The 46,061-nt window shown below is 69.4% G+C and carries 25 protein-coding genes and 1 pseudogene; 10 read left to right on the plus strand and 16 right to left on the minus strand.

Annotated features, from left to right (window positions below):
• Positions 1-76: 76 nt before the first annotated feature.
• The 3 genes from ON37_RS27660 (at position 77) to ON37_RS27675 (ending at position 3,416) form a co-directional block, all read left to right on the plus strand.
• Positions 77-745, plus strand: a complete 669-nt coding sequence (locus ON37_RS27660; RefSeq protein WP_040723670.1) for a TetR/AcrR family transcriptional regulator — start codon at positions 77-79, stop codon at positions 743-745.
• A gap of 799 nt (positions 746-1,544) precedes the next feature.
• A complete protein-coding gene (locus ON37_RS27665; RefSeq protein ID WP_040723671.1) occupies positions 1,545-2,774 on the plus strand; it encodes a cytochrome P450 family protein in 1,230 nt (409 codons plus the stop codon).
• 306 nt (positions 2,775-3,080) lie between these two features.
• Positions 3,081-3,416: a hypothetical protein gene (locus ON37_RS27675; protein WP_040723674.1), complete on the plus strand. Its 336-nt coding sequence runs from the start codon at positions 3,081-3,083 to the stop codon at positions 3,414-3,416.
• Between the two features lie 251 nt (positions 3,417-3,667).
• Here ON37_RS27675 and ON37_RS27680 read toward each other — a convergent pair whose 3' ends face one another.
• The 4 genes from ON37_RS27680 to ON37_RS27695 form a co-directional block, all read right to left on the minus strand.
• Complete coding sequence (locus ON37_RS27680; protein ID WP_051032187.1) at positions 3,668-4,258, minus strand: DJ-1/PfpI family protein; 591 nt, start codon at positions 4,256-4,258, stop codon at positions 3,668-3,670.
• Positions 4,259-4,484: 226 nt separating this feature from the next.
• Positions 4,485-5,177, minus strand: a complete 693-nt coding sequence (locus ON37_RS27685; RefSeq protein ID WP_040723675.1) for a type 1 glutamine amidotransferase domain-containing protein — start codon at positions 5,175-5,177, stop codon at positions 4,485-4,487.
• Positions 5,178-5,413: 236 nt separating this feature from the next.
• On the minus strand, positions 5,414-6,124 hold the full coding sequence (locus ON37_RS27690; protein ID WP_083893337.1) for a methyltransferase domain-containing protein: 711 nt from the start codon (positions 6,122-6,124) through the stop codon (positions 5,414-5,416).
• Between the two features lie 139 nt (positions 6,125-6,263).
• Positions 6,264-6,830: a hypothetical protein gene (locus tag ON37_RS27695; protein WP_051032188.1), complete on the minus strand. Its 567-nt coding sequence runs from the start codon at positions 6,828-6,830 to the stop codon at positions 6,264-6,266.
• A 62-nt stretch (positions 6,831-6,892) separates the two neighbouring features.
• On the opposite strand from ON37_RS27695, the gene ON37_RS27700 reads away from it, so the two are divergent.
• Entirely contained in the window at positions 6,893-7,252 is a 360-nt protein-coding gene (locus ON37_RS27700) for an SRPBCC family protein (protein WP_040723677.1), read from the plus strand.
• A gap of 18 nt (positions 7,253-7,270) precedes the next feature.
• Here ON37_RS27700 and ON37_RS33225 read toward each other — a convergent pair whose 3' ends face one another.
• The 3 genes from ON37_RS33225 to ON37_RS27715 form a co-directional block, all read right to left on the minus strand.
• The gene (locus tag ON37_RS33225; protein ID WP_210742543.1) at positions 7,271-7,420 is read right to left on the minus strand and encodes a hypothetical protein; all 150 of its coding nucleotides are present in this window, start codon (positions 7,418-7,420) and stop codon (positions 7,271-7,273) included.
• Positions 7,421-7,469: 49 nt separating this feature from the next.
• A complete protein-coding gene (locus tag ON37_RS27710; RefSeq protein ID WP_051032189.1) occupies positions 7,470-8,381 on the minus strand; it encodes a sugar phosphate isomerase/epimerase family protein in 912 nt (303 codons plus the stop codon).
• Between the two features lie 151 nt (positions 8,382-8,532).
• Positions 8,533-9,096 (minus strand): TetR/AcrR family transcriptional regulator, encoded by a 564-nt coding sequence (locus tag ON37_RS27715; RefSeq protein WP_040723699.1) that lies wholly within the window; start codon positions 9,094-9,096, stop codon positions 8,533-8,535.
• Between the two features lie 97 nt (positions 9,097-9,193).
• On the opposite strand from ON37_RS27715, the gene ON37_RS27720 reads away from it, so the two are divergent.
• The 3 genes from ON37_RS27720 to ON37_RS27730 are packed head-to-tail and all read left to right on the plus strand — an operon-like array spanning position 9,194 to position 10,707.
• Complete coding sequence (locus tag ON37_RS27720; RefSeq protein WP_051032190.1) at positions 9,194-9,823, plus strand: DUF2867 domain-containing protein; 630 nt, start codon at positions 9,194-9,196, stop codon at positions 9,821-9,823.
• A complete protein-coding gene (locus ON37_RS27725; RefSeq protein WP_040723681.1) occupies positions 9,820-10,212 on the plus strand; it encodes a DUF6463 family protein in 393 nt (130 codons plus the stop codon). The genes ON37_RS27720 and ON37_RS27725 overlap by 4 nt, the downstream gene beginning before the upstream one ends.
• 48 nt (positions 10,213-10,260) lie before the next feature.
• Entirely contained in the window at positions 10,261-10,707 is a 447-nt protein-coding gene (locus tag ON37_RS27730) for a 6,7-dimethyl-8-ribityllumazine synthase (protein ID WP_040723682.1), read from the plus strand.
• A 266-nt stretch (positions 10,708-10,973) separates the two neighbouring features.
• Here the strand turns inward: ON37_RS27730 and ON37_RS27735 are convergent, their stop codons facing one another.
• Both ON37_RS27735 and ON37_RS27740 read right to left on the minus strand, forming a co-directional pair.
• A complete protein-coding gene (locus tag ON37_RS27735; RefSeq protein ID WP_051032191.1) occupies positions 10,974-11,888 on the minus strand; it encodes a CE1 family esterase in 915 nt (304 codons plus the stop codon).
• A 127-nt stretch (positions 11,889-12,015) separates the two neighbouring features.
• Positions 12,016-12,579: a YbhB/YbcL family Raf kinase inhibitor-like protein gene (locus tag ON37_RS27740; protein ID WP_040723684.1), complete on the minus strand. Its 564-nt coding sequence runs from the start codon at positions 12,577-12,579 to the stop codon at positions 12,016-12,018.
• Between the two features lie 217 nt (positions 12,580-12,796).
• Here ON37_RS27740 and ON37_RS33930 point away from each other — a divergent pair, with 217 nt between their 5' ends.
• Positions 12,797-14,332 carry a serine hydrolase domain-containing protein gene (locus ON37_RS33930; RefSeq protein ID WP_245553541.1) on the plus strand — a complete coding sequence of 512 codons (1,536 nt, stop codon included), beginning with the start codon at positions 12,797-12,799 and terminating at the stop codon, positions 14,330-14,332.
• 181 nt (positions 14,333-14,513) lie between these two features.
• On the opposite strand, the gene ON37_RS27750 is transcribed toward ON37_RS33930, so the two are convergent.
• A complete protein-coding gene (locus tag ON37_RS27750; protein WP_157171628.1) occupies positions 14,514-14,975 on the minus strand; it encodes a nuclear transport factor 2 family protein in 462 nt (153 codons plus the stop codon).
• Between the two features lie 816 nt (positions 14,976-15,791).
• Between ON37_RS27750 and ON37_RS27755 the strand changes: the two genes are divergently transcribed.
• A complete protein-coding gene (locus ON37_RS27755; RefSeq protein WP_157171629.1) occupies positions 15,792-16,256 on the plus strand; it encodes a hypothetical protein in 465 nt (154 codons plus the stop codon).
• Positions 16,257-16,270: 14 nt separating this feature from the next.
• Here the strand turns inward: ON37_RS27755 and ON37_RS27760 are convergent, their stop codons facing one another.
• Positions 16,271-16,546, minus strand: coding sequence for a MoaD/ThiS family protein (locus ON37_RS27760; RefSeq protein WP_040723688.1), 276 nt, complete (start codon positions 16,544-16,546; stop codon positions 16,271-16,273).
• Between the two features lie 180 nt (positions 16,547-16,726).
• On the opposite strand from ON37_RS27760, the gene ON37_RS27765 reads away from it, so the two are divergent.
• The gene (locus ON37_RS27765; protein WP_157171630.1) at positions 16,727-18,025 is read left to right on the plus strand and encodes an NAD(P)/FAD-dependent oxidoreductase; all 1,299 of its coding nucleotides are present in this window, start codon (positions 16,727-16,729) and stop codon (positions 18,023-18,025) included.
• A 308-nt stretch (positions 18,026-18,333) separates the two neighbouring features.
• On the opposite strand, the pseudogene ON37_RS33935 reads toward ON37_RS27765, so the two are convergent.
• The 5 genes and pseudogenes from ON37_RS33935 to ON37_RS27790 form a co-directional block, all read right to left on the minus strand.
• A pseudogene (locus tag ON37_RS33935) lies at positions 18,334-31,263 on the minus strand (SDR family NAD(P)-dependent oxidoreductase); the annotation flags it as partial.
• Between the two features lie 31 nt (positions 31,264-31,294).
• A complete protein-coding gene (gene ccrA, locus ON37_RS27775; protein WP_040723692.1) occupies positions 31,295-32,536 on the minus strand; it encodes a crotonyl-CoA carboxylase/reductase in 1,242 nt (413 codons plus the stop codon).
• 1 nt (position 32,537) lies between these two features.
• Positions 32,538-37,223: a type I polyketide synthase gene (locus tag ON37_RS27780; protein WP_051032193.1), complete on the minus strand. Its 4,686-nt coding sequence runs from the start codon at positions 37,221-37,223 to the stop codon at positions 32,538-32,540.
• A gap of 6 nt (positions 37,224-37,229) precedes the next feature.
• Positions 37,230-42,842, minus strand: a complete 5,613-nt coding sequence (locus ON37_RS27785) for a type I polyketide synthase (protein WP_051032194.1) — start codon at positions 42,840-42,842, stop codon at positions 37,230-37,232.
• 1 nt (position 42,843) lies between these two features.
• Positions 42,844-46,044 (minus strand): type I polyketide synthase, encoded by a 3,201-nt coding sequence (locus tag ON37_RS27790; protein ID WP_051032195.1) that lies wholly within the window; start codon positions 46,042-46,044, stop codon positions 42,844-42,846.
• Between the last annotated feature and the right edge of the window lie 17 nt (positions 46,045-46,061).

The raw sequence follows: 46,061 nt of genomic DNA on the forward strand, positions 1-46,061 counted from the left end.
GTCCTCTCGAGCGTTCTTTAGATACTAATTGGTATCTAATATCGACCACGGTAGCGCGGGAGGATAAGATACTCAAGTGGATCTAAAGGCGAGTCAGGTCACAGCGGAAGATGGTTCGTCCGCAGATACCGCCCCGAGCGGCCGGACCGGCGGTGCCACGCGGCGGCGCGGGGCCCGTCTCGAGGCGGCGATTCTCGAAGCGGCATGGTCGGTGCTGACCGAAGGCGGATACACCGGATTCACCTACGACGCGGTCGCCGCCCGGGCGGGTACCAGCAAACCGGTGCTCTACCGGCGCTGGCCACAGCGCGAGGAGCTTCTGCTGGCCACCCTTGCCGAGCACTGGCCACGCATCGAGGTACCCGATACCGGCAGCCTGCGCGAGGACGCGATCGGCTTCCTGCGGGCCGTCAACGCCGACCGCGGGCGCAACATCGTATTGATGAACGTCCTTCTGGCGGACTACTTTCTGGCCACCGGAACCACCTTCGGACAGTTGCGCGCCGCCCTGCGACCCGACGATCCGACGCCCCCCTTCGAACGCATCCTCGCCCGCGCCGTCCGGAGCGGTGACCTCCCCGATGCGCACTGGCCGCCGCGCATCGTGAACCTACCGTTCGACCTGCTCCGCCACGACCTGCTCATGACACTTCGAGCGGTACCCGACGCGGCGATCATCGAGATAGTGGACCAGGTGTGGCTCCCCCTGCTCCACACCTACCGGCCGCCCCGGCAACCCGAATGACATCGAGCACAGCCCGCACCGAAGTCGCCGCCTGTCGTTCAACCCCGCGTTGTTCCGAAGCCACACGACCGCAACGTATTTCGTGCACCATTGCTCGGCGGGTTCACTGCAACGCAGCGTGGGCGACTCGGCTTCGACAGCGGTATGGATCGGTCGACGTCGCGCTCGGACGCTTCCCGATGCTGGCGTCCGGCCGGCCGAAAGGTGTTCGCCATCGGCACCAGCGCCACCCGATCGCGAGAGCGTTCTGGATCGAATGCTCGTTGGAGCGAAACATGTTGCCGTACAACATGATCGCTGCACCGCGCCCTGCGGTGAGCTACCCTTGACATGTTGGCCTTCTGGTTGCCATGCGAGGGGTCGTTCCAGCTGTTGGGTGGGGAGCGAGCAACTTCAAGGGGGGAGCGCCCGTGCTGGTCGTCGACGTGCGAGCGGATGCGCCGTAGGCGGACAAGGTGGCAGCCGGTTGGCCGCGGTCGTGCAATGTGCCCAGCGTGGCGGTAGCGAGCGGCGTCATGCCCGGCCGGGGCAGGCGCGGGCAGGAAGGACGGGAGCCCGCATCCCTGCCCCGCTCGTTCGGCTGCGGAGCCGATCGCCCGGGACGCGCTCGACCGGCTCCTGTAGGCATTCCCGGAACAGACCTCGGCGGTGCCGCCCCGCCAGTTGCGGTGGCGCCCCGGCCCGTTCCGTCGCGGGCTCGCGTCGATACCCGCGCCCCTCCCCCGAAAGCCGGCCGATCCTTCTGCCCGGCAACCCGTAGTCAGAGGTCCCGTACTCAGAGGTTCAGAACGGAGTTTGCATGACCAGCCATACAGACCCCATCGTGCTCAACCCCGAAGGCTCCGACATTCAGGGAGAAGTCGCGCTCATCTTGGAACGGGGACCGATCGTGCCCGTGGTGCTCCCGGGAGGGCTGCCGGCATGGTCGGTGGCCGATATGGCCAACCTCAAACAGATCCTCGCCTCCGACAACGTGTCGAAAGACCCTCGCCGGCACTGGCCGGCCTACCGAGACAAGAGGATCGGCGCCGAGTTTCCCCTCATCAACTGGGTGAACACCACGACGATGTTCACCTCCTATGGCGTCGACCATCGGCGCCTGCGCTCGTTCGTCCTCCCCTCCTTCACCAAGGCTCGAACCGACAAGTTGGAACCTCGCATCCAGGAGATCGCCGACGACACGGTGAAACGGCTGGCGGCCGCGCCGCAAACCGAAGTCGTCGACATCCGCCAGGAGTACGCCTATCCCCTTCCGCTGCAGGCGATCAACCTGCTGATCGGAGTTGTCGATCACCTCGTCCTCCCCCTTCGGGAGTGCGTGGACGGAATTTTCGACGTCCGGGCGAGCGCGGACGAGGCGGCAGCGAACTTCAATCGGATGATCGGCCTGCTGAAAGAACTGGCCGACTACAGCCGGGACCACCCTGGAGACAACATGGTCAGCTCCCTGGTCGCCAACGCCGATGACCCAGATGTCGACTTCTCCGAAGAAGAGCTGATCGGCACGCTGTATCTCATCATCAACGCTGGTCACGAGACGACGGTGAATCTCATCGACCAGGCGATCTTCCAGCTTCTCACCCATCCCGAACATCGGGCCGCAGCGCTCGACGGCAGTGTGAGCTGGGACGAGGTCATCGAAGAAGCACTTCGGCTGGAAGCCCCCGTCGCCCACGCGCCCCTGCGCTACGCCGTGCGGGACTTCACGCAGGCGGGCGTGACGATCAAGGAAGGTGATCTGATTCTCGCCGGTTTCGCCGGCCCGGGCCGCGACCCACAAGTCCACGGCGAGAACGCAAACCAGTTCGACCCGCGACGACCGAACAAGGACCATCTCGCGTTCGGATACGGCGCGCACCGCTGCCTCGGCTCCGCACTGGCCCGGATGGAGGCACGAGTGGCGCTGCCGACGTTGTTCGAGGCGTTCCCGGGCATGGAACTCGCCGTCTCCCCCGACGAGCTCGAATCACTGCCGGGCATCATCTCCAACGCGCACCGCAGTCTCCCGGTCTTCCTCAACGGACAGTGAGCATGGCAGCGCATCACCGGCTCGCACCCTGACCCCGTCCCCGATGGCGGGCGGCCGCCCAGTGCAGACACCGGGGAGGACCGAATGTGCTCGGCATTCGCGACAGGCCGCGAATCCGGCTGGTATTCCAAAACATTCCCGCCTCGGGACCTGCGGCGCACCGGGCTCGCCCTCTGGGCGGCGGTCGAGGCGCCCGCCCCCTACGCGACCGATGCCGTGGGCGACTCTCGGTGGAAGTGGGGGTGTTCTCACGGGATCCACCGCGTCGATGACGAGATGTTCGCCGCCCTCGGCGATGATCGGTAGATGACAACTACTCAGCCCCCTCGGCGGCAGCTCGGCTGGAAACGGGCTCTGAAAGCGGTCGCCGCGATCGCGATCACCGTTGTGTGGGGGTTTGCCGGCCTGATCCTCGTCACGATCAACGCGTTTTCCGCCGGCTGCGACGTCAGGCAGACCTGGGCCGGCCCCAAAACGGCCGACCACGCCACCGGGGCCCTCGTCGTCGGACTTATCTGGGTTGCCCCCTTCGTCGTCGCCGCCGTGCAACGCCGCACTCGGCTGAGGCTGGCTCTGGTCGGCCTCGCAGTCGTGGTGACGGTCCTTGCCGTAGCCAACAGCGGCTGCGTGGGTTTCGCCTGAACCAGGCCACCCCGCTCGGCCCGTTCATCGTGGGACAGGGTTCATCGTGGGACAGGGGCGGTCGCGACCGCACACCGAGCCGTCCGGACGCGTCGAGGTATCGATGGTCGACAGCCGACGGCTGTGTTCTGCCCTCCGGCACGTCTCGGATACGTCGAGCGCGGCGTCGCCCGATCGGAACACACCTCGCGCGGCGGCCCTGCACTCACCGGCCGCCGCCTACCCGCTCCGACAGCCCGTGTCCGCTTCGGTCAGTGCAGCGAGTTGCGGATCTTCGTGACCAACGCGACGCCCAGTGCTTCAGCGGAATAGGGGTCTTGGCCGGTGAGCAGTTCGCGGTCCTCCACCACCTTGCTACCCATCGGCATCGCGGTCTGTTCGACATGCGCACCGCGCGAGCGCAGCAGTTGTGCCGGATCCACCTGCAGGCGACCGTGAAAGCGCCGCGCCACCGGAATGGTCGAAAGCAGGGTATCCACAACCGTTTTGAAGCACGTCATCCGATAGCCGTCGTAGATCCAGCGTCCATCGATCTCCGGTGCGGCGGCGAGCGCGGCCGGCGCATGGCAGATCAGCGCGGTGGGGCGTTGCTGGTCGTGGAAGTACCGCAGAAGCGCACCGAAGTCGTCGTTCGTCGCATCCCCGGTGAAGGCGTCACGGTACAACAGATCGACGAGCGGAGCGTGGCCCCCGGGGACGAACACAGCGTCGAACCCGGCGAGCCGTGCGGTGTCGCGCGCGAGGTGCTCCAGTCGCGCCGGGGCGCCGAGCCCGAGTTCGAGCAGTCGCGTGTAACTGCTCAGTGCCTGGTCGCGGGCCGACCGAGAGAAACCGAAGTACATCAAACTGCACGACGTACCGTCGATGGTGGGGACCCTGCCGCCCGGGGTCGCGAACGACAACTCGAAGCCGCGTCGAGCATGGCAACAGTGGGTTCGATCAGCTCACCCAGGTACGTGCCGGTGGGGTCGCTGCCACCCCCGCGCAGCGGGATCCGGTCGGCCGCTGAGACGACCACCAGCACCCGCGGGACTCGGCCGGCAGCGGCCGGCGACCCGAGCGGAGAATTCATCGCGCCAGCTCCGCGACGACGGCTTCGGCGACCGCGCGAGCGCTGCCCGGATTCTGACCGGTGATCAACCGGCCGTCTTCGACAACATAGGTGTCGAACGGTTTGTCGGCAGTGCTGTAATTCGCGCCGAGCTTCTTCAGCTCGTCCTGCAGACTGAACGGCACCGCATCATCACGCTGCGCGGCCTCTTCTTCGGGCCAGGAGAAGCCGGTCACGTTCTTGCCTTTGATCAATGGTTCGCCGTTACCCAAGCGGACTTTCAGCAGGCCGGCCGGGCCGTGGCAGACCGCCGACACGATCCGGCCGGTGTCGTAGAACTTCGCGGTCACCGCCGCGAGATCGTCGCCTCCGAAATCGAACATCACACCGTGCCCGCCGGTGAAGTAGATGGCGTCGTAGTCCTCCACGTTCACCTCACCGGCTTTTATCGTGTCATCGAGCAGATCCATGAATTCTCGATCGCGATAACGCTTGTCGGTGCCCAGCTCACCGAGCACCTCATGAGCCAGACTTTCGGGATCGATGGGCACGAATCCACCGGACGGACTGGCAATGTCCACCGCATAGCCGTGCTCGGTGACATAGTCGTAGAAATGGGTCAACTCCCCCAACCACAGGCCCGTGCGATAACCGACCTTTTCGTACTCCCCCACATTGGTCACGACCACCAAGATCTTGTTCGCAGGCATACGAACCTCTCTTTCAGCAATGAGCGGAGCATGCTGGCCGACGTGTTTGTCGAGTGTTGCGTCAGGTCCTCACGGCCCCTCGACCCAGGGGCTACTCGCGGGGGTACCCGGGCAAGCCCGGCATAACCTCGGCCCGACGTCCCGCGATGGTGTGATGCCCGAGCCGTCATGCCGGGCGGATCCGGACACCCTTGCCGCGCCGATTGCCGTTTCTCGCTGTCGTTCAGCGGCAGCGTCTACTGCCGAAATTCCGACGCTGCGACAGATCCGGAATGCTGACCGATCGCCGGGCAGATCGCAAAGGCGTTGGGCTGCACGGTCATCGGTATTGCCGGCGGCCGGAGAAACGCTCCTGGATCGCCGAGCATGCAGGCCTGGATGCCGTCCTCGACGTAGTTCCGCCGGGAACCTGGTGCGGTCGCGGCAGCGAAGAACAGGGGCACGGCAAGCATCAACCGGCCACTGCGACCGCGGTGAGCTTGCTCGGCGATCCAACGGTCCGCCTCCTCACGGGTGACGCCCCTCGCGGCGCACGCCTTCTCAGCGAGTCCTGAAAACATGGGCACCATCAGCTCGTCGACGAACACCACAGTGCGAACCTCGACCGCGACATCGACGAACCCGTTGTCCAGCAACAAGTTCCGGTAGCTGCGAGCTACCCGGGGACTGACGACGGCGCCTGCCCGGGCCGTCACGATCCGGTAGGTCAGATCGGGATCGTCGGAGTCGATGATGAACGATTCCCAGTCCTGTCCCACCAAGACGACACGTCCCCCGGGAGTGAGCACTCGCCGGGCTTCGGTGAGCGCTGCGGCCGGATCGGCGAGTTCGTGAAACAGCTTGTCAGCACGGTAGCCGTCCATCGAACGATCCTCGAGCGGCAGCGCGGTCGCGTCGCCGAACCGGAAGTCGGGCCCGGGCCACCGCTCTCGCGCCACCTCGAGCATCCGCTCAACTGGCGTCGACCCCGACCGCGACGAGAATGTCGGTACTCCCGTGACGCTGCCGGCCGATTCCACGATCCGGCACGGCGCGCGATGCTCGCGGTATCGGGTTGTGGGCCGAGCGATCCGGAAGGCCGATGAGTCAGGCCGAGCCGACGGCGATGAGTTGCTCGGCGGTGCGGCGCGGCTCGTCGACCGCCGTGCATTGTGTCAGCGCCTCGGCGAGTACCGCCGTCGCCTCCGGCGGGAGGTCGTCGAGATCGATGACGGGAAGGAGCAGCAGCAGTTGGCGCTCCCGGCCGAATCCGTCGTTCGACTCCGCGGCGGACACTACCTCGGACCACGAAAGAACTTGCCCGGCAGCATCTTCGGTGCTCGCTACTGTTCTGGAGCGCCCCTCGGCCGGGTCGTGCAGAACGAGGTCGATGGCCAGGTCCCCCGGGATCGTGCGGTAGACGACATCGACGCGGCGCCCGCTCGGCAACGACACCGTGAAGGCCGGCCAGTCCTCGGCCGCCCAGAGGGCCTCGTCGAATGCCGCCGCGGCGTCCCAGTCGGGACCGAACAGCAGCTCCTCCAGCTCGGGGTCGCGAAAGAAGGCTCCCAGGTAGGAGATCCAGAACAGAGGCTCATCCAGGTACTCCGGATGCCAACTGTAGGGGCCGCCGCCGTAGCCGGATATCTCCTCGTCGGGACATGCGTCGATCACGGTGCGAATCTAGTTTCCGGCACCGGGCCGGACAACCGAGCGGACTTCCCTACGCTGGTGCCGTGATCGAAATCGCCTCGAGGGCCCGCCGGTTGCCCGCGCCGCGGCACATCATTTGGCAGTCGCTCACCCAGCCTCGTCGCCCGCAGGCCCGCCCCTGGCTCAACCTGCTGTCCGATGAAATCGAACCCGGAATCCTGGCAGTGGACGAACCGACGAGAGTGGTATGGACATCACTGTGGCCGAGCCGACCCGACGACCAGGTGCACTTCGAGCTGACGACCGTTCGCGACGCGGAGACCCTGCTGCGGTTCACCTTGCTGACCCCGGGCCGGGCCCCCGACCCGAGCAAGACCGGTCACCTTCGACGCCGGCTCAACCAGCTGCTTTTCGCCGATCTCCGGACCTCCTACGGTCAATAGCCGTCCGAGCCCGAGCTACTACGTCGGTACGTGCGTCACCGCGTCGGCGCCGAGGCGCTGGGCGAGGAAGTGCGCAGCGCGGTCCAGCGCATCGTCCACCTCGTCCAGCATGCCGGCGAACGTTTGGAAGACGTGCGGGACATCGGCGGTGACGTCCCGGTCCGCCACGTCGGTCCGAAAGGCCTTGGGCCCGAGGCCATCTCGGGCCGTCGATGCGTCACCGCCGGTCCCGTGCGCCGGGCCGGGCAGCCGGCCATCCGGCGGCGCGTAGAACATCGACCGAGCTGCGGTAGGCCTGCCGCGCAGTGGCGTAAGGGTCCTGGGCGTCCAGCTCGTCCGAGACAACTTCGACCGCGATCGGTGCCCGTACGTCATGGCTCGCGAGTCGGCGCAACATCGGAATCAGTGCGGCTGCGCCGTGACCCGGCAACTTTCGGAAATGCAGCGCCTCACGGCGAAGGTCGGATAACGGGTCGGGCAGGGTGTCACACAGTTGGATCGCCGCCACCCGCTCCGCCGGAATGGCCCGCAGTTCGGACTCCGGTTCCTCGGCGGTGTGGGCGCGCTGCCAATGCCACGCATCGATGAGGAGCCCGGCGTTGTCCGCCCCGGACGCCGCTATCACCCGCCAGGCGGCGGTGGCGGAATCGATGGCGGCATACGGCATGTACTCGAGGGCGACGCAGGCGCCCGCGCCGGCGGCGCGCGAACACAATTCGCGTAAACCACGCGCGAGGGTGCCGAGGGGGAAATGCTGCGACATGGTCGTGTGAATTCTGGCCGCACCCAGTTCGGCGGCCATTGTCAGCACAATGCGGTCGGATTCGAGTTCGTCCTCGGAGTATGCGGCCGGGTCCGCCCAGTGCGCGGCCAGCTCGACTTCGTCCACCCGGAGACCGTGCTCGGCGATGACAGTGGAGATGTCCGCAGGCGTCGGACCCGCCGCCGACGCGGCGCGGTAATGCTCGACCGAGAGACCGATACCGGTGAAGCCGGCGGCCGCGGCCGCCGCACATCGCGTCCGAAGGTCCGCGGTCCGCAAGGTGAGATCGCTGAGGGTCAGCGAATAGCCGCCATGGGTGCTGAGCGGCGGGACGGCCGCGCCATCCCTCGGTTCGCCAGTGTCCACACCGTCGGTCTACCCGGCTACCTCCGATGAAACATTCGCACGGCGAAAGACTGCGCGGTACCCGGCCGGCCGGATATGTGCCGGCTCGTTCTCTTCCCGACTATCGTTGTACCGCACCGTTTTTCCGGGGCCTCATCCCTCGCCGGCGCTCTCACGCACTCGCCGGACGATTCAGGATCAGGTCACCGGCGCGGGCGATGACCTCTTCGCGGGTGCGGCCGGGGTGATCGGCGGCCAGGAAATGACTGCCGATGGCGGCACAGAAGGCGAGCAGACTGCGGGCTTCGATCTCGTCGGGATCCGAGCAGACCGTCCCGATCGCGTCACGCAGCAGATCCATGCGCCGGTTGTCGACTCGACGCAGGCGTTCGGCGACGGCGGCGTCGCGGCGCGCCCAGTCCCGGACGGCCAGATCGATGGGAAGTAGTCGGTCACTGGAGAAGGTGAGACGACCCGCCAGCCGAGCCTTGTCGAGCGCACCCCCGCCGGCCCGCGCGATCTCCTCGAGCACGTCGTCGACCGCTTCCCGCTCCCAGGTGTCGAGCATCGCCGTCAGCAGCGCATCCCGGTCGGCGAAGTAGCCGTAGAAGCCCCCCTTCGTGACACCCAGCCGCTTGGCGAGTGCCTCGACCCGCACGGCATCGACGCCCCCGGCGGCCAGCGCCCCCAGCCCCGCGTCGATCCAGGACTCGCGCGGTGTACGTAGCGCGCCCATGACGTGATCCACCTCACTTCAGCATTGTACGGCACCGTATAACTGGACTAACGTCTCCAATTATACGAGGCCGTATAACCACACCGAGGACGATGCCATGTCCAATCCACTCCCCCGCACGGCGCATACCGAAAAGCCTTGGCGGATACACGAAATCGCACCCGACTTCCGGTTGCACGACGTCTGGGCCTTTCGGGCCCCGGGTGCCACGCCCGACGATTTTCCGCTCGCCCTCGGCATTCTGCGCGGCGGTGGCGGCCCGCCGACGAGTGCGACGCCGACCCGCCTGCTGTTCGCGGTGCGGTGGAAACTCGGGGCGCTCCTGGGCTGGGACCGGCCCGGCGCGGGTCTCGGCGGCCGGGTCCGGTCGTTGCGGGACCGGTTGCCCGACGATCTCCGGGATTCGGTACGGGCAACCCCGATGAACGACAGTCCGTTCACCCCGCTGTACGCACTCCACGACGAAGCAGCGCTGGAGTTGGCGAACAAAACCGTGCACGGGGTAGCACATTTCGGCTGGGTCCCGGCGCGCGACGGGTACGAGTTGCGCATGGCGGTCCTGGTCCGGCCGAACGGCTGCCTCGGCCGGCTGTACTTGGCCGGCATCGAGCCCTTCCGGCTGCTGATCGTCTATCCGGCGATGGTGCGGCGCTGGGATCACGCATGGCGCCACCGTGATTCGATCACGAGCGTCGACGCCGGGCGCGCTACCGGGGAGGTCCGATGATCGCGTGGGCGGGGCGATTGATCGTCGCCTTCGGCGTCGCCCACACCGCCCTGGCACTCACCTGGATGCGGGCCGCCCGGTACGCCGGCGACTGGTTCAGCGGCGCGCTGTGGCACGACGACCTGGCCGCGATGAGCGCCGCCAACAGCGCCCTGTGGTTGTCGCTGGACAGCTTCGGCGTACCGCTCGTCCTGGTCGGGCTGACCATATTGTGGCTCGACCGCCGCGGCATCGTCCCGCCCGATTTCATCGCCTGGACCCTAGGCCTGTGGACCGTCTTCGGCGCGGTGGTTCTGATCCGCACGCCATGGCCGGTCATGGCGGTCGCGACCGGCCTGCTGATCGCCGGTAGCCGACGGGCCGCCTCGCTGCGAGCAATTCCTGAATGAAAGGCCCAGATCATGGTGCACCCTCACAACCGCTGAATCAGGAGAACCATGTCACCGATCCCGAACCGCATCGCTCTCGTCGCCGCGCGCCGGCACGCCGACATCGTCGACCGGGCGGCCGTCGCATGCCGCGCTCGCCTGGCCGAGCACGGATACCCCGATGTCGAGGTGGTCGAAGCCCCGGGAGCGTTCGAAATACCCTTGCGCATAAAGCGATTGGCGGTCAGTGGTGAGTACGCGGCACTCGGCGGATGCGCATTGGTGGCCGACGGCGGCATCTACCGCAACGACTTCGTGGCCGCCACCGTCGTGGACGCACTGATGCGGGTTCAACTCGACACCGACGTCCCCGTATTCTCCGCGGTGCTCACCCCGCACCACTTCCACGAGCACGAGGAGCATCTGGAATACTTCTCCCGCCACTTCGAGGTCAAGGGCGCGGAGCCGGCCGACGCGATCGCGACCACTCTGGGTCCGGTCGCCGTCCCCGCCTGACCCCAGATCCTGCGTCCCGACCGGTGCCACAGCCGTCTTCGCCGGACCGGGACACCTTGGTCGTGAAATCACCACGATCGGCGCGAGCACCACTCGAAGCTCTGAGCCGCCGCATCACCGGCGAGCTCGAACTCGGACCGGTCGGACGGTTGCGGATTCCTGGCCATGCGGCGAAAGACCGTGGGGGGATACCGACTTCCGGCCGAATTACCGGTACCGCCGGGCCGCCGCCAGCGGCCCGGTGCCGTGTGGTTCGCGCTCGGCCCCTACGGGAGGGTGGTGGCGGACATGAAGTTCCACAGTCGATCTCGCAGGTCCTCACCGGCCGCGCCGGACGGCCACTGGTGTGCCTGGCGGTTTTCCACCCGGTACTGCACCGAGGTCCCGTTCCGGCACGGTCCGTAATCGGCCGTCCTGCCGAAGGTGTCGCTGGACTCCGCCGGCGGGACGGGGCAGCCGTCGCGGCCGACCCACGCGTCGACATTGGCCACACCCACCAGCGGATCGGAGATCGGGTCGATCTGTCCCTGCGCGATACCGACGGAGATCGGCCGAGCGGGTCGACAGAGCGACCCGAGACTGGGAATCAGCAGGGTGGGGTTCGGGAGAGTGGGATCGGCCCCCTCCCAAGAGGTTACGTCCGCGAAGACATCGGAAGCATCGCACGCCATCCGCTGCGACATGATGCCGCCGTCGGACCAGCCGCTGCTGTATACCCGCCGGGTGTCGACGCACCAGGTCGCCTCGATGTCGGCCACGACCGCGCGCAGGAACCGGACATCGATCGAGCCCTGCTGAAACTCCCAGTCGTTGCCCACCAGACCGTTACCGGGATCCAGCGGCAGATTGTTCGCGTTGCCCTGCGGGTAGGCGACGATGAAGTGGTGCGCGGCGGCGTACGGAGTCCAGCCCGACACCTGCTCGAATTCCGCCGCGTTGCTGGCATTTCCATGTTCGGCGAGCAACAGCGGCACCGAGGGACCTGCCAGGCCGGCCGGCACGTCGAGCCGATAGATCCGGGTACCGATCGTCCGCACGACGGTGCCCGCTGTCGGCGCCAGGCTGCACTGCGCCGCGACGGTGCGGACTCCGTCGCGACCGGCGTGTGCCCCCGGCAGCGACGTGACGACCGCGGCGACGACGGCCACGGCCACGGCCAGTTGAATTGCGAGAGCGCGCATACTTTCCCATCATCGAGCCGGCGACGGGCAGCAGCCTACTGTGGCCGGTTGCCCCGCAGTGGTAAACGGCGGAATCGACACGCCCGGCAACCGATGCGCGGGCCGCCGGGCGCACCTGACGAGCGGTTCAGACTCGTTCGTAGGTCCCGGTGAGCCGTCCACGTGCGATCACGTGGCCGCGGATGGCTTCGAGGACCCGTCTTTTCGTCACGCGGCGCCGTGCCGGGTCCACCGTCTCGTCGAGGGCGAAGAGCTGGAAGATGTAGCGGTGGGGCCCGTGACCGCGGATCGGCGCGGGACCGAGGTAGCCGGATTTCCCGATCGACGCTTTGCCGACGGTGAACGATACCTGCGCGCGATCCGCAGGCCGCGACAGCGCACCGGCTTCGACTCCGGAGGTCTCCGGCCCGATATCGGTGACGACGCAGTGGACGAACGGCCGGGGCAGTGGCGCGTCCGGATCTTCGACCAGCAGGACGAGTTCACGTGTGCCGGAGGGAATGTTGTCCCAGTTCAGCGGCGGCGAGACGTTGTCGCCCACACCCGGGCCGGCGTGGCGGTCCGGGATCGGTCCGCCGTCGGCGAAGGCGGGGCTGGACACGATGATCGTCTCGGGCGCGTTCGCGACACCGGGATGGTTCCAGGCGAGTTTTCCGGTACCGGCACGAAAGCGGTGCAGCAGGTTTGTCACGGTAGGTGCCTTTCGGTCGGGTGCGGGCGGCTTCGCTGCGGTGTGGCCTGCTGGTCGTGCGATGGGCCGAGCCCGGGCACGAAGTGAATCGTTGTATCAGTGGATGTGTCAGGTGGATATCAGGTCGATGTCAGCCGGTCCGGCGACGGTAGTGGGGTCAACGGCGCAGCGGCCCTCGAAGGGATTGCCGCACAAGCATTTCGAAGGAGACACCACCATGGCCACCATCACCCTGACCGACGCGGACAAGGGCATTCTGCGGACCGCCGCGTACGGCGCCGTGTCGCTGCTTGCCGCCACCGGCACGCCCCATCGGTCCGCCACGAATGCCTCCATCGCCCTGACGTCGTCGACCGGTGTCGTCGGCCATGTGCTCTCGGCGAAGTCGTCCGACATCGTACTGGTCGGCAAGACCGTCGCCGCGCTCGCGGACCAGGTGCTGCCGGCGCTGACTGCGGCCGTGAATCTGCTCACCGCCCAGGATCCGGCCGAGGCCGCCAACTTCCGTGACACCGTCCTGACCGCCGTCGAGGCCGCCGCGACCGAGCCCGGTCCCGCCACGGCCGCGATGGTCGGCAAGATCACCGCAGCGCTGGACGCCGGAGCATCCGGTGCGAACAGTACGGCGCCGGAGGCGGCTACCGGGCAGGATCGCCCGGAACTGCGCAAGGCGCTGGCGGACATCGTCGCCTCCGGTCTCACCGGAATCACGCTGCGCGTGCACGACGAGCGGGGCACCTGGGCCGATAGCGCCGGGGTGGCCGCGCTGGGCACGACCGCGAAGCCGCCGATCGACGGGCACGTGCGCATCGGCAGCAACACCAAGACCTTCGTCGCGACCCTGGTGCTGCAACTGGTGGCCGAGGGCAGGCTCGCCCTGGACGTTCCGGTGCTCGACTACCTGCCCGAGTTCGCGCTCGACGAGCGGATCACGGTGCGAATGCTGTTGCAGCACACCAGCGGAATCTTCAACTTCACCGGGGAGTACTACCCCGACGCAACGATGGTGCCCGGAATCCCCGCAACCACAGCGGGTAAGGAATGGGTCGACAATCGGTTCAAGACCTACCAGCCGGACGAGCTGGTCCGGTTGGCGCTGTCCAAGCCCGCGCGCTTCGAGCCGGGCACCGACTGGAGCTACTCCAACACCAACTATGTGCTGGCCCGACTGCTGATCGAGAAGGTCACCGGCCGCCCGGTCACCGAGGAAATGCAGCGGCTGATCCTGGGGCCGCTCGGGTTGACCGGCACCGTGGTCCCGACCACCCAGACCGAGATCCGTGCGCCGCACGCCCACGCCTACTACCGCTACGAGGACGACGGGCAGGAGATCACCGTCGATGTCACACGCCACAACCCCTCCTGGATCTCCAGTGGCGGTGACATGATCTCCACCAGCCAGGATCTGCACACCTTCATCTCCGCCCTGATGAGCGGCAAGCTCCTGCCGGCCGAACTGCTGACCGAGATGTGCACCCCGCGCCCGACACCCATCCCGAACATGGGCTACGGCCTGGGAGTGTTCGTGCAGCAGACCGACTGCGGCACGGTGATCACGCACAACGGCGGCGCCGCGGGCCACGCGGCGCTGATGTTCAGCACGCCCGACGGCCGCAAAACCCTCACCGCCACACTGAATTACGTCGACGATGCCGGTCTGTCGCTGGCCGCGGCATTCCAGCAGGCGACGCAACGTCTGGTCGCCGAGGTGTTCGGCGACGATCGGACCGAGCCTGCCGCACCGACTCGCTGAGAGGAGCCACGCCCCACCGACCCGGACGCCAGGGGTACGGACCGGGCCCGGCGAAGCTCGCCTGGCTCCGCCGGGCTCCGCATGCCGACGCGTCTGTTCGAGCCGGGTGTCATCCTGATGATCCGGTCCGGAGGATGCGGTGCCGCGTCCGACCGATCCCCGCACACCGGCGCGGATTCCGTCAGACGGGTGCGAGTGTGGTCGCGTGGCTTGCGCTGAGCCGTGCGCGTACCTGCTGCAACAAGCCCGAGGGGTCGTCCTCCCCGGCGCGGTCGGCGGGCAGTGTGGACGAGCCGTGCAGGGATGCCAGGATTTTCCATTGCCCGCCATCGTCGGTGAGCACGAACAGATGACGCGCGCGCTGCCAGTGATAGCGGTGGTGACGGTGCTCGGTGACGGCGACCGTCACCTGGTCCGCCGGGACAACCTCACGCAGAATATGACCGGGCAGCGGGGGTTCGAATCGAAACAGCCATCGGTAGCGCTCTTCGATGTCGGTGCCGAACGCCTCGGGATGGCGGCCAGGAAAGTGCGCGCCGTACGCGCAGTACAGCTGGGCGACGGCGGCAGCGTCGCCCGCCTGCAGAGCGCGGTTGTATCGGCGCACGACATCGCGAATCTCAGCGATCGTGGATCCGGTCATCTCCACTACGTTTCCTCCGGCTGATCGTTCGGTGCGGGGTGCACGCATCCTGCACCGAACAGATAACCGCCGCAATCGCCGCGCAAACCTTCCGGCACCGGGTGTTCGCGATCGTTTCGTGGCGGATCCGAGCGCCGCAACCCACATCCGCGCAGTCCCTCCCGACGAACCGTCGAATCCGGCCGGCACCTGCTTCGAGTGCTGCCCGTGTCGAAAGTGCGGGTCGCCGCAGACCCCCTGGCACCGCGGCGACCCTCACCACCATCGCGTTCGTTCCGCGTGTCCCACGAGACGCGGAATCTGCTGCGGCACGGCCACTCCGAAGATCAGCCGCTCCACAGCAAGCGTGATGGTAATGACGATTGCCCGACCGTGCTGCTCGCTGGGCAGGGGTCGGCCGGAGACCTTGTCCTGTCGCGTTTGCTCGCGGTGGCGATGGCGATCGTTTCGCCCAGTCGGCCGAGGCATCCGCACTGGCGATCACCCCTCGTATGTCGCAATCGAAGACACTCAGGGCATTTCGACCGCCGCAGCGTGTCCGCGCGAGGCTTCACGCACAGCAACAGCACGGTGCAGGAGGACCGGCCTGTTCAGGGGTGCTGTGACATCCCGGCAATCGGTGGCCGACCCGTTCGCGTGTGCATTGTTGCCGGCATGACCGGCGGCGACAGTGACAGCGGAGCCGCTCGTGCATCGAGCGGCAGCGGCGATGCCCGCGAAAAATCGGCGCTAGCGGGATGTTACCGAGTACGGTGTCTGTGCGCCTGGGCACGAGCGTCGCGACCCGGCGCGGGCGGGTGTCGAAAGGGAATGCAGATGGTAGTGACGAACCTCTTCGCCGTGATCCAAACCCTGTTCCTGGCGGTGTGGTTCGGCTCCATGGTGTATTCGGTCGTGGTGGTACAGCAGTTCCAATTCAAGGCCGAGGACCCCGAGGAGATCGAGGAAATGGGCCAGATGATGGCCGACGGGTCGCGGCAGCGGATTGCGCGATTGGCGATCATCGCGGGAATCAGTGGCGTCATGGCGGCGATCACCCGGGCGGTGCACACACCGGCACCCGGCGGCGCCTGGGTCGCGCTCATGATCGTCAAGGCGGTGCTGTTCGTTGTGGCCTGTGCCGCGTTCGGCTTCCAGTCGTGGTGGGTGTGGCCGAAGCGGATCTTCGCCCGGACCGAGGAAATGCCGGGGATCCGTCGCACCTTTTTCACGCTGTCGCTGACGATGGCGGTGACGTTGGGCGCGATCCTGGCGATCGACGTGGTGGCGCAGTCGCTCTGAGCGGCTCGCGGTGGTCAGGCTCCGCCGGCCATCGCCGAGAGAATGGTGACGGTGGCGCCGTCCCGAACCTCCGTGTCGAGTCCGCGATCCTGACGCACATCGGTGTCGTCCACATAGACGTTGACGAACCGCCGCAACCTACCGTCGGTGAGGAGGCGGCCGGAAAGTCGTTCATACCGGCTTTCCAGATCGGCGAGCACGGCCGCCACGGTCGTGCCTGTCGCCTCGACCCGCTTGGCCCCGTCCGTATGCGCGCGAAGCACCGTCGGAATCGTCACGGTCACCGTCATCGGGCCGTCTCCGTTCTCGATCGCAGCTGGCTGGTCGCTCGGATACTACGCTGAAAGCCACTGTGACCCGAGGGGTTCGGGTCGAATCCGACTGCCGGGGATCGGAGCCAAAACTCCTCCCGGCCGCGGCGACTCCCCTACCATCGACCCGATGGTGCTGGTGAACCGGAGAACCTCGTGGTGAGCGACGACTACGACGTCATCGTCGCGGGCGGCAGTTTGGCCGGTTGCGCGGTGGCGATCCTGCTGGGCCGCCGCGGCCTACGCGTTGCTGTTCTGGAAAGTCATCGCGATCCCGCCTTCTACAAGCGAGCCTGTACGCATCTGATCCAGCCGACCGCGTTGCCGACGGTGCGCCGGCTGGGTCTGGACACCGCGATCGAGGCGGCCGGCGGGGTGCGCATGTACACCTCGATGTGGACGCCGGCCGGATGGGCGAACGAACGCGGTGCGGGGCATCCCGACCGGCACGGGTACACGGTGCGCAGGTCGGTGCTCGATCCCCTGATCCGGAAGATCGCCGCCGCGACCCCGGGCGTGGAACTCGTTCTGGGTGCCAAAGTGGTGGGCCTGCATCGTGACGGCAACGGCCGGATCGGTGGTGTGGTGGCGCGGATCGACGACGCGGAGACCACGGTTCGCGCCCGTCTGGTCGTCGGTGCGGACGGCGCGAGTTCGCGAGTGGCTCCCGAGGCGGGTCTACGGGCGGTCTCGTCACCGAACCGCCGATCGTGCTACTTCGCCTACTTCCGCAACGTGCCGGTCGAGGAGGGAAATTTCCGGGTGTGGCTACGGCCTCCCGATGCGCTGGGGCTGATCGGCGCCGACGACGGGCTCACGCTGATCTCGATGTTGCTCGACGCACCGCACGTTCGGGAGTTCCTCGCCGACAAGGAGAATTATCTCCGGCGACGGTTCGCCGACGTACCGGATCCGCCGGATCTGTCCGCAGCGGTACGGGTTTCGGAGTTCATCGGTGCTCGGGACAAACCGAATCTGACCCGTCGCCGGATCGTGCGTCCCGGTCTGGCCCTGGTCGGCGACGCGGCCCTGGTCGCGGATCCGCTGCGGGGCGTCGGCTGTGGTTGGGCGCTGGAGGGCGCCGAATGGCTCGCCGACGCCACCGCCGATGCCCTCACCGTCGGCGATACCGACGGCCTGGACGCGGCCCTACGCCGTTATCAGCGGCAGCACCGCCGGGCACTGTGGCCGCAACAGTTCCTGTTCAACCGCAATGCCCGGTTGGCCATCCCGCCCTGGGGGTTCCGCAAGGTGATCAGCACGATGGCATCGGATCCACAAGTGGCCGAACTGTTCTGGCCCGTCGTCCAGCGTGCCGCGCCGGCCTCGAGCATCCTCACCCCGCATGTGCTGACGGCCCTGCGCCGGTCCTCCGGGGCGAACCGCGACGCCTGGTACCACCCGCGCACCGCCGGATCCGGTGCCACCGGCGAGCTCCCGCGCCGCGCCGAACAGTGACGGCCGCGCGGATGCAGCCCGCCCGGCGGCGACCCCGGATGTGATCACAGCGGCCCGAATTCTTCGTCGACCAAACCGAACAATTCGTCGTCGGTCGCCTCGCCCAGTTCGGCCGTGACATCCGCACCGAGACCGAGGCGGGTGCGGGCGGCGGTCAGGAACCGGCTCAATGTGTCTCGCGCGGCCTCCCGGTCGGCCGCGTCGTCCAGGGTGTCGAGCAGTGCGTCGACCTGTTCGAGCGCACTGCCGAGCCGGGTCAGCGGCGACGGGGCGGGAGCGGGCACGAGGCGTGCGGCGATGTAGTCGGCCACCGCCCGCGGTGTCGGATAATCGAACACGATGGTGGAGGGCAACGGCAGACCCACCGCATGGGCGAGCCGGTTCCGCAATTCGACCGCACCGAGCGAGTCCACGCCGAGATCGGAGAACGAGTCGTCGGGACCGATGGACGGAGTGTGCGCCACCACGGCGACCTGGTCTCGCACCAGTTCCGCGATGATGTCGGCGCGCTCGGCGGCCGTACATCCGATCAGCCGATCCGACAGTGCCGATTCCGGGCGCTGCGCCGCCGTCCGGACGGTCGCCGGACCGGGCAGCATGGGGTGCCGGTCGGCAGCCGCGGCCTGCGCGTCGATCCGGATGGGCACCGCGACCGCGCAGTCGGTGCTCAGTGCGAGATCGAACAGGGTGAGCCCGGTTTCCGGTTCCAGCGGAGCGATCCCGAGACGTCGCCACCGTGCCAGGTCGGCCTCCCGTAGCCGGCCCACCATACCCTCGTTCACATCCCACGGACCCCAGGCGAGCGACAGGCCGGACAACCCGGCCGCACGCCGGCGCTGCACCACCGCATCGACTGCCGCGCTGGCGGATGCGTAACCGCCCTGGCCGGCCGGACCGAGGAGTCCGGCCACCGAGGAGAACACCACGAACGCCGGCAGGTCCAGGTCGCGTGTGAGCTCGTCCAGGATCAGCGCGCCCTCGACCTTCGGCGCCCAGGCCCGCTCGAGTTGTTCGGGAGCGAGCGACGCGACGACGGCGTCGTCCAGTACTCCGGCAGCGTGCACGACCGCCGAAAGCGGTTGGCGCGCCGCGACATCGCGTAGCAGTGAGGCCATCGCCTGCCGGTCGGCGACATCGACGGCGGGCGTCGTCACGTCGCACCCCGCGGCGGACAGTTCGTCGACCAGCTCCCGCGCGCCCGGCGCCGTTGCGCCGCGCCGCCCGGCGAGCACCAGGTGCCGGACGCCGTGCGCGGCCACGAGATGCCGGGCCAGCAGTGCCCCCAATCCGCCTGTGCCGCCGGTGATCAGCACCGTGCCGGAATTCCACCCATCACAGGTGCGGCCTCCCGCCCGGGTGGTGCGGGCCAGGTGGGGTGTCAGGGCGGTGGCTCGAGCCGGATCCGGCGCTCCGCTCGACCGCCAGGCGAGCTGCGGATAGTCGGCGGCGGTCACGACATCCCATTCGATTCGGCCCGGATCGTCGGCGTCGACGAGAAGGAAGCGGTCCGGATACTCGGCCTGCGCCGAGCGCATCAAGCCCCACACGCCCGCGCCCGTCACGTCCCCCGGCTCGCCGGGCGCGCACGCGACCGCACCGGAGGTGACCACCACCATCCGCGTCGCCGCGAGCCGGTCCTCGCGCACGAACTCCTGGACCAGGCGCAGCAGCTTCGCCGCGCCGATTCCGCCGTCGACGACTACGAAATCCGGCGCCTCCACCACATCGTCCAGACCGGGGTGACAGGCGCCGATGACGTTGTGGCTCAGACCGATTCGATCCGCCACCGCGGCGCCGAAGGTGGCCTCGCCCAGCACCGCTACCGATGTCGTCGAGGTCTCGGCGCGGGGATCGACCGGCCGCCAGATGGTTTCGAACAACGATCGGTGCCCCGCTCCGCGATGCGCCATCAGCTGCGCGGTCTCGACCGGCCGGAAGCTGATCGCATCGGCCGTGAGGACGGGCCGGCCGGCGTCGTCCACCGCGGCGACGGTCCACGCCGAATCGCCCGCGGCGGCGATCCGCGCGCGCAGCGCGGTCGTCCCCGGCCGGTAACGCCGGACACCGCGCCAGTCGAACAGCATTCGACCGGTGCCGGTCGCACCGAACCCGACGACCGCGCCACCGTGCAGTACCGCATCGAACAGGCCGGGATGTAATCCGTAGGCCGCCGCACCGGCGCGCTGATCAGGGTCGGCCACGATCTCGGTGTACAGGATTCCGTCGCGTCGCCAGGCGGCCCGCACGGCGCGAAAGGCCGGACCGTAATCGAATCCGTATCCGTCCAGCCGCGCGTACACCTCCTCCGCACCGACGTTTTCCGCGCCGGGGGGCGGCCAGGGCCCGTGACCGAGTTCGGCGAGCGCCGCCGCGGCGTCCGGCTCGGTCGTGGTCGGGGCCATCGATCCGGCCGCATGCCGAATCCAGTCCGCGGCCTCGTCGTCGGGCCGGGACAGAATCGTCACCGATCGGGCGCCGGTATCGTCGGGGGCGCCCACACTCACCTGGATCTGCACGGTCTCGCCCGCGCTGAGCAGCAACGGCAGCTCCAGGGTGAGGTCGCGCAACAGCTCGCAATGCACGTGTTCGCCTGCCCAGGTGGCCATTTCGACGAACGCGGTCGCCGGCACCACCACCTCCCCCAGCAACATGTGGTCGACGATCCACGGGTGGGTCTGCGGGGACAACCGGCCGGCGAAGACGAGCTGTCCGGTGTCGGCGACCGGCAGCCGGCTGGTGAGGATCGGATGGCCGGCACCCGCACCCCCGTCGCCGGGGATCGAGTCGAGCCAGTACCGCCGATGCTGGAACGGATAGGCCGGTAGGTCGACTCGGCGCCCGCCGCGCCCGGCGAAGAACCGCGCCCAGTCCACCGGCATGCCGGTACAGTGGGCCTCCGCCACGGCCCGGATCAGCGTATCGACCTCGTTTCGCCCGGAACGCTGGGCGGCCACGACCGGGATCTCGCCGAGTGTCCGCGCGACCATGCTCGCCAATACACTGTCGGGTCCGATCTCCAGGAAGCGGACCGCCCCGGCCTCGTGGACCGCGGTGAGTCCCGCCGCGAACAGGACGGTGCGGCGCACCTGCCGCACCCAGTACCGCGGGTCGGTGAACACCTCGGACTCGATGCGCCCGGTCACCGTCGAGGCGATCGGAATTCGCGGAAGCTGCCAGGTCAGCTCGTGGCACACCGCCTCGAACTCGGCGAGCATCGGATCCATCAGCTCGGAGTGGAAGGCATGCGAGACCTGGAGCCGGCGGGTGCGGCGATGCCGCCATCGCCGCGCCATCGTCTCGATTCCGGCCGCCGGACCGGAAACCACCAGCGCGCCCGGAGCATTCACCGCTGCCAGTCCGACTCCCGGTGGCAGATCGGTGATTTCGTCCGGGTCGGCGTCGATCGCCAGCATGGCGCCGCCGGGCGGCAGATTCGCCATCAGCCGCCCGCGCGCCCGCACCAGCCGCACCGCATCGGCCAGATCCAGTACACCGGCCAGATGCGCGGCGGCGATCTCCCCGATCGAATGGCCCACGACCAGATCGGGTGTCACACCCCAGGATTCGAGCAGCCGCGCCAGCGCGACCTCCACCGCGAACACGCCCAGCTGGGTGTTGTCGGTGCGGTCCAGGTCGGTGTCGGTCGCGAACAACCAGTCCGGATCGCAGATCTCCCGGATGGCCGTGGCGTACACCGGGAAAGCGTCGAACAGTTCGCGGCCCATTCCGGATCGCTGTGCGCCCTGACCGGAGAAGATGAAGGCGGTGCGGCCCGATATCGCCGGTACCGGCACGACCCGATCCAGCCCGGCGGGATCCAGCACTGCGGCGCGCCAGCCGAGATGTGCACGGGCGGTGGCCAATTCCCATCCCACATCCACCGCTCGCAGTCCGGAAGAGCTGTCCCGCAGGCGCTCCGCCGCGGCATGCACCGCCTGCGCGGTCCGCCCGGACAGCAGCCACGGAACCGGAAGCGGTGAATGCTGCTCCTCGGCTCCCTGCTCCGGCTCGGCCGGGGCTTCTTCGAGAATGACGTGGGCGTTGGTTCCGCTGATACCGTACGAGGACACCGCCGCCCGCCGCGTCCCGCGCGTCTCCCACGGCCGCGGCTCGGTCAGCAGTTCCACCGCCCCGGCCGACCAGTCCACGTGCGGGGTCGGGGTATCGGCATGCAGGGTGTGCGGCATGGTGCGGTGCCGCATGGCCTCCACCATCTTGATCACGCCGGCGATTCCGGCCGCACCGACGGTGTGCCCGATATTCGATTTCACCGAGCCGAGCCGGGCGGGCCGATCGCGGTGCTGCCCGTAGGTCGCGAGCAGGGCGCGCGCCTCGACCGGATCGCCCAGCGGCGTTCCGGTGCCGTGTGCCTCCAGCAGGTCCACATCCGCGGGGGCGAGGCCGGCGGTGGCCAGCGCGGCCCGGATCACTCGCTCCTGGGCGGACCCGCTGGGGGCGGTCAACCCGTTCGAGGCCCCGTCCTGATTGGTCGCGCTCGCTCGCAGGACCGCCAGCACGCGGTGGCCACGCGCGCGTGCCTGCGACAACCGTTCCACCGCAACCAGTCCCACGCCCTCGGCGAAGGCCACCCCGTCGGCGCCGGCAGCGAACGATTTGCAGCGGCCGTCCGGCGACAATCCGCGCCGGCGCGCGAAATCCACGAACAGATACGGCGATCCCCAGACCGAGACGCCGCCGGCGAGTGCGAGCGAACACTCTCCCGCCCGGACCGATCGGGCGGCCAGATGCAGGGCGACCAGTGACGACGAGCAGGCCGTATCGACGGTAACCGCGGGGCCGGCGAACCCGAACACGTAGGCCAGTCGCCCCGACAACACGCTTTGTGTGGTGCCGGTGAGCCGGAAACCCTCGAGCTCACCCGAGACCCGCGGGTGATAGTCCGCGATGGTGGCTCCGACGAAGACGCCGACGTCGCTGTCGCGCAAGGATTCCGGATCGATGCCGGCATCCTCGAGTGCCTCCCAGGCCACCTCCAGCAATAGTCGCTGTTGCGGGTCCATGGCCGCCGCCTCACCCGGCCCGATTCCGAAGAACTCCGCATCGAATCCGGCGACATCGTCGAGGAATCCCCCGGTACGAACGTAGACGGTGCCGGGGGTGTCGGGATCGGGGTCGTAGAGGCGGTCGAGATCCCAGCCGCGGTCGTCCGGGAAACCCGATATGGCGTCGACACCGGAAGCGACCAGATTCCACAGGTCGTGTCTCGACATCACCCCACCCGGGAACCGGCAGCCGATGCCGACGATCGCGAGCGGTTCGTCGGTGGGACCCACGTCGGGACGCGGGATCGGCGCGGCAGGTGTGGCGCCGTCCCCGGTGCTCTCGAGGAGAAACCGGACCAACGCCGCGGGAGTCGGGTGGTCGAATACCAGCGTGGCGGGCAGGGGCAGACCCGTGGCCCGGGCGAGACGGTTGCGCAATTCCACACCGCCGAGGGAGTCCAGACCGAGGTCGGTGAACGCGGCGGACGAGTCGATCACGGCTGCACGGGTATTGGTGACCAGCGCGAGCTGCTCGCGCACCAGCTTCTCCACCGTGTCCGCGCGGGCCCTGCCGTCGAGCCCGGCCGGCCGGGCGCTCAGCACCGAGGATTCCCCGAAATCCGGTCGTGCCGGGCCACGCAGGAGGGAGTGCCCCGTGCCCGCGCGTAGTACGGCATCCTCGACCCGCAGCGGGACCAGCACCGGCGCAACCGAATTCGGGGCCGTGTCGACCACCCGCAAGGCGGCCTCGCTGTCCAGGGGCGCGATACCCAGGCGGCGCCACCGCGCGGTGTCGGCAGCGCTGAGCCGGCCGGCCATCCCATCGCGCACATCCCACGGCCCCCAGGCGAGCGAGACCGCTGGGAAGCCGGCGGCGCGCCGGCGCCGGGCGACGGCATCGAGTGCGGCATTGGCCGCGGCGTAGGCGGCCTGACCGGCGGTGCCGAGTACGCCGGCCGCGGAGGAGAACAGGACGAATGCCGTCAGGTCGAGCTCGCGGGTCAGCTGATCCAAAACCAGTGCGCCGTCGACCTTCGGCACCCACACGCGGCGCACCTGTTCGGGAGTCGCGGACGCGACGGTGGCGTCGTCGAGCACCCCGGCGGCGTGCACAACCGCCGAGAGCGGGGCCGCGGTGGGAATCGCGGCGAGGACGGCCGCGACAGCGTCCCGGTCGGTCACATCGCAGGCCGAGACGGTCACCGCACATCCGGCCGCAGCCAGATCCGCGACGAGACCGTTCGCGCCGGGAGCGTCGGGGCCGCGCCGGCTCAGGAGAATCAGATGCCGTACGCCGCGGCCGGCCAGATGCCGGGCGACCACCGCGCCGAGCCCACCGGTGCCGCCCGTGATCAGCACCGACCCTGCGCCCCATGGTTTCTCGGGTTCGGCCGAGTCCAGCGCGACGGAGGCGAGGTGCGCAGCGGCGACCGCCCCGTTCCGCCGGCTCAGCTGCGGGTATCCGGCTTCCGGCACCGCATACCAGTCGACGCCGCCGGGGTCGTCGGTGTCGACCAGGAACACTCGGCCCGGATGTTCGGACTGCGTCGCACCCACCAGTCCTCGGACGCCCGCGGCCACCGGATCGATGTCGCCATCGCGGGTGTGCACGATCAGCCGGGTCCGGGCGTACCGCTCGTCGCGCAGGAAGTGTTGTAGCCGGTCGAGCACCGCCGCGACGCCGGCCGAGCCGTCCACGAGCGCGACGGCGGGGACCGCCTCTGCCGACGGGTCGAACTCCGGGACCGGCTGCTTTCCTGCCGTGGCCGGCATCGCGATCGGTATCCACGTCGGTTCGAACACGGTCGCGGCGGAATCCTGCGCCCGATGGTGCGCGTCCAGGTCGAAGGACCGGAATACGATCCGGTCGACCGACAGCACCGGCCGGCCGGCCGGATCGACGGCGGCCACACTGAATCCATCGGCTCCCACCGCCGTGGCGCGCACCCGCAGCCGGGTCGCGCCGGTCGAATAGCAGCGCACGCCCGCGAACCCGAACAGCAATCGCCCCTGCCGCTCCGGCAGATCCTCGGCGAGCGCGTACTGCGCGAAGCCGGCCTGTAGCGCGAGGTCGAACAAGGCCGGATGAACGCGGTAATCGCCTGCCTCCGAAGCGCATTCGTCGTGCAGCCGGACCTCGGAGAACACCTCTCCCGGGCGGCGCCACACCCCCTCGATACCCAGGAACGCCGGGCCGTAGGTCAGACCCGCGACGTCACCGATCCGCTCCAGAACCCGTTGCGGTGGTATGGGTTCCGCCGCGGACGGCGGCCAGTGCGGCTCATCGGCCAGGCGGGCGAGCAGCGGATCCGCATCCGGATCGGTGTCGATCCCGGCAAAGGCGCCGGAGCCCGAGCGAATCCAGTTCTCCTGCTCGCCCATCCGGAACGCGACGGTGAACGGGCGGCGGCCGTCGGCGTCGGCGGGGTCGATGAGGATCTGCATCGCCACCACCCCCTGTGCGGGCGGCCGGATCGGCGCGGACAGCGTCAGTTCCGCCACCCCACCGCATCCGGCCTCCGCCCCGGCACGCATCAGCATCTCCACCACGGCGGTACCCGGGAAAACGGGTGTCCCGAAGGACAGGTGGTCGGCCGCCCACCGATGGGTGCGCAGCGAGAAACGGCCGGAGAACAGCCTTTCCCCCGCCCGAGCGAGAGTTTCGGTGCCGGTCAGCACGGGATGGCCGAACGGTGTGCCGAGACGTTCGGCCGCCGGGTCGATCCAGTAACGGCGGTGCCGGAACGGATATCCGGGCAGATCGACCCGGCGCGCGTGCTGCCCGTCGAAGAACAGCCGCCAGTCGACCCGGATCCCCGCGCAATGCGCATCGGCCACCGCCCGGATCAGTGTGTCGACCTCGGCCCGCCCGCGCCGCTGCAGTGCCAGCACCGCATCGGCGTCGATCACACCCGCCAGCGCCGCATCCGGGCCGATCTCGACGAACCGGGTACCGCCGCCCGCTCGCACCGCACCGATCGCATCGGCGAACCGGACCGGCTCTCGGACCTGTCGAACCCAATACTCCGGGTCGGCCGGCAGATCGGTCTCCAGGCGTCCGGTCACTCCGGAGGCCATCGGCAGATGCGGTGGGTTCCAGGTCAATTCGCGGCAGATCGCCGAGAATTCGGCCAGCACGGGTTCCATGAGCTCGGAGTGGAACGCATGCCCGACCCGCAGTCGCCGGGTCCGGTGCGCCGTCCGCCGCTCGAAGTCGTCGATCCCCGACACCGGTCCCGACAGCACCACCGACCGCGGGCCGTTCAGCGCGGCCACAGCGACGCCGGCGGGCAGCTCACCCAGCTCGTCCGGCCCCGCGGCGACGGCGAGCATGGCGCCGCCGGCCGGAAGCGCGGCCATCAACCGGCCGCGCGCGGTGACCAGCCGTACGGCGTCGTCGAGGGACAACACCCCGGCGATATGGGCGGCGGCGATCTCCCCGATCGAATGACCGACGACCACATCCGGGGTGACGCCCCAGGATTCGAGCAATCGGGTCAACGCGACCTCGAACGCGAACAGGGCCAGTTGTGTGTTGTCGGTGCGGTCGAGGTCGGTGTCGGCGCCGAACAGCCACTCCGGATCACAGATCCGGCGGAGGGTGTCGCGGAAGACCGGGAAGGTGTCGAACAGCTCCCGCCCCATCCCCGGCCGCTGTGACCCTTGGCCGCTGAAGACGAACACCGTCGCACCGGGAACGACCCGGATCGGGCCCGACCCGGCGCCGTCCGGATCGTCGATCCGGGCGCGGTACTCGAGATGCGCTCGGGCGCAGGCCAATTCGTAGCCGATATCCACGGCGGGCGTGCCGGGATTCGCCGCGATCCAGGTCCGCACCCGCTCCCCTTGTGCCGCAGCGGCTTCCGGCGACCGGCCCGACACCAGCCACGGAACGACCGGCAGTCCCGGGCCGGGTGCCACGCGCGCCGAAGTCGACTCCGAGGTATCGGATCCATCCTGCGGGGCCGGTCGCCCGCTCTCCTCGGTGGCCTCCTCCAGAACGAGGTGCGCGTTGGTGCCGCTGATCCCGAACGACGACACACCCGCCCGGCGCGGCCGCCCCGCCACCGGCTCCCAGGCGCGGGCCTCGGTCAGCAATTCCACCGCACCGCCGGCCCAATCGATGTGCGGGGACGGCGGGTCCGCGTGCAGGGTCCGGGGCGCGACGCCGTGCCGCATCGCCTGCACCATCTTGATCACGCCCGCCACACCGGCGGCGGCCACGGTATGCCCGATGTTGGATTTCACCGAGCCGAGCCACAGCGGCCGATTCCGGCCCTGCCCGTAGGTCGCGAGCAGTGCCTGCGCCTCGATCGGGTCGCCGAGTCTGGTCCCGGTGCCGTGTGCCTCGACCACGTCCACATCCCCCGGCGCCAGCCCGGCATCGGCCAGGGCGGCCCGGATCACGCGCTCCTGCGCCGGGCCGTTCGGCGCGGTCAGTCCGTTCGACGCGCCGTCCTGGTTGATCGCCGAACCTCGGATCACCGCCAGTACTCGATGCCCGTTCGCCCGCGCGTCGGACAGGCGCTCCAGCATCACCAGGCCGGCGCCCTCGGCCCATCCGACGCCGTCGGCGGCCGCGCCGAACGATTTGCATCGCCCGTCCGGCGCCAGTCCGCCCTGCCGGGCGAATTCGACGAGCAGGAACGGCGACGCGAGCACGCTCACCCCGCCCGCCAATGCCGCCGAACATTCACCCGACCGCACCGACGCTGCCGCCAGATGCAGCGCGACCAGCGATGACGAGCACGCGGTATCCACGGTCAGCGCCGGACCCTCGAACCCGAAGACATAGGCCAACCGGCCGGAGATCACACTGGCATGGCGACCGGTCAGCCGCAGTCCCTCCGCCCCGGCGTCGTTACCGTGGTAGCCGGCGTCGCCCGCGCCGACGAAGACGCCGATACCGCTGCCGCGGCAGGACTCGGGGTCGATGCCGGCGTCCTGCAGTGCGTCCCAGGCCACCTCCAGCAGAATTCGCTGTTGCGGATCCATGGCCGCGGCCTCGCCGGGACCGATTCCGAAGAATTCCGCATCGAAACCCGCCACATCGTCGAGGAATCCGCCGCCACCGGCGTAGCCGGCTCCCGGATGGTCCGGATCCGGACGCCGCAATCGGTCCAGGTCCCATCCCCGATCCTCCGGTAACGGGGATATCGCGTCGTCGCCGCGGATCAGCAACTGCCACAGCTCTTCCCGGGACGAGACGCCGCCCGGGAATCGGCAGCCGATGCCGATGATCGCCACGGGTTCGTCGGTCCGGTCGGCCGTCGGCACAGGTTCGGAGTGTGGTTCGTCTCCGTTCGCGCGGGACCGGAGGAACCGGGTGACGGCGTCGGGCGTGGGGTGATCGAAGACCAATGTCGCGGGCAGCGACAGCCCGGTCGCCTGGATGAGCCTGTCGCGGAATTGGACTCCGCCCGCCGAATCGAGCCCGAGGTCTGCGAAGGTGCGCGCGGTGTCGATGTCGGCGCCGGAGTCGTAGCCGAGCACCGCCGCAATCTGCTCGGCGACAACCGAGTTCAGCTCCCCGAGGCCGACGGCGCGCCGTGCGGGTGAATTCCCCCCGGCTCGCGCCGTCGGATCCGCGCGGTCGGTGTCCCGGGAGGGGATGGACGGTGCCGGCGAGTCGGTATCCAGGGATTCGGCGGGCATCGGCGCGGCGGAGGGCGCGGCGAGCCAGTAGCGATGCCGTTGGAACGCATACGTGGGCAGATCGACGAGCCGCGGCTTCGGGTCGCCCCACCACGTGTGCCAATCCACCGGCAGCCCGTGGGCGTAGGCGGCCGACAGGGCCGCGGTGAAACGATCGGCTGCGCCGTGCCCGCGCCGCAGGGTGTCCAGCACCGGTGCCGGATCCTGCGCGGTGAGCTGCTGGAGGGCGACCGCCAGGCCGGGATTCGGTGACACCTCGACGAATACGCAGGGTCCCTGGGACAGCAGATTCGTCACGGCATCGGCGAATCGGACCGGTTCCCGCAATCCGCGATACCAGTAGTCGCCGTTCAGTTCGCCGGTGTCGACGAAGGCGCCGGTCACCGTCGACATCATCGCGACCGTGCCCGGGTGCGGCGCCACCGGCGCCAGTTCGCGCAGGATCTGTTCCCTGAGCGCGGCGACCTGTGGCGAATGCGACGCGTAATCGACCGGAATCGAGCGGGCCCAGATTCCGTCGCGCGCGCACTCGGCGACCACCTGCCGGACCGGTTCCCGATCTCCGCTGATCACCACCGAACTCGGCGCATTCACCGCCGCGATCGTCACCCCCGCCGGCAGACGTTCCCGGATATCGTCGGCGCCCAGGCCGATGGTCGCCATCGCGCCGCGACCGGCCGGCCCGCGCGCGAGCGCGCGCGACCGCAGTGCGACCACCAGGGCTCCGTCGGCGATACTCAACCCTCCGGCCACGGTCGCGGCCGCGATCTCCCCCTGCGAATGTCCCACCACCACATCGGGTTCCACCCCGAACGCCCGCCACGCGGCGGCCAGCGACACCATCACCGCCCACAATGCGGGCTGCACGACATCCACTCGCGCCAGTAGTTCGTCGTCGCCCAACGCCTGCCGTAGTGACCAGTCCATCCCGGGCACGGCGGCCAGCGCGTCGGCGCAGGCCTGCATCGCCGAACCGAATTCCGGTAGGGCGTCCCATAATTCGAGGCCCATTCCGGTCCACTGGCTGCCCTGGCCGGGAAAGACGAATACCGTGCGCGCGGGCGTCGCCCGCCCGTATACCGGCCCCGGCCGCCCGGCCGCCACCGCATCCAGCCCCGCCAGAAGGGACTCGCGGTCATCGGCGAGCACGACAGCGCGATCCGGGAGTGCGGCCCGGGACGCGACCAGGGAGTAGGCGATATCTTCCGGCGCCGCAGTGGGATCCGCCGCCACCCGCGCCCGCACCCGCGCCGCCTGCGCCGCCACCCCAGCGGCACCGACCGCCGAGACGACGAACGGCAACACCCGAGCGGGCGCCGCCGTATCCGCCGGTGCCGGCGCGATGTCCTCGTTCCGGATGGGTGGCGCCTGCTCCACGATCACGTGGACATTGGCGCCACCCATCCCGAACGACGACACTCCGACCCGCCGGATCCGCCCCGGCCGGGGCCACGGCTCCAGACGATCGACCACCCGTAACCTCAGTTCCGTCAACGGGATTCGCGGCCCAGGGGTGGTGAAGTTCAGGCTGGGCGCCAGCCGGCCCCGATCCAGGCAGAGAACGGCCTTGATCAGGCCCGCGATCCCGGCCGCCGCCTCGAGGTGGCCGATATTGGTCTTGATCGAACCGACCGCCAGGGCAGCGGTCCGGTCGACGGCACCGTAGACGGAACCGAGAGCCCGGGCCTCGACCGGATCGCCCGCGGCGGTCCCGGTGCCGTGCAACTCCACATAGTCGACATCGTCCGGCGTGAGCGCGGCTCGAGCGAGCGCGCCACGGATCGCCGCGGCCTGTCCGGCACCGCCGGGGGCGGCCAGACCCGTGTCTCCCGATCCGGTCGCGATGGCGCTGCCTGTGACGACACCGTAGATTCGCCGCCCCCGTGCCAGTGCGTCCGCGAGCCGTTCCAGGACGACGATCGCACCACCTTCACCGCGGACGTGGCCGTTCGCCCGAGCATCGAAGACGTAGCACCGCCCGTCGGGAGACAGCGCGCCGAACTCGGCGGCCAAGGCGTTGCCGAACGGCGACAGGATGAGATGCACGCCGCCGGCGAGGGCGAGACGTGATTCGCCCGTGCGCAGGCTCTCGCAGGCCAGGTGGACCGCGGCGAGCGAGGACGACTGCCCGGTATCCACGGCCAGGCTCGGCGCGTCGGATCCGAGCACCCGGGAGATCCGGTTCGCGACCACCGAACGACCGAGCCCCGGCAGGCTGTGCCGAGTGATCGCCGTCGGCCCCTGCCGCGACACCAGGTCGCCGTAATCTCCTCCGGCGACACCCAGGAAGACCCCCGTGCGGCCGGGCGCGCGGTCGGGTGCGATGCGGGCGTCCTCCAGGGCCTCCCACGCCAGCTCCAACGCCAGCCGCTGCTGCGGGTCCATCGCCGCCGCCTCGGCCGGCGCGATGCCGAACAGCGCGGGATCGAACAGGTCGACACCTTCGATGAAGCCGCCACGCGGCAGCCCCGGCGGCCGGTCGGCCGGCACCGCGCCGACGGTCTCGATGCCGTCCCGCAGCACCGACCACAGCTCCGCAGGTCCGGACGCACCCGGAAGCCGGCACGCCATCCCGACGATCGCGATGTCGGAGCGGGAATCACCCATCGACCTACAGCCTTCCTGTCCCGTCACCGTCGACCGCACCCACGCGCACCGCCATATTCCCGCTCGGGTGCACGTTGTCGTACATCAGCTGATGCAATTCCCCGATCTGGTCGAAATCGCCGCACCGGGACAGGCACGGCTGCACCAGCCCGGCATTGATCAGACTGATCACTTCCCGGTATTCGCGCAGGTTGGCGCCGTGGGAACCCTGCAAACGCTTCGATCGCATCCACAGGTGACGCAGATCCACATCGCCGTTGTAGCCAGTCGTGCCACCGCAGATCACCACCATGCCGCCGTTGTCACAGACATACATCGAGGTCGGCAGCGTGTCCTGGCCGGTGTGCTCGAGCACGACATTCGGAAATCGGCGCTCGCCGAGGATATCCCAGATGGCTTTGCCGAACTTCCTTGCGCCCTGCAGGAATTCGCCCATCGCCACCGCGTCGGTGACGTCCGGCAGTCGTCCCCAGTGGTCGAATTCCGTCCGATCGATCACGCCGACGGCGCCCAGCCGGCGACAGAATTCGGCGCGCTGCGCGCTGGAGGCGACCGCGATCGGAATCGCCCCGACAGCCTTGGTCATCTGGATCGCCATGGAACCGACTCCGCCGGCGCCACCCCAGATCAGGACGACATCACCGGGGCGCACCTCGTTGCCGCGCCATCCGAACAACTGCCGGTAGGCGGTCGGCCCGGTGAGCATGAAGGAGGCCGCTTCCGCCCAGGTCAGTCGTGCCGGCTTGGGATGACACTGGAAGTCCGACACCAGGCAGAACTGGGCGAACGTCCCGTAGTTGGTTTCATAACCCCAGGCCCGCATGCTCTTCGAAGCCGGGTGGTCGGTTCCCGCCCGGATATCGTCGGCCGTTTCGTCCCATTGCGCACCGGCCAGCACCACATGATCACCGACCGAGACGGTGGTGACCCCTTCGCCGACCGCCCACACGATGCCCGAGCCCTCGGATCCGCCGATGTGGAAGTCCTCCGGCTGACCTTGCTTCTGCCGCAACGAGATCACGTCGACCGGATGCCCGAGCGCGGCCCAGACGTTGTTGTAGTTGATTCCGGCCGCCATCACCCGCACCAGTACCTGCCCCCGGCCCGGTGACGGAGTCGCCACGACCTCGGTCGCGAATGCCTGTGCGGGCTCGCCGAAACGCTCGCGCCTGATCACGGACGCGTACATGTGTGGGGGGACCTCCCCCATCGGGGGAACCTCACCGATCTCGTACAGCTCCCGCACCTCACAACTCCATTCTCTCGGCAGGCAGAGCGCCCGTTTCGTTGTCCTGGCCGCCCAGCTCGGCCAGCAGATGGTCGGCCAGCTCGGCCGGGGTCGGATGCTCGAGAATCATCCGGATCGGCAGATCCATTCCGGTGGCCGCGGCGAGGCGCTTGCGAATCTGGAGTCCGGAGATGGAGTCCAGGCCGAGTTCGAGAAACGGGGTGGCCGTTTCGATCTCGTCCACCGAGTCGTACCGCAACACCGCGGCGATCTCACCGCGGATCAGCTCCACGATGACGCGCCGCCGTTCGGCCACCGATTTCCCGGCCAGCTGTGCGAGCAGCGAACCGTGATCGGTGGCCGCCTGCTCGTGATGCGTGCGCAGGCGCCGGAACTCGGGCAGGTCGGCGAAGACCGCGCCGGCGCGGGTGCCGGCGAAAGCCGGCCGCTCCCAATCGATGTCGGCGACCACGGTTTCCACATCGCCGGACCTCAGCGCGCGCCAGACCGCCTCGATCGCCACCTCCGGGTCGGGATGCGCCACGCCGACCGCGGCATCGTGCCAGCCGATGGCGGCCGCGGCCAGACCTCGCCGGCGACGGCGCCGGGCGAGCGCGGCCAGCACGGCACCGGTGTGCGCGGTGCGGGCGCCGCCCGGCACGCCCCAGGCACCGGATGCGGGCGAGAGCAGGACGAACACGTCGAGTTCCCGATCGTGCAGCAGGTCGTCCAGGTGACGGGCCGTCACCAGATGGTCCAGACAGTCGGCCGAGCCGTCACCGTCCGCACCGGCGGCATGCACGACCGCGGTCAGCGGGTGGCCCCCGCCGATGCCGGCCACGACCCCAGCCAGTGCCGCGCGGTCACCGAGATCGCAGCCGGCGAAGCTCGCCTCGGCACCCGCGACCCGCAATTCGAGCTCCAGTTCGGCGGCGGCCGCGGTATCGCCCGCCGCCGTCAGGACCAGATGCCGGGCACCCTCCTGCGCGAATCGGCGCGCCAGCTGCCCGGCGACCCCGTCCGGTGCGCCGGTGATCAGGACGGTGCCCGAAGGCCGGAACGCGTTGTGCGCCCGCACCGGCGTGCCACGCCGGATTCGCCGGGCGTATGTCCCCGTCGCTCGAACCGCGACCTGATCGTCTCCACCCCGATCGTCTCCGCCCCGGCCGATCACCGCGCACAGGTCACCGAGTACCGAGGCATCCGGGGACTCGGGGACATCGACCACACCGCAGCGGATCTGCGGCGTCTCGAGGGCGGCGACCCGGGCCGAACCCCAGATTCGCGCCGCGTCGGGATCGGGGGCGGCATCGGCAGGTCCGACCGCGACCGCGCCGGTGGTCACCCACCACAGCGGACGGCCGAATCCGACATCGTGGAGCGCGCGGGCCAGCTCGACCGGACCGACCGCGGCGTCGTTCCCGAGCACGGCCAGCATTCCGGCGACGTCGTCGGCGGGCGGCAGCTCCGGCAGCCGGTCGGTGATATCGCCCGGCACCCCGACCACCTGCACCGCACCGAAGTGGGTACGCACCGCATCGATGAGCTGTGCGCAGCGGTCGTCGACCCCGCCGTCGGGCACCAGGACGTACCAGGTTCCCCGTCCCCTGGTGGCCGGTCGCCGGGACAGCCGTTCGAAGCACACGCGATACCGCAGGCGGTCGGCGTCGCTCGTCCGCCGGGACCGCTGCCACCACGACGACAGGTCCGGCAGTACGGCGGCCAGGGAGCCGGCGTCCGCGCCCCCGATCAGGTCCGCCAGAGCGCCCGCGTCGCCGCGTTCGACGAGCCGCCAGAATTCGCTGTCCGGCGCGGCGGCGGGGCGAGGCGGCGCGGTAGCGAGTTCGTCGGGGAGCCAATATCTTTGGCGCTGGAACGGATACGTCGGCAGGTCGGGGCGGTAGCGTGCGCCCGTTCCGGTGAAGGCCGCGGACCAATCGACCGGAACACCCTCCACATACAGATCGGCCGCCGATCGGTAGAACCGAGCCAGATCGCCCTGCCCCCGTTGCAGCGTACCGCCGGTGAGCACCCGCACCGACATGTCGCCGGCGATCCGGTCGACCGACGGCAGCAGCACCGGATGCGGTCCGGGTTCGACGAAGGTCCGCCATTGTGCCCCTAGCGCCGATCGCAGTGCCGCGTCGAACTGCACGGTCCGGCGCATATTCCGGAACCAGTACTCGGCATCGAGGGCGCCGGTGTCGATTTCGTCGCCCACGACCGTGGAGAAGAACGGAATTCGCGCCGCCCGCGGAGTGATCGACGCGAGGGTGCTCAGGATTTCGTCCCGGAACCGGTCGATGTGGGCGGAGTGACCGGCGCCGGTCGCGCCGGGCACCCGTCGCACCCGGGCGCCGGCGGCGGTGAGCTCGTCGGTGAGTTCGGCCAGCGCATCCGGATCACCCGAGAGTGTCAGGGCCTCCGGGGAATTCACCGCGGCCACCGAGACGAGCTCGCCGAACCGGGCGATTCGCGACTCGATCTCGGCGCCGGACAGGCCCAGCACCGAGATCATCGTGCCGCCGGTCAACGTGGCCAGCAGCCGGCTACGCACCCCCACGATCGTTGCGGCATCCGTTAGCGAAAGCGCCCCGGCGACATAGGCGGCCGCCACCTCGCCCTGCGAATGTCCGATCACGGCGCCGGGTCGCACTCCCATCGACTGCCACAGTTCGGTGAGTCCGACCATCACCGCGAACAGGGTGGGTTGGATGACATCGACCGTCTCCAGGCCCGGGGCGCCCGGGTCCTGCCGCAGCACCGCGCTGACCGACCAGTCCGTCCATGGCGCCAGGGCCCGTTCACAGTCCGCGATCGCCTGCGCGAAAATCGCGGATTCGTCCGATAACTCGCGACCCATGCCGAGCCACTGGCCACCTTGGCCGGGATAGACGAATACCGGGGCGCCCGGATTGCGCGCCACTCCGGTCGTCACGTCGGGATGCGGGTCGCGCGCGGCGATCGCACCGAGACCGCGGGCCAGCTCGGCCGCGGTGGTCCCCACGATGACCGCCCGGTTCTTGAACGCGGCCCGGCCGGCGAGCGAACGACCGACATCGGCCGGTTCGACAGCGGTGCCGGACAACCATCCCCGCACCCGCCCGGCATGCTCTTGCAGAGCCTTCGCGGTGCGCGCCGACAGGACCCACGGGACGGCACGGCCGACGGGTTCCGCCGGTTGGGTGAAATCGGCTTCGGCACCATCGGTTTCGGCGGAATCCGGAGAAGCTACCAGGACATGCCCGTTCGTGCCGCTCACCCCGAACGAGGACACCGCACCGACCAGCGGCCGGTCCGCCGGCCAGGGGACGGGCTCGGTGAGCAGCCGCATCGCACCGGACGACCAGTCCACCTTCGACGTCGGCGCGGTGACGTGCAGGGTCCGCGGCAGCACCCGGTGCTGGATCGCCAGCACGAGTTTGATCACTCCGGCGACGCCGGCGGCCGGACCCGAATGCCCGATATTGGATTTGATCGAGCCGAGCCACAGCGGCCGGTCCGGATCGCGGTCGGCCCCGTAGGTCGCCAGCAACGCACCGGCCTCGATCGGATCGCCGATCGCGGTTCCGGTGCCGTGCGCCTCCACCACGTCGACGTCGGCACCCGACAACCGGGCGACGGCCAGCGCGTCCCGGATGACCTGCTGCTGCGCGGCGCCGTTCGGGGCGGCCATCCCATTCGAGGCACCGTCCTGGTTGATCGCGCTGCCCGGGATGACCGCGGCGATCGGATGACCGTTGCGGCGCGCGTCGGACAGCCGCTCCAGCATGATCACCCCGATCCCCTCACCCCAGCCGGTGCCGTCGGCATCGTCGGAGAACGATTTGCACCGTCCGTCGGGTGCGGCCGCCAGGCGCGTCATGCCGAGCAACATCGGGGTGGACATGAGCATGACACCACCGGCGATGGCCAGATCGGATTCCTCGGCCTGAAGCGAGCGGCACGCCTGATGGATCGCGACCAGCGACGACGAGCACGCGGTATCGACCGTGACGGCCGGACCGGAGAAGCCGAACGCGTAGGCCAGTCGGCCGGACAACACGCTGGACATGCTGCCGGTCATCATGTGCGTCGCATCGCTGTCGTCCGGGATGTACGGCACCGCTGCGGTGTCGTCGCGGTGCACGTGCGTCTCGTCGGTGTCGGAACCGGCCTCGTCGCCGGCGAGGGAGCTGTTCCGATAACCGCCGTCGGCCTGAACCAGCGAAGCCATATAGTCGCCGCCGGTCGATCCGAGGAATACGCCGGTGCGCGAACCGCGTAACGCGCTGGGCGCGATGCCCGCCCGTTCGATCGCCTCCCATGTCACCTCGAGCGCGAGCCGCTGCTGCGGATCCATCAATAGCGCTTCGCGAGGCGAGATGCCGAAGAACTGTGCGTCGAAACCCGCGATATCGGCGAGGAATCCGGCCGATTGGGCGTACCCGTCCTCGAGTTCGCTGGATTTGGTGGAGATCACCTCGCGCATCGCTTCCCAGCCGCGATCACTGGGATAGGTGCCGATCGCGTCGACGCCCGCGGAGACCAGTTCCCACAGCTGTTCGGGGGTGCTCACGCCGCCCGGATAGCGACACGCCATCGCGACCACCGCGATCGGCTCCCGAGTGCGGTTCTCGGCCTCGGCGAGCCGGCGACGGGACTCGTTCAATTCCTGCGTGACCTTCTTGAGGTAGTGCCGCAGGCGATCCTCGGTGCTGGTCATGTCGTTTCACTCCTCCGGATCGGCCAAGCCGAGATCGCTGTCGATGTATGCGAACAGTTCGTCGTCATCGGTCGGCACCGTCGATGCGAGTGCGGTGTCGAATCGCGCGGCGAGTCGGCGTATTCGGCGCACCGCCGCTCTGCCCTCGGCGCTGTCGGGGTCGAGTCCGGCCAATGCGGCCTCGAGTGCGTCCATCCGGTCCTGGAGGCCGGGTTCGGCGGCGCCATCGGTCGCCGGCAGGCAATCGTCGAGATATTCGGCGATCGATGCCGGGGTCGGGCGGTCGTAGGCGACCGTGGCGGGCAGGGCCACCCCGGTGGCCGCCACCAGGCGATTGCGCAGTTCCATCGCCGCCAGCGAGTCGAAGCCCAGATCCAGGAAACTGGCCTGTGCGTCGACCGGCTCGCCCCGGCCGAATCCCAGCACCGCGCCCACATGCGAGCACACCAGCTCCAGCACCGCGGTGCGACGGTCCTGGTCCGGCAGGCCCGCCAGCCGGGCAACCAATTCCGCTGTGACAGTGCCGTTCTCGCCCGGTGTCGCAGTCGAAGCACGAACCAGGCCCCGCACCGTCGAGGGCAGCACGCCGCCCAGCCCGGCCAGCTCACCGCTCAATCGGGCGGGGTCGAATCGGGCGGCCACCACGCGCGACCGATCGCTCGCCAACACCCGGTCCCACAATTCGAGGGCTTCGGGCACACTCAATCCCACGAGCCCGCCGCGGCCCATCCTGGCCCGGTCGACGGCCCGCACCCCACCGGCCATACCGCCGGATACATTCCACAGCCCCCACCCGATCGATCGGGCCGCCGATCCGCGACCGCGCCGGTAGTGTGCGAGCGCATCGAGAAACGCGTTGGCCGCGGCATAGTTCGCCTGTCCCGGCGAGCCGACGGTGCCGGCGACCGACGAGAACAGCACGAACTCGTCCAGCCCGAGGCCCTGTGTCGCCTCGTGCAGATGCCACGCGCCGTCCACCTTCGACCGCAACACCGTGGCCACCCGGTCCGGCGACAGGGCACCGATCATGTCGTCGTCCAGCACGCCCGCGGTGTACAGCACGGCCGAGAGCCGGCCCACCTCCGAACACACCCACTTCACCAGCCGCCGCACCTCCGCTGCGACGGTCACGTCACAGGTCGCGCCGCGCAGTCGGACGCCGGTACCGGCCAGATCGTCGGCCGGATCCGTGGTCACGCCGCCGGACCGGGAAGCCAGCACGACATCCCGGACCCCGTACTCGGTCACCAGATGCCGCACCACGATTCCCGCCAGCTCGCCCCCGCCGACCACCAGCACCACACCATCGAACGGGTGGCCCGACGACCGCACCGGTGCGGCCGAATGTTCCTGTGGCCCAGCCGTATCCCGTTCGTCGCGGTGGGGAGACGAACTCCGGTGCTCGTCGGCGGGCAGCAGCCGCGGCGCCCACAGGCCAGAATCACGCAGCGCTACTTCCGATTCCGTTCCGGAGACGACCGCGGCCAAGGCCGAACGCACGTCACCACCCGAGATATCCAGCAGTGCGAGGCGACCCGGATACTCCAGCTGCGCCGTCCGCACCAGACCGGCCACACCGGACTGTGCCAGACCGGCGGCATCCATCGCGGCGTCGCCCGCTGCGGGTACGGTCACCGCGCCGGACGTCATCAGCACCAATCGAGCTGCCCCCAGCCCGGCGGCGGCCACCCACTCCTGCACGATGGCGAGCGCGCCCAGTACCGAATTCCGCACCCCCTCGGCCACATCGATCGCACGGCCCGAGTCGGCACCGGCCGGCCCCCAGCACGGCGCTACCACGGCGACCGGTGCCCGCGCCCCCGCCCCCACCGCCTCGGCCACACCGGCGACATCGGGGAACCATCGATCCACGACACCGGCGCCCCAGCCTCCCGAGCGATTCGGGTCACCGATTCCCCACACCATCTCCGGGGCGCCCGAAACCGGCGCGACCCGAACCCATGTCGTCTCGAACAGCGCGGCCCGGCCGCTCAGGGCGGCCACCTGGTGGCGCGAGACCGCAACGAGCGCAACGGCATCCACCGCACCGACGGGAGTACCGGCCCGGTCCGTGAGCGTTATCGAGACCCGGTCCCCGTTCCGGCGCATCCGGACCCGCAAACTCGTCGGTGGGCCGTCCGGCAGCGACACTCCCGTGAACGACATCGGGAGCCACAGCCTTTCCGGGTCCACATCCGCCGGCACCTCCGACCCGTCCGCCCCGGCCACCGACACCGCCCAGGCATGGAGTGCGGCATCGAACAGCGCCGGATGCACACCGAAACCCGAGACCTCGAGTCCCGGCACCTCGATCTCGGCGCACACCTCGTGCGGACCACACCACCAGACGTGGTGCACGCCGCGGAAGGACGGTCCGTAGTCGTATCCGAGCTGTGCCAGGCGGTGATAGCCGCGGTCGGCGTCGGCCGCGACGGCTCCCTCCGGTGGCCAGGTCCCGTCGAGTCGTTCCAGTTCGGCGCTGTCTGCGGTGACGGTCCCGGAGCAATGTCGCACCCAGCCCGAATCGCCACCGGCCGGATCCTCGGCCCGGCCGTCGTCGGGTCGGGAGTAGATCGACACCGGCCGCCGGGTCGCACCTGCTCCGATCACCACGCGGACCAGAACACCGCCGTCCGACAGGGTCAGCGGCTCCTCGAGCAGCAGTTCCTCGATTCGCGGGAACCCGGCGAAACGCCCTGCGGTCGAAGCCAATTCGACGAAACCGGTGCCGGGGAACAAGACCGACCCGAAGACGGCATGGTCGGTCAGCCACGGGTGCGTGGTCGCCGACAGGCGGCCGGTGAAGACCGTATCTCCGCCCGGTACGTCCAGGACCGCACCCAGGACCGAATGCCGTACCCCGGTCAGGCCCAGGCCGGCCGGATCCGTCGCGTCGCCTACCCGAGTCGGTGGATATACCCAGAACCGTTGGCGCTGAAAGGCATACGTCGGCAGGTCGACCGTGCGCGCACCGGTCCCGGCATAGAACCCCGCCCAGTCCACCGGGACCCCGTGGCAGTACGCCCGAGCGACACAGTCCACCAGGGTCGCGACCTGATCCTTGTTCCGGCGCTGCGTGGTCAGTACGACCGCGTCGTCCCCGACGATGCGCGAGATCATCGGCGCCAGCGCCGCGTCCGGCCCCACTTCCACGAACCGCGCGGCGCCGCCCTGGGCGGCGGACCGGATCCCGTCGGCGAACCGCACCGTATCGCGCACGTGCCGCACCCAGTATTGCGGATCGAGGAACAGATCCGATTCGAGCCGCCCGGTGACGTTCGAGACGAGCGGTAGGCGCGGCAGGGTGCGGGTCACGTCGCGGCACTCCGTCTCGAACTCGGCAAGCATCGGCTCGACCATCCGCGAGTGAAAGGCGTGCGATACGTCGAGCCGCCGGACCCGGGTGCGGGTACCCCAGTGTCGTGCGACCTCCTCGATCGCATCGACAGACCCGGACACCACCACCGAGCCGGGCGCGTTCACCGCAGCCACCGACACACCGGACGGAAGCTCGCCCACCACAACGCTTTCCGCTGCTTCGATCGCCAGCATCGCCCCACCAGGCAACCCCGCCATCAACCGGGCCCGCGCACGGACCAACCGCACCGCATCCCGCAACGAGAACACACCCGCCACATGCGCTGCGGCGATCTCACCGATCGAATGCCCAACCAACACATCCGCCACCACCCCCCACGACTCCAACAACCGGAACAATCCGACTTCCACCGCGAAGACCGCCAACTGCGTATTGCCCGTCGCATCCACATCGGTAGCAGGACCGAACAACCACTCCGGATCACAAACCTCACCAACCACCTCGGCAAACACCGGAAAACACTCGAACAACTCCCGCCCCATACCCGACCACTGCGACCCCTGGCCCGGAAAAACGAATACCGTCTGTCCGGTGGCCGCGCGAACGGGATCGGTCTCGTACTTGCCGCTCCCGTCCGCACCCGCGAAGATCACCGATCGCCACGGCAGCTGTGCCCGCGTCGTCGCCAGCGACCAGCCGATGTCCACGGCGGTCACGCCGCCGGGATTCGTCTCGACCCAGGTCCGCAACCGCTCCTTCTGCGCCGCAAGGGCATCCGCCGATCGGCCCGACACCGGCCACGGAACCACCGGCAGGCCGGCCGCGGCCGGCAGGGCACCGGCAGGTGAATCGGCCGCTTCCGGGTTGCGCTCCACGGCCTCCGGCCTGCTCGGCCGAGGCCACGATCGCGGTTGTTCGACTTCGGTGGCGGTGGCCTCCTCCAGAATGAGGTGCGCATTGGTGCCGCTGATCCCGAACGACGACACACCGGCCCGTCGCGGTCGCTGCGAGGACGGCCACTCCCGTGCGCCGCTCAGCAGTTCCACCGCGCCCGAGCTCCAATCCACGTGCGGGGTAGCGGTATCCGCGTGCAGTGTGCGTGGTAATACCTTGTGCCGCATGGCCTCAACCATCTTGATCACCCCGGCGACACCCGCCGCAGCCTGGGTGTGGCCCATATTGGATTTCACCGAACCCAACCACACCGGGTGATCCCGGTCCTGCCCATAGGTCGCCAGCAACGCCTGCGCCTCTATCGGATCCCCGAGAGTGGTCCCGGTGCCATGGCCTTCGACCACATCCACATCAGCCGGCCCCAGCCCGGCGTTCGCCAACGCCGCCCGAATCACCCGCACCTGCGACGGACCATTCGGCGCCGTCAAACCATTCGACGCACCATCCGAATTCACCGCCGACCCACACACCACCCCCAACACCCGACGACCCCGAGCACGCGCAACCGACAACCGCTCCAACACAACAACCCCCGCACCCTCACCCCACCCCACACCATCAGCACCCGCACCGAACGACCTACACCGACCATCCGGCGACAAGGCCTGCTGCCGAGAGAACTCGACGAAGACCGACGGTGTCGCCAACACCGTCACCCCGCCCGCCAACGCCAGATCGCACTCCCCGGCACGCAGTGCCTGACACGCTTGGTGAATCGCCACCAGCGACGACGAACACGCCGTATCCACCGACACCGCCGGCCCCTCCAGACCCAGCGCATACGCCACCCGGCCCGACACCACGCTCGCCATACCGCCCGTACTCAGATACCCCGCCAATTCGCGCCGTTGCTCACCGGTGGCGGCCACGAATCCGTAGTCGTGGTACATGACCCCGGCGAACACACCCGTACGACTCCCCCGCAACGACAACGGATCGATCCGAGCATCCTCCACACCCTCCCACGCCACTTCCAGCAACACCCGCTGCTGCGGATCCATCGCCAACGCCTCCCGCGGACCCACACCGAAAAACCCCGCATCGAAATCACCCGCGTCGTAGACGAATCCGCCTCGCGGCGCATACGAGCGATCGTCCACCTCCCAGCCGCGATCGACCGGGAACTCGCCCACCACATCCCGGCCCTCGGCGACCACCTCCCACAAACCGCCGCGCGACACCACGCCACCCGGAAAGCGGCAACCCACACCGATGATCGCGATCGGCTCGGATCGGGCCGCGACGAGTGCGCGATTCTCCGCCCGCAGACGTTCGGCCTCGGTGATCGACTTCCGGAGTGCGTCGATGATCTGCTGCTGTTGCCCGGACATCGGTTCCTGGTTCATCTCAGGCCTCCGCCTCGTAGCGGGCGGCGAATTCGATCAATTGCCCGGCATCCATCTCCGCGATCGCGTTCAGATCGGCGGGCGAGGCATCCGCTGCCTTTTCCCCGTCGTGTGCCTTTGCACCGTCGTGATTGCCCGACAGGCCGCTCAGGAGTTCGACGATTCCGGCCCGGCGCAACTCCGCGAGCGGAACCGACCGCAATGCGTGACGCAGGTCCTCATCCGTCATCTCCAGCGCTGCCGGCGCCGCTTCGACCACCACCTGGTCGAGCAGGTATCGCGCGATCGCGGCGGGTGTCGGATGATCGAAAGCCACCGTGACCGGCAGCGTGATACCGGTCGCCTGCGCGATACCGTTGCGCAGTTCGATTCCCGCCAGCGAATCGAAGCCCAGGTCCTGGAAGGACTGGTCCGGTTCGACCGCCTCCGGTCCGGCGTATCCGAGTGCCGCGGCGGCCCGCGCTCGAACCAGATTCAGCACATGCGATTCCCGTTGCCGCTCGGTGAGCCCGGCCAGTTCCGCCGCCAGCGACGCCTGCGGAGCCGCGGTCGGTGTGTCACCGATCAGACTGCGCAGCATCGGATGCAACCGGCCGTTGCGCGCTGCGGCACGCAACCCGGGGAAGTCCAGCTTCACGGGGGCCACGACCGGTGCGCCGGTGGCCATCGCGGCGTCGAACAGCGCCGAACCCTCTGCGGGTGTGAGCGGATGCAAACCCAGCCGGTCGCGGATAACCCGGGCCAGGCGGGCGAATTCGGCCGGATCGGCGGCCCCGGCCATCCCCGCCTCGGCGTCCCACAATCCCCACGCGAGTGAGGTGCCGGCCAGGCCGCGCGCGCGTCGGCTGCGGGCAAGCTCGTCCAGCACCGCATTCGCCGCGGCGTAATTGCCCTGTCCGGCCCCACCCAGGAGCGGTGCCGCCGAGGAGAACAGGACGAACGCCGACAGATCGAGGTCGCGGGTGGCTTCGTCGAGATACCAGGCCGCATCCACCTTGGGGCGCATCACTCGATCGAGCTGATCGGTGGTGAGGGTTTCGATCGTGCCGTCGGCGAGTATGCCCGCCGCGTGCATCACCGCCGTGAGCCGCGGAATCGAGCCGATCAGCTCGTGTACGGCGGCCCGTTCGCAAACATCCGCGGCCACCACATCTACTGTGGCACCGGCACTTTCGAGATCGCTGCGCAATCGTGCCACGCCGTCCGCGTCCGGACCGCGCCGCGAGGCCAGAACCAGGTGGCGCACCCCGTGTTCGGTGACCAGATGCCGGGCCAGTACCGCGCCGAGGCCGCCGGTCCCACCGGTGATCAGCACGGTGCCCTCGCCGAAATCGACCGGACGATGCGCCGATTCGGTTCTGACGAGCCGTTCGGTGAACAGGGCCCGGCCTCGCACGGCCAGGCGAGGTTCCGGTATCGACAGCAGCTCCGGCCAGTCCGGGGTGGCCCGCTCGTCGACGTCCACGCTGGTCACCCGGCCCGGGTACTCGGCCTGGACGCTGCGTAGCAGACCCGAGAGCGCAGCCCCGGCCGGGGAGCCCGACGCCGGGTCACCGATCCCGAATGCGTTCCGGGTCAAGACGATCAGGCGCCCGGTCGAGGCACCGGGCGCCGCGAACCATTGCTGGAGTCCGTGCAGAAGTTCCGCGACGGCGGCGCGGACGGCTGCAGGGCCGTCCGCCGCCACCTCGGGTGCGGCGCAGAGGACGACAGGCGGCCACGGCGCACCCGATGCGGCGACGGCCGCTGACAGTTCGGCGATCCCGGCATAGCGGCCGTCGACCTCGAGTCCCGCGAGGCAGTCGGCGGGCACCTCACCCACAACCGTGGCCCGCGGCACGACCGACGAGCCTTCGGGTGTCGCGACAGGTTGCCAGACAGGTGTGAGCAGAACGTCCGCGGCCCCGCCGGAGCGCAGCATGGCCGCATCCGCCCGACGCACCTCCAACCGCTCCATCGACCACACCGCGCGGCCGGCGCCGTCCCACGCCGTCAGATGCGTCACGCCGCCGTCGGCGACCCGTATCCGCACCCGCACCCGCTCGACTCCACGCCGGAATACGCGCACGCCGCGAAAGACGAAGGGCAGCAATACACCGCCATCGGATGCTGGTCCGACACCCTGGGCGATCACCGGGTGGAAGGCGGCATCGAAGATCGCCGGGTGCACACCGAAATTCCGGCCGCGCGCCCGCTCCGGCAGTTCGATCTCGCTCCAGACCTCCGCGTCCTGCCACCACACAGCGCGCACGCCCCGGAAGCCGTCCCCGTACTCGAATCCCACCTTCGCCAGGTCCTCGTAGCAGCCCTCCGCCGATGCGGCCGTCGCACCGTGGGGTGGCCACGGCTCGGGGGCGTCCGCCGCCGGGGCGCCAGCGGTACTCAGCACACCGTGCGCGTGGCGTACCCACCCGGCAGCCTCGTCGTCGGCGTCGTCCACGCAAGGGCGGGAAAAGACGCTCACCGGGCACATCCCGGACGGGTCCGGGGCGGCGACGCGCACCTGGACCGTCACCGCGACGTCGCGGTCGAAGACCAGCGGGGCCTCCAGCGCCAGCTCCACGACATCCGGCCGCCCGACGAGTTGTCCTGCGGCGCCGGCCAATTCGACCAGACCCGTGCCGGGGAGCAGGACCGATCCGAGCACCACATGGTCGGCCAGCCACGGCTGCGCGGCGATGGCCAGGCGACCGGTCACGAGCGTCTCCCCGGTGTCGGCCACCGACACCGCCGCCGCCAGCCACGGGTGCTGGACACCGTCCAGTCCCATGCCGCGCACATCGGTGGGAACCATCGCCGCGGTGGGCCAATAGCGTTGGCGCTGAAAGGCATACGTCGGCAGATCGACCGTGCGCGCACCGGTCCCGGCATAGAACTTCCGCCAGTCCACCCCGACGCCGTGGCAGTACGCCTCGGCGAGCCCGCGGATCACTTCGGCCACCTGATCCCGGCCGCGGCGCTGCATGGCCACCACGGCGGCATCGGGGCCGACGATGCGCGAAATCATCGGTGCCAGAACGGCATCCGGCCCGATCTCGATGAATCGGGTTCCGCCGAGGGCGCGGGCCGCTTCAATTCCGTCGGCGAATCGCACGGTTTTCCGTACGTGCTCGACCCAGTACCCGGGATCGGTGAACAGTTCGGTCTCGATGGCTCCGGTGACGTTGGAGACGAGCGGTATGCGCGGCAAGTTCAGGGTCACCTCGCGACACACCGTCT

The sequence above is a fragment of the Nocardia veterana NBRC 100344 genome (assembly GCF_000308855.1).
Lineage (GTDB): Bacteria > Actinomycetota > Actinomycetes > Mycobacteriales > Mycobacteriaceae > Nocardia > Nocardia veterana.

Coding starts and splice junctions, on each gene's coding strand:
- ON37_RS27750 (WP_157171628.1), bottom strand. CDS start 14,975: ATGACCGGATCCACGATCGCTGAGATTCGCGATGTCGTGCGCCGATAC.
- ON37_RS27735 (WP_051032191.1), bottom strand. CDS start 11,888: ATGCGCGCTCTCGCAATTCAACTGGCCGTGGCCGTGGCCGTCGTCGCC.
- ON37_RS27690 (WP_083893337.1), bottom strand. CDS start 6,124: ATGCTCGAGGTGGCGCGAGAGCGGTGGCCCGGGCCCGACTTCCGGTTC.
- ON37_RS27725 (WP_040723681.1), top strand. CDS start 9,820: ATGATCGCGTGGGCGGGGCGATTGATCGTCGCCTTCGGCGTCGCCCAC.
- ON37_RS27785 (WP_051032194.1), bottom strand. CDS start 42,842: ATGAACCAGGAACCGATGTCCGGGCAACAGCAGCAGATCATCGACGCA.
- ON37_RS27685 (WP_040723675.1), bottom strand. CDS start 5,177: ATGCCTGCGAACAAGATCTTGGTGGTCGTGACCAATGTGGGGGAGTAC.
- ON37_RS27665 (WP_040723671.1), top strand. CDS start 1,545: ATGACCAGCCATACAGACCCCATCGTGCTCAACCCCGAAGGCTCCGAC.
- ON37_RS27675 (WP_040723674.1), top strand. CDS start 3,081: ATGACAACTACTCAGCCCCCTCGGCGGCAGCTCGGCTGGAAACGGGCT.
- ON37_RS27760 (WP_040723688.1), bottom strand. CDS start 16,546: ATGACGGTGACCGTGACGATTCCGACGGTGCTTCGCGCGCATACGGAC.
- ON37_RS27730 (WP_040723682.1), top strand. CDS start 10,261: ATGTCACCGATCCCGAACCGCATCGCTCTCGTCGCCGCGCGCCGGCAC.
- ON37_RS27780 (WP_051032193.1), bottom strand. CDS start 37,223: ATGACCAGCACCGAGGATCGCCTGCGGCACTACCTCAAGAAGGTCACG.
- ON37_RS27755 (WP_157171629.1), top strand. CDS start 15,792: ATGGTAGTGACGAACCTCTTCGCCGTGATCCAAACCCTGTTCCTGGCG.
- ON37_RS27680 (WP_051032187.1), bottom strand. CDS start 4,258: ATGTACTTCGGTTTCTCTCGGTCGGCCCGCGACCAGGCACTGAGCAGT.
- ON37_RS33930 (WP_245553541.1), top strand. CDS start 12,797: ATGGCCACCATCACCCTGACCGACGCGGACAAGGGCATTCTGCGGACC.
- ON37_RS27720 (WP_051032190.1), top strand. CDS start 9,194: ATGTCCAATCCACTCCCCCGCACGGCGCATACCGAAAAGCCTTGGCGG.
- ON37_RS27715 (WP_040723699.1), bottom strand. CDS start 9,096: ATGGGCGCGCTACGTACACCGCGCGAGTCCTGGATCGACGCGGGGCTG.